The sequence below is a fragment of the Marinobacterium sp. xm-d-530 genome, from assembly GCF_013283365.1.
GTDB lineage: Bacteria > Pseudomonadota > Gammaproteobacteria > Pseudomonadales > Balneatricaceae > Marinobacterium_E.
The window spans coordinates 1-57,671 of sequence record NZ_WBYM01000004.1 but is presented as its reverse complement, the minus strand read 5'-3'; the positions used below and the strand labels follow the sequence as shown (position 1 = coordinate 57,671).

At 48.7% G+C, this 57,671-nt stretch carries 56 protein-coding genes and 1 rRNA gene (1 of these 57 running past the window's edge); 19 read left to right on the top strand and 38 right to left on the bottom strand.

From position 1 onward, the window contains the following. From lpxB to rpsB, 13 genes are all read right to left on the bottom strand, one after another. Positions 1-228 carry the 5' portion of a lipid-A-disaccharide synthase gene (lpxB, locus tag XMD530_RS07500; RefSeq protein ID WP_217364173.1) on the bottom strand. The gene continues 966 nt to the left of window position 1, outside the view, so 228 of the gene's 1,194 nt are visible here — the first part of the coding sequence; the start codon lies at positions 226-228; its stop codon lies beyond the left edge, outside the window. Continuing rightward, on the bottom strand, positions 188-958 hold the full coding sequence (gene lpxA / locus XMD530_RS07495; protein ID WP_173506978.1) for an acyl-ACP--UDP-N-acetylglucosamine O-acyltransferase: 771 nt from the start codon (positions 956-958) through the stop codon (positions 188-190). Before lpxA ends, lpxB begins: the two co-directional genes overlap by 41 nt. A 2-nt stretch (positions 959-960) precedes the next feature. Continuing rightward, positions 961-1,398 carry a 3-hydroxyacyl-ACP dehydratase FabZ gene (gene fabZ / locus XMD530_RS07490; protein ID WP_173481446.1) on the bottom strand — a complete coding sequence of 146 codons (438 nt, stop codon included), beginning with the start codon at positions 1,396-1,398 and terminating at the stop codon, positions 961-963. Positions 1,399-1,413: 15 nt separating this feature from the next. Continuing rightward, positions 1,414-2,445 (bottom strand): UDP-3-O-(3-hydroxymyristoyl)glucosamine N-acyltransferase, encoded by a 1,032-nt coding sequence (lpxD, locus tag XMD530_RS07485; RefSeq protein ID WP_254443145.1) that lies wholly within the window; start codon positions 2,443-2,445, stop codon positions 1,414-1,416. Between the two features lie 7 nt (positions 2,446-2,452). Continuing rightward, on the bottom strand, positions 2,453-2,950 hold the full coding sequence (locus tag XMD530_RS07480; RefSeq protein ID WP_173498686.1) for an OmpH family outer membrane protein: 498 nt from the start codon (positions 2,948-2,950) through the stop codon (positions 2,453-2,455). Further along, a complete protein-coding gene (gene bamA / locus XMD530_RS07475) occupies positions 2,950-5,259 on the bottom strand; it encodes an outer membrane protein assembly factor BamA (protein ID WP_173506977.1) in 2,310 nt (769 codons plus the stop codon). The genes XMD530_RS07480 and bamA overlap by 1 nt, the downstream gene beginning before the upstream one ends. A gap of 21 nt (positions 5,260-5,280) precedes the next feature. Further along, complete coding sequence (gene rseP, locus XMD530_RS07470) at positions 5,281-6,633, bottom strand: RIP metalloprotease RseP (RefSeq protein ID WP_173506976.1); 1,353 nt, start codon at positions 6,631-6,633, stop codon at positions 5,281-5,283. A 9-nt stretch (positions 6,634-6,642) separates the two neighbouring features. Beyond that, positions 6,643-7,449, bottom strand: a complete 807-nt coding sequence (locus XMD530_RS07465; RefSeq protein ID WP_173488750.1) for a phosphatidate cytidylyltransferase — start codon at positions 7,447-7,449, stop codon at positions 6,643-6,645. Beyond that, positions 7,442-8,203, bottom strand: a complete 762-nt coding sequence (locus XMD530_RS07460; protein ID WP_173481452.1) for an isoprenyl transferase — start codon at positions 8,201-8,203, stop codon at positions 7,442-7,444. The genes XMD530_RS07465 and XMD530_RS07460 overlap by 8 nt, the downstream gene beginning before the upstream one ends. Before the next feature lie 41 nt (positions 8,204-8,244). Beyond that, positions 8,245-8,802, bottom strand: a complete 558-nt coding sequence (frr, locus tag XMD530_RS07455; protein WP_173481453.1) for a ribosome recycling factor — start codon at positions 8,800-8,802, stop codon at positions 8,245-8,247. Continuing rightward, complete coding sequence (pyrH, locus tag XMD530_RS07450) at positions 8,802-9,551, bottom strand: UMP kinase (RefSeq protein WP_173481454.1); 750 nt, start codon at positions 9,549-9,551, stop codon at positions 8,802-8,804. The genes frr and pyrH overlap by 1 nt, the downstream gene beginning before the upstream one ends. A 92-nt stretch (positions 9,552-9,643) precedes the next feature. After that, positions 9,644-10,504: a translation elongation factor Ts gene (gene tsf, locus XMD530_RS07445; RefSeq protein ID WP_173481455.1), complete on the bottom strand. Its 861-nt coding sequence runs from the start codon at positions 10,502-10,504 to the stop codon at positions 9,644-9,646. Between the two features lie 105 nt (positions 10,505-10,609). Continuing rightward, the gene (gene rpsB, locus XMD530_RS07440; protein WP_173481456.1) at positions 10,610-11,344 is read right to left on the bottom strand and encodes a 30S ribosomal protein S2; all 735 of its coding nucleotides are present in this window, start codon (positions 11,342-11,344) and stop codon (positions 10,610-10,612) included. A 387-nt stretch (positions 11,345-11,731) separates the two neighbouring features. On the opposite strand from rpsB, the gene map reads away from it, so the two are divergent. The 3 genes from map to XMD530_RS07425 are packed head-to-tail and all read left to right on the top strand — an operon-like array spanning position 11,732 to position 15,513. Beyond that, positions 11,732-12,502: a type I methionyl aminopeptidase gene (gene map / locus XMD530_RS07435; RefSeq protein WP_173481457.1), complete on the top strand. Its 771-nt coding sequence runs from the start codon at positions 11,732-11,734 to the stop codon at positions 12,500-12,502. Between the two features lie 5 nt (positions 12,503-12,507). Beyond that, entirely contained in the window at positions 12,508-15,207 is a 2,700-nt protein-coding gene (locus XMD530_RS07430; RefSeq protein WP_173483423.1) for a [protein-PII] uridylyltransferase, read from the top strand. A 9-nt stretch (positions 15,208-15,216) separates the two neighbouring features. Next, complete coding sequence (locus XMD530_RS07425) at positions 15,217-15,513, top strand: DUF1244 domain-containing protein (RefSeq protein WP_173481459.1); 297 nt, start codon at positions 15,217-15,219, stop codon at positions 15,511-15,513. 42 nt (positions 15,514-15,555) lie between these two features. On the opposite strand, the gene XMD530_RS07420 is transcribed toward XMD530_RS07425, so the two are convergent. Beyond that, positions 15,556-16,209: an OmpA family protein gene (locus XMD530_RS07420; protein WP_173481460.1), complete on the bottom strand. Its 654-nt coding sequence runs from the start codon at positions 16,207-16,209 to the stop codon at positions 15,556-15,558. Between the two features lie 178 nt (positions 16,210-16,387). On the opposite strand from XMD530_RS07420, the gene XMD530_RS07415 reads away from it, so the two are divergent. Beyond that, positions 16,388-18,235, top strand: coding sequence for a beta-ketoacyl synthase (locus XMD530_RS07415; protein ID WP_173494806.1), 1,848 nt, complete (start codon positions 16,388-16,390; stop codon positions 18,233-18,235). Here the strand turns inward: XMD530_RS07415 and XMD530_RS07410 are convergent. The 15 genes from XMD530_RS07410 to XMD530_RS07340 form a co-directional block, all read right to left on the bottom strand. After that, positions 18,232-19,005, bottom strand: coding sequence for a TatD family hydrolase (locus XMD530_RS07410; protein ID WP_173494805.1), 774 nt, complete (start codon positions 19,003-19,005; stop codon positions 18,232-18,234). The genes XMD530_RS07415 and XMD530_RS07410 overlap by 4 nt on opposite strands. 1 nt (position 19,006) lies before the next feature. Further along, positions 19,007-20,590 carry a peptide chain release factor 3 gene (locus tag XMD530_RS07405; RefSeq protein ID WP_173483428.1) on the bottom strand — a complete coding sequence of 528 codons (1,584 nt, stop codon included), beginning with the start codon at positions 20,588-20,590 and terminating at the stop codon, positions 19,007-19,009. 108 nt (positions 20,591-20,698) lie between these two features. Next, entirely contained in the window at positions 20,699-21,649 is a 951-nt protein-coding gene (gene rfbD / locus XMD530_RS07400) for a dTDP-4-dehydrorhamnose reductase (RefSeq protein ID WP_173506975.1), read from the bottom strand. A 78-nt stretch (positions 21,650-21,727) separates the two neighbouring features. After that, complete coding sequence (locus tag XMD530_RS07395; RefSeq protein ID WP_173489269.1) at positions 21,728-22,117, bottom strand: hypothetical protein; 390 nt, start codon at positions 22,115-22,117, stop codon at positions 21,728-21,730. Between the two features lie 6 nt (positions 22,118-22,123). Beyond that, a complete protein-coding gene (locus XMD530_RS07390) occupies positions 22,124-22,849 on the bottom strand; it encodes a lysophospholipid acyltransferase family protein (protein ID WP_173483431.1) in 726 nt (241 codons plus the stop codon). A 4-nt stretch (positions 22,850-22,853) separates the two neighbouring features. Further along, the gene (moaD, locus tag XMD530_RS07385) at positions 22,854-23,108 is read right to left on the bottom strand and encodes a molybdopterin converting factor subunit 1 (protein WP_173483432.1); all 255 of its coding nucleotides are present in this window, start codon (positions 23,106-23,108) and stop codon (positions 22,854-22,856) included. Between the two features lie 21 nt (positions 23,109-23,129). Further along, positions 23,130-23,606 carry a cyclic pyranopterin monophosphate synthase MoaC gene (moaC, locus tag XMD530_RS07380; protein ID WP_173482231.1) on the bottom strand — a complete coding sequence of 159 codons (477 nt, stop codon included), beginning with the start codon at positions 23,604-23,606 and terminating at the stop codon, positions 23,130-23,132. Then, positions 23,606-24,727 (bottom strand): 1-acyl-sn-glycerol-3-phosphate acyltransferase, encoded by a 1,122-nt coding sequence (locus XMD530_RS07375; protein WP_173482230.1) that lies wholly within the window; start codon positions 24,725-24,727, stop codon positions 23,606-23,608. Before XMD530_RS07375 ends, moaC begins: the two co-directional genes overlap by 1 nt. Positions 24,728-24,860: 133 nt before the next feature. Beyond that, a complete protein-coding gene (locus XMD530_RS07370; RefSeq protein ID WP_173489270.1) occupies positions 24,861-26,480 on the bottom strand; it encodes a TRAP transporter large permease in 1,620 nt (539 codons plus the stop codon). Positions 26,481-26,492: 12 nt separating this feature from the next. Continuing rightward, the gene (locus XMD530_RS07365) at positions 26,493-27,167 is read right to left on the bottom strand and encodes a TRAP transporter small permease (RefSeq protein WP_371731479.1); all 675 of its coding nucleotides are present in this window, start codon (positions 27,165-27,167) and stop codon (positions 26,493-26,495) included. Positions 27,168-27,256: 89 nt separating this feature from the next. Then, positions 27,257-28,246: a DctP family TRAP transporter solute-binding subunit gene (locus XMD530_RS07360; protein ID WP_217362123.1), complete on the bottom strand. Its 990-nt coding sequence runs from the start codon at positions 28,244-28,246 to the stop codon at positions 27,257-27,259. 219 nt (positions 28,247-28,465) lie between these two features. Next, positions 28,466-29,134, bottom strand: a complete 669-nt coding sequence (locus XMD530_RS07355) for an energy-coupling factor ABC transporter permease (RefSeq protein ID WP_173482228.1) — start codon at positions 29,132-29,134, stop codon at positions 28,466-28,468. A gap of 9 nt (positions 29,135-29,143) precedes the next feature. Further along, positions 29,144-29,581: a ribosomal protein S18-alanine N-acetyltransferase gene (gene rimI, locus XMD530_RS07350; protein ID WP_173489271.1), complete on the bottom strand. Its 438-nt coding sequence runs from the start codon at positions 29,579-29,581 to the stop codon at positions 29,144-29,146. A 15-nt stretch (positions 29,582-29,596) separates the two neighbouring features. Further along, on the bottom strand, positions 29,597-30,439 hold the full coding sequence (locus XMD530_RS07345) for a hypothetical protein (protein WP_173482226.1): 843 nt from the start codon (positions 30,437-30,439) through the stop codon (positions 29,597-29,599). A gap of 2 nt (positions 30,440-30,441) precedes the next feature. Next, the gene (locus tag XMD530_RS07340; protein ID WP_173506974.1) at positions 30,442-31,980 is read right to left on the bottom strand and encodes a 2-isopropylmalate synthase; all 1,539 of its coding nucleotides are present in this window, start codon (positions 31,978-31,980) and stop codon (positions 30,442-30,444) included. Between the two features lie 108 nt (positions 31,981-32,088). On the opposite strand from XMD530_RS07340, the gene XMD530_RS07335 reads away from it, so the two are divergent. Continuing rightward, the gene (locus XMD530_RS07335; protein WP_371731744.1) at positions 32,089-33,234 is read left to right on the top strand and encodes a MalY/PatB family protein; all 1,146 of its coding nucleotides are present in this window, start codon (positions 32,089-32,091) and stop codon (positions 33,232-33,234) included. Here the strand turns inward: XMD530_RS07335 and epmA are convergent. Beyond that, complete coding sequence (gene epmA, locus XMD530_RS07330; RefSeq protein ID WP_173482224.1) at positions 33,231-34,199, bottom strand: EF-P lysine aminoacylase EpmA; 969 nt, start codon at positions 34,197-34,199, stop codon at positions 33,231-33,233. The two genes, XMD530_RS07335 and epmA, sit on opposite strands and share 4 nt — an antisense overlap. A 63-nt stretch (positions 34,200-34,262) precedes the next feature. Further along, positions 34,263-34,826, bottom strand: a complete 564-nt coding sequence (gene efp / locus XMD530_RS07325; protein WP_173482223.1) for an elongation factor P — start codon at positions 34,824-34,826, stop codon at positions 34,263-34,265. 103 nt (positions 34,827-34,929) lie between these two features. Between efp and epmB the strand changes: the two genes are divergently transcribed. Beyond that, positions 34,930-35,937, top strand: coding sequence for an EF-P beta-lysylation protein EpmB (gene epmB, locus XMD530_RS07320; RefSeq protein ID WP_254442939.1), 1,008 nt, complete (start codon positions 34,930-34,932; stop codon positions 35,935-35,937). A gap of 40 nt (positions 35,938-35,977) precedes the next feature. Next, a complete protein-coding gene (locus XMD530_RS07315; protein WP_173506973.1) occupies positions 35,978-36,499 on the top strand; it encodes a hypothetical protein in 522 nt (173 codons plus the stop codon). Between the two features lie 17 nt (positions 36,500-36,516). On the opposite strand, the gene XMD530_RS07310 is transcribed toward XMD530_RS07315, so the two are convergent. Beyond that, positions 36,517-36,837 carry a DUF1820 family protein gene (locus tag XMD530_RS07310; protein WP_173482221.1) on the bottom strand — a complete coding sequence of 107 codons (321 nt, stop codon included), beginning with the start codon at positions 36,835-36,837 and terminating at the stop codon, positions 36,517-36,519. A 155-nt stretch (positions 36,838-36,992) separates the two neighbouring features. Between XMD530_RS07310 and miaB the strand changes: the two genes are divergently transcribed. Genes miaB through lnt form a run of 5 tightly spaced genes read left to right on the top strand, consistent with a single transcriptional unit; the run spans position 36,993 to position 42,103 of the window. After that, positions 36,993-38,336, top strand: coding sequence for a tRNA (N6-isopentenyl adenosine(37)-C2)-methylthiotransferase MiaB (gene miaB, locus XMD530_RS07305; protein ID WP_173482220.1), 1,344 nt, complete (start codon positions 36,993-36,995; stop codon positions 38,334-38,336). Beyond that, on the top strand, positions 38,336-39,319 hold the full coding sequence (locus tag XMD530_RS07300; RefSeq protein WP_173506972.1) for a PhoH family protein: 984 nt from the start codon (positions 38,336-38,338) through the stop codon (positions 39,317-39,319). Before miaB ends, XMD530_RS07300 begins: the two co-directional genes overlap by 1 nt. Further along, entirely contained in the window at positions 39,319-39,765 is a 447-nt protein-coding gene (ybeY, locus tag XMD530_RS07295) for an rRNA maturation RNase YbeY (protein WP_371731481.1), read from the top strand. Before XMD530_RS07300 ends, ybeY begins: the two co-directional genes overlap by 1 nt. A 14-nt stretch (positions 39,766-39,779) precedes the next feature. Further along, positions 39,780-40,622, top strand: a complete 843-nt coding sequence (locus XMD530_RS07290) for an HlyC/CorC family transporter (RefSeq protein WP_173482218.1) — start codon at positions 39,780-39,782, stop codon at positions 40,620-40,622. Positions 40,623-40,624: 2 nt separating this feature from the next. After that, entirely contained in the window at positions 40,625-42,103 is a 1,479-nt protein-coding gene (gene lnt / locus XMD530_RS07285; protein WP_173506971.1) for an apolipoprotein N-acyltransferase, read from the top strand. Here lnt and XMD530_RS07280 read toward each other — a convergent pair. After that, positions 42,068-42,586 (bottom strand): metalloendopeptidase, encoded by a 519-nt coding sequence (locus tag XMD530_RS07280; RefSeq protein ID WP_173483438.1) that lies wholly within the window; start codon positions 42,584-42,586, stop codon positions 42,068-42,070. The genes lnt and XMD530_RS07280 overlap by 36 nt on opposite strands. Positions 42,587-42,771: 185 nt before the next feature. Between XMD530_RS07280 and leuS the strand changes: the two genes are divergently transcribed. The 3 genes from leuS to holA are packed head-to-tail and all read left to right on the top strand — an operon-like array spanning position 42,772 to position 46,905. Continuing rightward, positions 42,772-45,357 (top strand): leucine--tRNA ligase, encoded by a 2,586-nt coding sequence (gene leuS, locus XMD530_RS07275; protein WP_173483439.1) that lies wholly within the window; start codon positions 42,772-42,774, stop codon positions 45,355-45,357. A gap of 9 nt (positions 45,358-45,366) precedes the next feature. Then, the gene (gene lptE, locus XMD530_RS07270) at positions 45,367-45,855 is read left to right on the top strand and encodes an LPS assembly lipoprotein LptE (RefSeq protein WP_173489275.1); all 489 of its coding nucleotides are present in this window, start codon (positions 45,367-45,369) and stop codon (positions 45,853-45,855) included. A gap of 3 nt (positions 45,856-45,858) precedes the next feature. Next, positions 45,859-46,905: a DNA polymerase III subunit delta gene (gene holA, locus XMD530_RS07265; protein ID WP_173484512.1), complete on the top strand. Its 1,047-nt coding sequence runs from the start codon at positions 45,859-45,861 to the stop codon at positions 46,903-46,905. Positions 46,906-46,931: 26 nt separating this feature from the next. Here holA and trmL read toward each other — a convergent pair whose 3' ends face one another. From trmL to glnA, 4 genes are all read right to left on the bottom strand, one after another. Beyond that, positions 46,932-47,387 carry a tRNA (uridine(34)/cytosine(34)/5-carboxymethylaminomethyluridine(34)-2'-O)-methyltransferase TrmL gene (gene trmL / locus XMD530_RS07260; RefSeq protein WP_173482245.1) on the bottom strand — a complete coding sequence of 152 codons (456 nt, stop codon included), beginning with the start codon at positions 47,385-47,387 and terminating at the stop codon, positions 46,932-46,934. 45 nt (positions 47,388-47,432) lie between these two features. Then, the gene (glnG, locus tag XMD530_RS07255) at positions 47,433-48,842 is read right to left on the bottom strand and encodes a nitrogen regulation protein NR(I) (RefSeq protein WP_173482212.1); all 1,410 of its coding nucleotides are present in this window, start codon (positions 48,840-48,842) and stop codon (positions 47,433-47,435) included. 1 nt (position 48,843) lies between these two features. Beyond that, positions 48,844-49,899, bottom strand: a complete 1,056-nt coding sequence (gene glnL / locus XMD530_RS07250) for a nitrogen regulation protein NR(II) (RefSeq protein ID WP_173482211.1) — start codon at positions 49,897-49,899, stop codon at positions 48,844-48,846. 272 nt (positions 49,900-50,171) lie between these two features. Next, a complete protein-coding gene (gene glnA / locus XMD530_RS07245; protein WP_173482210.1) occupies positions 50,172-51,578 on the bottom strand; it encodes a glutamate--ammonia ligase in 1,407 nt (468 codons plus the stop codon). 389 nt (positions 51,579-51,967) lie between these two features. Between glnA and typA the strand changes: the two genes are divergently transcribed. The 4 genes from typA to dtd all read left to right on the top strand — a co-directional run bounded on the left by typA (position 51,968) and on the right by dtd (position 56,897). After that, positions 51,968-53,776, top strand: coding sequence for a translational GTPase TypA (gene typA / locus XMD530_RS07240; RefSeq protein ID WP_173482209.1), 1,809 nt, complete (start codon positions 51,968-51,970; stop codon positions 53,774-53,776). 132 nt (positions 53,777-53,908) lie between these two features. Then, complete coding sequence (locus XMD530_RS07235; protein WP_173482208.1) at positions 53,909-55,513, top strand: MFS transporter; 1,605 nt, start codon at positions 53,909-53,911, stop codon at positions 55,511-55,513. After that, complete coding sequence (gene pip, locus XMD530_RS07230; protein ID WP_173506970.1) at positions 55,510-56,460, top strand: prolyl aminopeptidase; 951 nt, start codon at positions 55,510-55,512, stop codon at positions 56,458-56,460. The genes XMD530_RS07235 and pip overlap by 4 nt, the downstream gene beginning before the upstream one ends. Beyond that, the gene (gene dtd / locus XMD530_RS07225; protein WP_173483774.1) at positions 56,460-56,897 is read left to right on the top strand and encodes a D-aminoacyl-tRNA deacylase; all 438 of its coding nucleotides are present in this window, start codon (positions 56,460-56,462) and stop codon (positions 56,895-56,897) included. The genes pip and dtd overlap by 1 nt, the downstream gene beginning before the upstream one ends. 653 nt (positions 56,898-57,550) lie before the next feature. On the opposite strand, the gene rrf is transcribed toward dtd, so the two are convergent. Continuing rightward, positions 57,551-57,666 (bottom strand): 5S ribosomal RNA (gene rrf, locus XMD530_RS07220). Positions 57,667-57,671: the final 5 nt, after the last annotated feature.

The following is a 57,671-nucleotide window of genomic DNA, read 5'->3' as shown; positions in this document are numbered from 1 at the left end:
ACCCATAACCGACAGACGCTCCATAGGAAACTCTGAATTAAGGCCCTGAGCAATCATTCGACGGCCTCCTACCCCCTCAAATGTGGCATTGGGATAGCGCTTCTTTAACGAACTGATCAACCCAGCGCCAAGAATGTCACCGGACTCTTCTCCAGCAACAATAGCAACCTTAATGGGTCTAGTTGAATTAACGGATGATTCCACGAGAGGAGTGACGTAGCGACTCAATCAATGGGGTCAGAGCTGACTCGCCAGCTTCAAGGGACTCTAGTTGAGCGATCGCATCCGCAAGAGTGAGGTTTTTACGGTAGATCGTTTTATAGGCATTCTTAAGCGCACGGATCGACTCAGATGAGAAGCCTCGACGTTTTAGACCTTCTGCATTGATGCCGTGTGGTGACGCTGGATTACCGGTTGCAAGGGTGTAAGAGGGGATATCCTGAAGCACAACAGTACCAGCACCACACATAACATGTGCACCAATGTGACAGAACTGATGAACAGCTGTAAAACCGCCCAATATCGTATGATCACCAACATGAACATGCCCAGCTAAGGCTGCATTATTGGCCAAAATCGTATGATCACCGACAACACAGTCATGGGCCACATGGACATAGGCCATCAGAAGGTTATGACTGCCAATCTGCGTCAGGCTTTTATCCTGAACTGTTCCGCGGTGAATCGTTACGCCTTCTCGAATAACGTTGTTATCACCGATGATCAATTCAGTGGGTTCACCGGCATACTTTTTATCTTGGCAATCTTCGCCCACAGATGCGAATTGAAATATATGATTTCCGCTACCGATTTTGGTCGGGCCTTTGACGACAACATGTGATTCGATACGAGTATTTGCACCGATCTCGACATCAGGTCCGATGTAACTCCAAGGTCCAACCTCAACACCCTCTGCCAACTTAGCAGAGGGATCGATAATAGCTAGCGGGTGAATCAAAATCAGACCTTCCTATCAGCACACAGAATGGTTGCCGAGCTAACCGTTTCACCTTCAACCGTCGCTTTAACTTGGAACTTCCAGATACCGCGTTTTTCAGACAATACCAACGCTTCAAGCTGAAGGCGGTCGCCAGGCACTACTGGGCGTTTAAAACGCAGATTATCGGCACCCACAAAGTAGTAGATCGAACCATCCTGAGGTGTTTTATCCATGGTTTTAAAACCAAGAATACCGGCCGCTTGAGCCATCGCTTCAACAATCAAGACACCCGGCATGACGGGATGATCAGGGAAGTGGCCGTTAAAGAAAGGTTCGTTAACGGTCACATTCTTGTAAGCGACAATGGATTCACCGGGTGTTAGTTCTACAACGCGGTCAACCAATAGAAAAGGGTAGCGGTGCGGAAGGTATTTACGGATCTCATTTACATCCATCATATTCAGTTTTTAGCCTTATTCAGCAAGCTTTTTTACAAGCTTTTCTAGATTTTTAACGCGTTGGGACAACTCATCAAGTTGCTTAAACCGGACCACATTTCGCTTCCATTGAGCGTGAGGTTCAACCCCAGTACCCGATGAGTAAGCACCCGACTCTTTGATTGATTTACTGACCAAAGTCATCGCCGTGATGTGGGTTCGGTCGGCAATCTCTAAATGCCCCGTGACACCGCTCATACCTGCAATAGTACAATGAGAGCCGATACGAGTGCTACCCGCAATTGCAGTACAACCAGCTATGGCCGTTGACTCTCCGATCTCAACATTGTGTGCAATCTGAATTTGATTATCCAATTTCACACCATTAGCAATCAAAGTATCCGACAGAGCACCGCGATCGATCGTTGTGTTTGCACCGACCTCAACATCATCACCTAAAATCACACCACCGGCTTGGGCGATTTTTACCCAGCCTTGACCGTCATGAGCAAAACCGAACCCATCGGCTCCAATCACAGCACCAGAATGAATAATGCATCGCTTACCGATGGAAACTCCAGGATAGAGGGTTACATTCGCTTCAAGCCGTGTTGACTCACCGAGCAATACACCCTCACCTATGACCACGTTGGGACCCACATAGGCATGGGCAGCCACCTTAACTTGAGCGCCAACAATTGCACCCTCCGCAATCTGAGCAGAGGGGTCGATCTCGGCAGAAGGGTCTACTGTTGCAGTCGGCGCAATTCCAGCGACTAAAGGACCACGCCAATCAAACAGCTGCGATAACTTTGCAAAGGCTAGGTAGGGATTAGCAACGACAATAGCGCTATTGGGGACCAGATCAACGAACTCTGCACTGACTAGAACGACTTCAGCCTGAGTGTCTGGAAGCTGTTTTTGGTATTTGGCGTTGGATAGAAAAGAGAGCTGACCGATACCCGCTTTATCAAGGGTAGACATCCCAGAGATTAGACAATCACTACCAACAAGCTCTCCACTAACGCGAAGAGCTAAATCGGACGCTTTTTCGGAAAAATCAGTCAAACCCCAGTCACTCCTGGGCATTCAGGCGTTTAATAATCTCACCTGTAATGTCGATTCTAGGCTCAACATAGATAGCCGACTGACGATTGATAATCAGCGAAATATCGCCTTCATCAATAAGCGCTTTGATGACCTGATCCAACTTGGGACGCATACCCTCTAAAAACTCTTTCTCCATAGCCGCTCGCTGCTGCTGAAGCGCTTGCAGCTGTCGCTGATACTCGCCATACACTTTCTTGAATTGGAGATCTTTTTGCTGAATCTGTTCTTGAGTCAGCAGCCCCTTATTCAACTCAAAATCAGACTGCATCTTTTTAGCCTGATTTTCTAAATCACGAACCTGAGACTCTTGCTGGGAAGTGCTTTTAACTAAATCTGCGCGAAAGGCTTCTGCAGCATTACTCGACTGAAGCGCCGCTTGGACATCAAGAACAACCATTGAACCAGCAATAGCTGAGTGCGAGATAGAGGCAAACACCCAAAAAAGCAGAGAACGAGCAATCATCAGAAGGTTTGTCCTAATGAGAATTGCACAGACTCTTTCGTATCATTTGAGCTAGCGTTCAGTGCCTGACCAAAAGAGATAGACAACGGGCCAATTGCCGTAATCCAGCTCAAACCGACACCGGCAGCAAATCGAACCTCACCAATATCAATATTGTCAGAACAGTCTGTCAAGCCAGAGCAGCTATCCGTAGTAAATACGTTACCGCCATCCAAGAAGGCAATGGTACGAATCGATGAATCTTCATCTAAAAATGGCGCAGGGAAAATTAGCTCTGCAGAGCCTGACAGGAGAATGTTTCCTCCTATTGGGTCATCACCATCTTTAGGGCCTAAAGAGTTATTAGCAAAACCGCGAACGGTTCTTAACCCACCGGCAAAATAGCGTTGAAAGAAGGGGTAAGGGTTACTGTCCAATGAGCCTGCGAAACCATTACGAGTCTTAAGTCCAAACACCCAGGTTTGATCTCGGTTAAGCGGTTGATAGTAACGACCTGTGTAACTGGCTTTGTAGTAAGCAAGGTCACCACCTGGCACAGCAACATCCAATCGAACATCGTGAAGGTAACCATCCGTTGGGAAAAAGGCATTATTCAGGTGGTTATTGCGCCAACGGCCGTTCAGGTTATAAGTTAAGTACGAAGAACCTGCTGAGGTAACAAACTCGTCAATAATGTCAGGTCGCGTTGAAACAGACTCATTAATGTTTACATCCGTTGAATCCAAACCGACACCAAGGGTGACACGTTGGTTTTCATCGATCGGGTAACCAAAATTCACTGAGGCACCAACCTCATTGGTATTGTAATCAGAGAGATCATCATTACCGAAATCTCTTGTACGGTAATAGACATCATAGCCACGCCCTACCCCATCAAGAGTGTAGTAGGGATCATTAAAGCTGAATGTGTACTGAGTTAGAATTTGAGAGTTATTAAAAGCAAAGCCAAACTCTGTACCGGTTCCCAAGAAGTTATCTTGTTGAAGGCCGACATCAAACAAAATACCTTCAGCGCTGGAGTAGCCAACGCCAGCGTTGATTTGCCCTAGTGATTGCTCTTCAACAGAAAACTGAAGGTCAACCTGATCATCTGCACTAGCAACTCTCAATGTTTTAATATCAACTTTGCTAAAAAAGCCCAAACGATCAAGGCGGGTTTTGGATCGTTCAATCGCATCTGCACTAGCAACACTGCCCTCCATCTGCGGTAACTCACGACGGATTACCTCGTCAGCCGTCATCGCGTTACCACGAATCTCGATACGACGAACCGTTACCAACTTACCCGGCTCAACATAGAATTTGAGCGCCACACCACCTTGGTCATCAACTTCAGGTATGGCGTTTGACTTAGCAAAAAGATAGCCGGAATCACCCAACTCTTTTTGAATGAGGTTATTTGTCTCAACCACCAACTTTCTAGAAAACAGATCGCCTGTTTTCATCTGAAGGTGTTTAGTAAGCTCAGACTTATCAACACCGAACTCACCAACAACATCGATATCAGTGTACTTATACTGCTGACCCTCTGTCAGACTGATGGTAACAAAGACCTGCTTCTGATCAGGGCTAATAGAGACATCAGATGAGTTGATATCAAACTTAACGAAACCGCGATCCAAGTAGTAGGAACGAAGTCTTTCGATATCAGCACTTAACTTCTCTCGAGCGTATTTATCATTATCAGTCCACCATGAGAAGAGATTGGTTGTTCCCAAATCAAACAGACCCAACAGCTCTTCATCAGAGAAAGCCGAATTACCAATGATATTAATTTTTTGTACTACCGCAGTTTCACCCTCAGTGACTTTTATATTGAGGGCTACACGATTACCATCTAGCTGCTCAACATCCGTGTTGATTTCAGCGGTATAGCGACCTGCCTGGTTGTATACTTGAAGCAGATCGAGACGAATTTGATCAAGAGCTGAACGACGAAACACGTCTCCCTCTTCAAGGCCTGATCGTTTGAGGGCAGCCATTAACTGCTCGTCTTTGATCAGATCGTTACCTTCAAGACGAATCAGCGCAACGGACGGGCGCTCTTTAACTCGAACAATCAACACACCTTGATCTTTGAGTAGCTCTACATCATCAAAATAACCGGATTCGAACAGATCTTTTGTCGCATCATTGAGAGCTCGTTGATCGACAAGATCACCACGATTAATCGGAAAATTTCGGAATACAATGGCTGGATCAACCTGCTGCAAACCTTCGATACGAATGTCATCGACGGCAAAATCACTGGCAATAGCATGGACCGAGAAGATAAGTCCTAACAGTGATAAGAGTGTGAAGCGTTTCATCCAGTGATTCCTCTAGTACGCTTAAAGACGCGCTAAATCGTTAAAAAATGCAATGGCCATCAAACTAAACAACAGCGCCATACCCAACCTCATTCCGAAAGCTTGGGTACGCTCGCTGACAGGACGACCTCGAATCAGTTCTACAAAATAGTACACTAAATGACCGCCATCTAGCATCGGAATTGGTAAAAGATTTAGCACACCCAAACTGATGCTGAGATAGGCCAAAAAACTGATAAAGGATTCCAACCCTGATGATGCCGAAGCGCCGGCCACCTTAGCGATCGTAATTGGGCCACTCAGATTTTTCACTGAAATGACACCAACGATCATCTTCTTGATCGAGTCCAGCGTCAGTCCAATCATCTGAACGGTCTTTTCGTAGGCACTCACTAGAGCATCCACCGGCCCCTGAGAGAGATCCCTTAACATATCCTCTGGCCACTGAGGGACGACAACGCCGGCACCGATATAGCCAACTAAGGCATCACTGCCGGGTCTTAGGCCGGGTCTTACAATCACCTCTTCGGACTGTTCATCACGAACAATTTCAAATCGAAGATCGGTATCGTAAGAAGCTTGCACTTTGCCAACCAAAGCCATCCAGTTATCGATAGGCGTATCGTCAATGCTGACGACCCTATCGCCCTCTTGCAGACCTGCTTTATAAGCTGGGCCATCAGGAGAGATTTGACTTATAACGGCAGGCACTTCTGGCTGCCAGGGTGACAAGCCAAAGGCTCGAAGTGGCGAAGTGGTCTCTAGATCAACATCCCAAGTTTGCAGATCAGCCGAGTAGTTTCTTAACCAACCAGAATTAGGTTCACCTGCACGAAGAGTTAATACACCTGTCTCACCCACTCGTGCTGCCAACGCTAAATTGATCTCCTCCCATGAGAGCACTTCTCGCCCGTCAATCTCAGCGATCTCATAATTGGGCTGAAGACCAGCTTGCTCTGCAAGCGAGTCAGGTGTAACGGCGCCAACGACAGGTTTTACAACCGTCACCCCCCATATGAATAGGAACCAATACGCAAAGAGGGCAAAGATCAAATTAACAAACGGGCCTGCTGCAACGATCGCGATTCGCTGATAGACGCTTTTGTTGTTGAACGCTTGAGATTTGAGCTCATCTGGAACCGGTCCTTCACGCTCATCGAGCATTCGAACATAGCCACCTAAAGGGATGGAGGCGACAGCATACTCAGTGCCATCTTTGCCCTTACGCATCCAGATAGGTTTACCAAAGCCGACAGAGAAGCGCAGTACCTTAACGCCACAACGACGAGCTACCCAGTAGTGACCCCACTCGTGAATTGTGACCAGTATGCCAAGTGTTATAAGAAGAGAGAGAACCGTTTGGATAAAATCCATCACTTACCCTTAAAGAATCGGAAGCAGTTGAATTCCTAACAAAAACAGCGGTGCAGCAGCCGTAAGACTGTCGACACGATCCAGTACGCCACCATGACCTGGCAGGATCACACCACTGTCTTTGATACCACGTTCACGCTTAAACATGCTCTCAAACAGATCGCCAAATACAGAGACAACCACCACCAAAGCAGAGAGCGCCATCAGCAGAATAATAGAAGTAGAAGAGAGACCTAAGACAATCGAGAATCCAAGAGCGATCATCATGGCTGCTAACAAACCACCATAAACCCCTTCACGCGTTTTGCCAGGACTAACTTTAGGTAAAAGCTTAACTCGACCAAAGCGCTTACCGGCAAAGTAGGCGCCTATATCAGCACCCCAAACCAACAAAAACAGCAGCAGTAGTAATAGATGCGCGCTCTCATGGGTTTTCAGACCCACCATCGCCACCCAAGCAGGGACTAGCACCAACAGACCGGTAATCAACTTAGTCACAGCCCCATCGATACCTAGGGTCTTTGGGTAGCGAACCACCCGAGTAATCGCAAACACCCAAAATAGCGCTGCGACAACTAATATAGGGAGCGTCAAAGCAGTAACAAATGGGTAGATCGCTGCGATTACCACTCCCACTAACGCCACAAAGAGCGCTCGCATGCGACGTGAATAGAGCGCGAAATTACCCCACTCCCAGGCCCCAATCATCATCACAAGCGCCATAACGATAGCAAACCCAGACAAAGGTAGAAGGAAAACCGAACCTAGCGCCAATGGCGCCAAAATTGAAGCGGTAATGACGCGCTGTTTAAACATGACTTTCGGCCTCCAGTTGCTCACTGGTTCGGCCAAATCGACGCTCACGCGTTTGGAAGTTATCAACCGCTTTGAGAAGCTCTTCGCGGTTAAAGTCTGGCCAGTAGAGATCGCTGTAGTAGAACTCTGTGTAAGCGAATTGCCAGATTAAAAAGTTAGAGATTCGCTGTTCACCGGCCGTTCTGATGCAGAGATCTGGCAGAGGCTGATCGGCCAGTGAGACATGCTTTGAAATAAGATCTGCATTGATATCGGTAGGTTCTAGCTCGCCCTGCTTGACCTGCTCAGCAATCTGCTGAACCGCATGAGCAATATCCCACTGACCACCGTAGTTAGCTGCAATATTCAGATTAAGCGCAGTACAGTGGGCAGTCGCTTGTTCGCCTTTTTCGATGCGCTGCTGTAGTGATTCGGAAAAACCAGACTTATCACCAATGACACGAAGACGAATATTATTTTTGACGAGTTTTTTAACCTCACGATCGAGGGCAAACTTGAAGAGATCCATCAGACCACGGACCTCTTTTTCAGGACGGCGCCAGTTCTCAGAACTGAAGGCAAAAAGAGTCAGAGATTCAACCCCTGACTCCATACAGCCTTGAATGACATCACGGACACTATCGACGCCCGCTTTATGACCGGCGAGAGACGGCAAGCGACGCTCTTTGGCCCAACGGTTATTGCCATCCATAATGACGGCAATATGGCGTGGAGCAGGACGTGTATTGACGGTGTTATCGTTATTATCGGCCATTAAAGGTCGTATCCTAATGCGCTGTGCGCGAATTTGATGGATTAAATCTCCATCAAATCCTTCTCTTTTTGAGCCAACAGCTTGTCGATCTCAGCAACGTGCTTATCAGTCTCTTTTTGAACCTGATCTTCGCCACGACGCGCATCGTCCTCTGTTATCTCTTTCTCTTTCAAAAGATCTTTAATATCACCGTTAGCATCACGACGCACATTGCGCACAGCCACTCGAGCATTCTCAGCTTCGCCACGTGCCTGACGAATATAGCCCTTACGAGTCTCCTCGGTCAGCGCTGGCATAGGCACGCGAATAACATCACCGGCTGTCGCTGGGTTAAGACCAAGATCTGATTTCATGATCGCTTTTTCGATCTCAGGAACCATGTTCTTTTCCCATGGGATGATCGACAGTGTACGCGCATCTTCAACCGTCACGTTAGCAACCTGCTGAATCGGCATATCAGAACCGTAGTAGTGGACCATCACAGAATCAAGAATGGCAGGGGTCGCACGACCTGTTCGAATTTTTTTAAACTGCTCTACAAGAGAATCAACGCTTTTTGACATACGCTGATCAGCGTCTTGAACAATCTCAGTAATCATTATTTATCTCCGTTAGCGCTGCCGCTATCGATCAATGTACCCTCGTCGCCACCTACAACTAGGTTAACAAGAGCACCATGCTTGTTCATATTGAAAACGCGCACGGGCATATCGTGGTCACGGGTCAGACAGATTGCTGTCATATCCATCACACCCAGCTGACGCTCAAGCACCTCATCAAAACTTAGACGGTCGTAGCGCTCAGCCGTTGGATCTTTCATAGGATCCGCAGTGTAGACGCCGTCAACCTTAGTTGCCTTAAGTACCACATCGGCTTCGATCTCAATGCCGCGCAGACAGGCAGCAGAGTCGGTTGTAAAGAAAGGGTTACCGGTACCAGCAGAGAAGATCACCACATCACCTTGTGACAGGTAACGCATCGCATTTCGACGATCATAGTGATCCACAACGCCGCTCATCGGAATTGCCGACATCACTCGCGTCGCAATATTACAGCGTTCGAGTGCATCACGCATTGCAAGTGCGTTCATCACAGTGGCTAGCATACCCATATGGTCGCCAGTCACTCGATCCAATCCTGCTTCACTTAGCGCAGCGCCGCGAAACAGGTTACCACCACCAATCACTAGACCGACCTGAACGCCGATACCCACTAACTGACCGATCTCCAGAGCCATTCGATGAAGAACTTTTGGATCGATACCAAAGTTCTCTTCTCCCATTAAAGCTTCACCGCTTAATTTCAGAAGAATTCGCTTATATTTGGAGTTAGGCTTGTTTACAGGCATGGGCACCCCCGGCAGGCGATTAAAAGAAGTGTGATAAAGGTATATCGAAAACAACTAGCCCCGCAAGTCGGCAGGGCTAGTTTAGTACAGAATTAGCCTTGCAGCTGCTCTGCTACCTCTTGAGCGAAGTCTTTCTTCTCAACTTCAATGCCTTCACCAACTTCTAGGCGGGTGAAACCGTTGATGTCAGTACCAGCATCTTTGATAAGTTTGCCGACAGTTGTCTCTGGGTTCTTAACGAACGCCTGTTCAACAAGGCTGTTTTCAGAAAGGAACTTCTTAACACGGCCGATTGCCATTTTCTCTTTGATCTCTTGTGGCTTACCTTCCATGTCAGGCTGAGCCATGATGATCTCTTTCTCGCGATCAAGCTCTTCCTGTGGCATATCTTCAGGCTTACACACACGAGGGTTAGCTGCAGAAACGTGCATAGCAACGTCACGAGCCACTTCAGTGTCACCACCTGCAAGAGAGACAAGACAAGCGATACGGTTGTTGCTGTGTACGTATCCAGCAACGACTGCACCTTCAACAAGAGCGATACGACGAACAGTAATGTTCTCGCCAATCTTTTGAACTAGCGCTTCACGAGCCGACTCAAGGTCACCAGCCATTAGAGCTGCAACATCTGTCTGCTTATCAGCAAACGCTTTGTCAGCTACCTGGCTAACAAAACCAAGGAAACCTTCGTCACGAGCAACAAAGTCTGTTTCAGAGTTAACTTCAACGATTACACCGTAGCTGTTGTCGTCAGCAACACGAACCACAACAACACCGTCAGCAGCAGTACGGCCAGCTTTTTTAGCAGCTTTTAGACCTGAAGACTTACGTAGATCTTCAATCGCCTTATCAACATCACCACCAGACTCAGCAAGTGCTTTTTTACACTCCATCATGCCTAGGCCAGTACGATCACGCAGCTCTTTTACCATTGCCGCAGAGATATTTGCCATTTTGCAATCCTCATTTAAGAAATTAGTTAGGTAAATCTAAAAAAGGGGAGCCTGGCTCCCCCTTTTGAAAGTATGTAAGTTAAAGGTTACAAACCTAAGACTGAATTACTCAGCCGCTTGCTCTTCAACTTCAACGAATTCGCTTGCAGCGCCACCCGTTGCATCAGAACCTTCTAGGCACGCGTCTGCAACAGACTGAGCGTAGATCTGAATGGCACGTAGTGCGTCATCGTTACCTGGGATAACGTAGTCAACACCGTCTGGGTTGCTGTTAGTATCAACAACACCGATGACAGGGATACCAAGCTTGTTAGCTTCGTTGATTGCGATGCGCTCGTGATCTACGTCGATAACGAATAGAGCATCTGGAAGACCGCCCATATCCTTGATACCGCCGATAGATAGCTCAAGCTTAGCCATTTCACGGCTACGCATTAGCGCTTCTTTCTTAGTCAATTTCTCGAAAGTACCATCTTGTGCTTGAGCTTCAAGATCACGTAGACGACGGATCGACTGACGGATTGTCTTGTAGTTAGTTAGCATGCCACCCAACCAACGGTGGTTTACGTAAGGCATGCCCGCACGTGATGCTTCTTCTTTAACAACCTTAGCTGCTGCACGTTTAGTACCAACAAAAAGAATTTTGTTTTTGTTAGAAGCCATGTTTTTAACAACGTCTAGTGCGTTGTTCATAGCTGGCAGAGTGTGCTCAAGGTTGATGATATGAATTTTGTTACGCGCACCGAAGATGAACTTCGACATTTTTGGGTTCCAGTAACGAGTCTGGTGACCGAAGTGAACACCTGCTTTAAGCAGATCGCGCATATTTACTTGTGCCATTTGGTATTTCCTCTATGGGTTTAAACCTCCACACCCCCCATTTATCAACCCCTTAGGGCACCCAGACAAACGTGACGAAGTGTGTGTGTTTTAGTTTTAGTGCCGAAGCACGATTTTTGGGAGCGCAATTTATACCATAAAGACTAACGTTTGAGAAGTAATTTTACTCCCTACCTACCTTTTAAAGCGGATGTCAGGCTGAAGGCCAGACACCCAATTAAAAACCACTTAAAGATCTAGGGCGTCTGGCTTTCAGCCTGACATCCGCTTTCAAAATTACATAGCAAACTCCGGTAGACCAAAACACTACCTCCTGTACAATAAGCAGTATCAAAAACGCCTTCAATTTTCCGAAGCGCAAATCACCGATTTAAAAAGGATTCACCGATGACCATCAAGATCAAAACCGCTGACGAAATCGAAAAGATGCGAGTGGCTGGACGCTTAGCCGCCGAGGTTCTTGAGATGATCGAAGAGCATGTAAAGCCTGGCATCACAACCAATGAGATTGACCAAATTTGTCACAACTACATTATTGATGTGCAGCAAGCGATTCCAGCACCTTTGAACTACCACGGTTTTCCTAAATCCATCTGTACATCAGTCAATTCAATCGTTTGTCACGGCATCCCCAATGACAAAGCCTTAAAGAACGGCGACATTGTCAACATCGACATTACCGTGATCAAAGATGGGTACCATGGCGACACCAGCAAAATGTTCTTTGTAGGTGATGTTGCACCACATGCAAAACGCCTCTGCGAGATCACTCAAGAGTGTATGAACATGGGTATTGAGCTGGTCAAACCGGGTGTGAAACTCGGTGATATCGGCGCTGTGATTCAGAAACATGCCGAAGCAAACCACTACTCGGTGGTTCGCGAGTATTGCGGCCACGGCATCGGTGCAGAGTTCCACGAAGAGCCTCAAGTCCTCCACTACGGCAAAGCAGGAACTGGTGAAACCCTTGAAGAGGGTATGTGCCTAACCATCGAACCGATGATTAACGCCGGCAAACGCCAGGTTAAGTTAAACAAGCGTGACGGCTGGACTGTAGAGACAGCAGACCGTCGTCTCTCTGCTCAGTATGAACACACGATTTTAGTGACGGCTGATGGCCATGAAATTCTCACCCTGCGTAGTGAAGAGAAAGGCTAAATTTGATGAGCCAAGCTATCAAGCTGACACCCGTCCCCATCAATGGCATCGAGAAGTTTTTAGATATCAAACGGCTCGAACAAGAGATCAATGATGGCAACTTGACCACTGCCCTGAAAAGCGCAGTTAGACATGCTACGGAAACGATGCATGAGAGCTTCAAAGCGAAAGAGGATATTCGCAAGTTGATCTACGGTCGTGCCTGGGTGATTGACCAAATCTTACGAGTTGCCTGGCAACATTTCGATTGGCCAGACGAATCCAAAGTCTCGCTGATCGCAGTCGGGGGCTATGGCCGAGGGGAGCTACACCCCCACTCCGATGTCGACATTCTGATTTTGATCGATGGTGTTGAGGCTGAAAGTTTCGAGGAGACCATTAGCGGCTTTTTGACACTTCTTTGGGATATCAACCTGGATATTGGCTCTAGTGTGCGCACCATTGAAGAGTGCTATCAAGAGTGCCGTAATGACATTACCATCGCCACCAACTTGATCGAGTCACGCCCGCTGACAGGGGACCCATCCCTGCAACTAAAAATGTTTGAGCGCGTCACTCAGGATGACGCCTGGACAGACTCTGAATTTTTCAAAGCGAAAATGAAGGAGCAGACAGCACGGCATCTAGGCACCAACAACACCGAATACAATCTTGAACCTAACATCAAAAACTCCCCAGGTGGACTGCGCGATCTTCAAACCATCGGCTGGGTTGCCAAGAGACACTTTGGTGCCACCTATATTAGAGACTTAGTCAATCACGGCTTTTTAACGGAGTCAGAGCTTGAAACACTCAACAAAGGTGAACTCTACCTCTGGACAGTTCGTTATGCCCTGCATATGCACTCAAAGCGCCGTGAAGATAGACTGCTGTTTGATCATCAGCGCACTCTGGCTGAGTACTTTGGATACTCGGATGACAAAGGTTCGTTAGCGGTTGAACAGTTCATGAGCCGCTACTACCGTGTTGTTAAAGCGATGTCAGAATTCAACGGCATGCTACTGCAATACTTTGACGAAGTTATTCTTAGAGCCGATGTAGAGCAACAGATACAGAAGCTAAACTCACGCTTTATCGTTCGCGACAATTTTCTGGCCGTCGCACACAACAAGGTATTTGAGCAGAACCCTTTTGCCATCATGGAGTTGTTTGTTCTGATGGCACAGAATCCTGAAATTAAAGGTGTTCGTGCCTCGACGATTCGATTACTTCGAGATCACAAACACCTGATCGATGATGATTTCAGGTCTGACCTCCGAAATACCAGCCTCTTTATGGAGCTACTGCGTTCACCTGAACGTGTCTCGACAGAGCTGAAGCGAATGAATCGTTACGGCATTTTAGGCCTCTATCTACCTGAGTTCGGTAATATTGTTGGCCAGATGCAACACGATCTTTTCCATATCTACACGGTTGATGCACACACGCTCAAAGTGATTCAGATGATGCGTCAGTTCCGGCACACAGAGTTTCGTGAAACCTTCCCTGTCGCTCATCGCGTAGTGAACAATCTACCTAAAATTGAGCTGCTTTACGCGGCCGGCCTGTACCACGACATCGCCAAAGGTCGCGGAGGTGATCACTCAGAACTCGGCGCAGTCGATGCACTGGAGTTCTGTAAACGACACCACCTTGGAAAATGGGACAGCGCACTGGTCGCCTGGCTAGTGGATAAACACCTGATCATGTCGATGACGGCACAACGACGCGACCTTTCAGACCCTGAAGTCATTCATGAATTTGCTAGCATCGTGGGCGATGTGACACACCTGGACTATCTCTATGTGATGACCGTCGCTGACATCAATGCGACCAATAATGAACTTTGGAACAGCTGGCGGGCAACCCTGCTTCGTCAACTCTATGCCGAAACCAGGCGTGCTCTTCGACGCGGACTAGAGAACCCTCTGGGTAAAGAGGAGTTGATTGAACAGACTCAGTTTGAAGCACTGCAATCCCTTAAGCGATTGGGAGCCAAAGAGGAGCGCGTTAAAAATCTGTGGCAACACTTTGGGGATGACTACTTTTTACGCATCGACAGTCAAGCCGTTGCCCGGCACACACAGGCCATACTTGAACATGGCAACCAGCCATTGCCGGTTGTGACGCTGCACCAACACAGCTATCGCTCTCATGAGGGTGCGACGGAGATTTTCATCTTTACTGAAGATACGACCAACCTCTTCGCCGCAACGGTTGCCTCATTAGACCAGCAAAATCTCAGTGTTCAAGATGCCCGCATCATGGCAACCAATAACGGCTACACGCTCAGCATCTACATGGTGCTGGATGAGAACAATCAGCCATTGAATGACAATCCAGACTACCAAAAAGAGATTCAACAGCAGTTGGTCGATGAACTGGATGATCCCGCAGACTTCCCTGACATCATTCATCGAAGAGTACCGAGGCAGCTTAAACTGTTTCCGATCAAAACCAGTGCTTCAGTACACACCGATCCCAATCTGAAACAGACCGTACTTGAGGTATTCACAGCGGACCGCCCTGGTCTACTCTCTCGAATCGGACGTATCTTTGCGCAGTTTGAGATCAATGTTCACAACGCCAAGATCGCCAACATCGCCGAGCGCGTTGAGGATTTTTTCTATTTAACCAATGCCAACAATCAGCCGATTACTGATCCAGAAATCTGTGAGCAACTCACCAGTGAGATCTGTAAAGAGCTTGATCAGCATATGCAGTAAGGAACCGAGATGGAACAACAGACTAAAACAGAAATCGAAGCGGCGGTATTTCGCCGTCTAGTGGAGCATTTAGACAACCACAAAGAGGTTCAGAACATCGACCTGATGAACCTAGCCTCTTTCTGCCGAAACTGTCTCTCTAAGTGGTATGTTGCAGCGGCTGAAGAGCGCGGCAAGAGCGTTGATTATGAGCAAGCGCGAGAGCTTGTCTACGGCGAACCTTATGCTGATTGGAAAGTGAAGTACCAAAAAGAGGCCAGCGCAGACCAGTTGAGCAAGTTCAACGAAGTCACCGGCGCTAAGTAATCTTTTTATATCCAGGTGCTCAACCGAGCACCATCTTCTTTTTTACATTTCCGTACCACGAATCCAGATCTCTACTCGGCGATTCTGTGCACGCCCCTCTTCTGTCTCATTAGAAGCCAGCGGATAGCGCTCACCAAAACCGCGAGCCGCGATACGAAGAGCATCCACACCTACCTGTCTTAAATAGTTAGAAACAGCAGCCGCACGTCTTTCAGAGAGCATCTGGTTGTATTCAAATGACCCAGTCGAGTCGGTGTAACCATCCACATTAATGCTGGTCTTTTCAAACTTCGCCAACACTTTAGCGACTGAATCCAAAACCGGATAAAAGGCGTTATCAAAACGCTCATTGTCCACAGCAAAGGTGATATTACTTGGCATAACCAGGCGAATCTCATCACCCACTCGCTCGACGCGCACACCCGTCCCTTCAAGCTCTTGACGCAGTAGCATCTCTTGCTGATCCATGTAGTAACCGACACCTGAACCAACAGCACCACCTAGGGCTGCACCAATCAGTGCACCTTCGGCACGATTACCTTTAGATACAATGGCACCCAGTACAGCACCCGCTGCTGCGCCAATACCGGCACCGCTAGTCGCATTGGCTGTTTTAGTTTGCTGTGTATAGGGATCAATTGTTTGACACCCAACCAGAGCACAACATACCGCTATCGAGAGTATTGAACCTTTCATCAAATTCCTCTTACATCTCTTAAATTCATCCTTTTCTATGCTCAGTGTAGCCTCAAAAGTCGAACCGAGCATGTGGGTTAACATTTTTTTACATTTGCCGCCTCAGCGTCTAGCCAGAACCTGACCTGCAAGTTACAATTTCCTGATATTTTTTGTGTCATTTATGGGGAGCAAGGCAGTGTCTCATTTACCGGTCATCGTTGGTTTTGGTGGCATCAGCCCCGCCGGTCGCTCCTCATTCAACCAAGGCTACAAACGCCTCATCTTTGAAACCTTGTCTGATAAAGATCAGCAGGATGTGTTACAGGATCTCGCCGTTCTCACCAACAGTAATGCAGATGAGCGGCAGGCACTGCTTGATGCCACCCTGATCCGTAAAATTCCAAGTTCATTCTTTGACGCAAATCGTGTCCTGATGAACAAGGCATCAAAGATCCATCCGGCAGGTGAATCCATTAAATTCACTATGCGCAAACGTGATCTTCCGACCAACATCCCCGACAACTGGACATTGGCAGATACCGAGGCAGGCCAGGTCGAAGTCACCCTAACCGGTGCGCTCGACCTAATCTTCAACGATACACGCGTACTGCCTGTTCAGAGCGCCGGTATGTTGCCTGAAGGATTTGAACCGGGTTCTCTATACCAATCACGCAACCATCCGCGCGCACTGCAAATGGCGATCTATGCAGCCTCTGATGCACTGGCCTCCACAGGTCTGGATATCGATAAACTGCTCGATACTCTGGCTCCTGATCAAATTGCGGTATTTGCCTCTAACTCAATTGGCCAACTCGACGACTTAGGCTTTGGCGGTCTCAATAAATACCCTGCGATTGGTAAGCGCACAACCTCTAAGCAGATGCCGTTGGGTTATGCGCAAATGCCGGCTGATTTCGTTAACGCCTACATGCTTGGCAACCTTGGCACGACCGGCGGCGCGCTCGGTGCCTGTGCGACTTTCCTGTACAACCTGCGTAATGCCGTTGAAGCGATTCGCACCAATAAGGCTGAGTTTGTTCTGGTTGGCGGGTCTGACGCCCCGGTCACTCCAGAGGTTATTGAAGGGTTCCGCGCCATGGGCGCATTGGCTGAAGACAAACAGCTTCAGGCACTGGATAAGCTCGCTTCACTTGCTGATGTAGACCACCGTTCAGCCTGCCGTCCATTTGGGGACAACTGCGGTTTCACCATTGGTGAATCGAGTCAATTTATTGTTCTGATGAGTGATCGCCTAGCGATCGAGACCGGCGCTCAGATCTATGCTTCGGTGCCTGATGTCTATGTTCATGCCGACGGTTATAAAAAATCGATCTCAGCACCCGGTGTCGGTAACTACTTAACCCTGGGCAAAGCGGCCTCTTTGGTTGAGAAGCTACTCGGTTCTGAAGCGCTACAGCAGCACTCAATGATTCAAGCGCATGGCACCAGCACACCACAGAACCGAGTGACTGAATCACATGTATTAAACGAGGTCGGCAAAGCGTTCAACATCAATGATTGGACGGTCACTGCGGTTAAGACTTACCTCGGACACTCTCAGGGCACTGCGGGTGGTGACCAACTGGTTTCAACACTGGGTGTTTGGGAACAGGGAGTCATCCCCGGCATAGTTACTACTCAGGCAGTAGCTAGCGACGTTCATCAGAGCCATCTTGAGCTACCTCTTCAGCATAAAGAAGTGGGTAATCAATTCATTTCTAACGCGTTGATCAACTCTAAAGGCTTTGGTGGCAACAACGCGACTGCGGTACTCATCTCGCCGACCGAGACGATTAACCTGCTTCAAAAACGTTATGGCGCTGCAGAGATGCTTGAGTGGCAGAAACGCTCAGAAGCGACAGTCGCTCAGGCTCATGAGTATAACCAAGCCGCACTCAAAGGCACGACTCGGCCGACTTACCGTTATGACTATGCGGTGCTTGCTGGTGAAGATTTAGAGATCACTCATTCTGGAATTAAGGTTCCAGGTCGCTCTTTGCCAGTCAGCTTCGACGTTTCAAACGCTTACGAAGATCTAACCTAAAGCCCCAAAAGAGCAGCCACATTGTGATGAGTTTGCTGAGCAATAGATTCAGTAGACTCACCACGTAACTCGGCGACTGCTTCAGCCACTTCTGCAACCCTAAACGGGTGATTTGGCTTACCCTGATGACCGCTTAACGGCATATCGGGCGCATCCGTCTCAAGCGCCAAGCTTGTCACTGGCAGTGAACAGACGACCCTTCTGAGTCGATTAGCTCGATCATAGGTCACTGCCCCACCAACACCAATCAAAAATCCCAAGGCAACAAGATTATCCGCTTGCTGCTGGCTACCCGAGAATGCATGGGCAACGCCACCTCTACGTAAACGGTGGCGTTTTAAGCGCTGCGTAATCAGATCGACGGAGCGGCGAACATGAAGCACAACCGGCAATTCAAATGCAGCCGCTAACTCTAACTGAGCATCAAAGAGTTTCTGCTGCCTATCTAATTGTGGATCTTCAATAAAAAGGTCTAATCCACACTCACCAATCGCAACAACGTCATCTCTCTGCTTAAGGAGCGTCTCTAGGGTCAAAAGATCTTGATCAATATCGTGCTGTTTTAGAAAACAGGGGTGCAAGCCAAGCGCCAGATGACGCCGAATGGGATGGTTAAGCTGACAGGTATGGATCACTCTAGGCCAATCGCTAGCCGTGACTCCGGGTACCAGAATATCCGTTACACCCTTTGCCTGTGCTTGATCGAGATGAGAGCTGATTCCCACTGCAAACTCGGGAAAGTCGAGATGGCAATGGGAATCAAAAAGCATGTTAGTGCTCGCGAGTAGCGCGGAACTGAATATCCGGCCAACGCTCTTCGGTGAGGTTTAAGTTCACTCGTGTCGGTGCCAAGTAGGTCATTAGACCTGCACCATCTTCGGCCAGGTTGTCATACCCTTTTTTGCGGAAGTCATTGAGCATCTTATCGTCAGCACACTCAACCCAACGAGCCGTCGCAACACTGATCGCCTCATAGACACAGTCCACTTTATACTCATCTTTAAGGCGATACATGACCACGTCAAACTGAAGCTGACCGACCGCGCCGAGAATCAGATCGTTGTTGCGAAGTGGCATAAACAACTGCACCGCACCCTCTTCGGACAGCTGCTGCAACCCTTTCTGAAGCTGCTTCATCTTCAGTGGATCAGTAGGACGCACACGCTTAAACAGTTCAGGAGCAAAGTGTGGAATGCCGGTAAATTTAAGCTCTTCACCTTCTGTAAAGGTGTCGCCGATTTGAATAGTACCGTGGTTGTGCAATCCGATGATGTCACCAGACCAAGCCTCTTCCACCGCCTCGCGATCACCCGCAACAAAGGTAACCGCGTCTGCGATACGAACATCTTTGCCGATGCGCGTATGTTTCATCTTAAGCCCTTTAGTGTATTTGCCAGAACAGATACGCATGAAGGCAATCCGGTCACGGTGCTTTGGATCCATATTCGCTTGGATCTTAAAGACAAAGCCTGTGAATTTATCTTCATCCGCCTGAACCTCACGTGTCTCTGTTGCACGATGAGAAGGGGCAGGAGCCCAATCAACAAAATCATGCATCATCTCTCGAACACCAAAGTTACCTAATGCCGTACCAAAGAATACCGGAGTCATGGTACCCGCTAGGTAGGACTCCTTGTCCCACTGGTGGGTAGCCCCTTGTACCAGTTCGATCTCGTCACAGAACTCTTCATAATCGGCACCCAACAGCTCACGAGCTTCGTCGCTATCCAAGCCTTGAATGATATTCTGTTCAGCAAGCAGATGCCCCTGCCCCTTGGTGAACAGGTGAATTTGATCCGTGTAAAGATTGTAGACCCCTTTAAAACGCTGACCGGCACCGATAGGCCAGTTAATCGGTGCGGCTTCAATTTTTAGTACCGATTCAATCTCATCCAAGAGCTCAATAGGGTCACGTATCTCACGGTCTAACTTATTCACAAATGAGAAAATAGGAGTATCGCGAAGACGACAGACATCCATCAGTTTAATGGTACGGTCCTCGACACCCTTTGCGCCGTCAACCACCATCAAAGCAGAATCCACCGCGGTCAATGTGCGATAGGTATCTTCCGAGAAGTCCTCGTGCCCCGGTGTATCCAGTAGGTTAACGATACGGTCACGGAATGGGAATTGCATCACAGACGAGGTGATCGAGATGCCACGCTCCTGCTCCATCGACATCCAGTCAGAGGTCGCGTGACGATCACTGCCTCGGCCTTTTACGGTACCAGCAACCTGAATCAACTGACCTAATAGCAATAGCTTTTCGGTCATAGTGGTTTTACCCGCATCAGGGTGGGAGATGATTGCAAAAGTGCGGCGGTTAGCCACTTGATCGTGAACTGCGTTTGACATGAATCGTTCTTCTAGAAAATTGAAAAGAGCCGTCGCTCAGAATTGGCGCGTATTTTCGCTGATTCTAAGCGATTAGACAAACGACTCGACCGTTTTAGAGCAGATTGACTAGGAACCTAGCTCTTCCGCTTTGGTTTCTACCGTCGGTTGAGGCACTTTACTGCCATCTTCACCGTAGATTTCACGAATCAGTCTTTGCAGGTCGACGCGCCATGGACGTTGACGAACACCGAAGGTATTCAAAATCTTCTTACAGGTCAGCACGGATGAAGTTGGGCGTTCGGCCCCCTCCTCTTCTGCGCCAGCCACCGGGCGAATTTTACGAACCGCCAGCTCCTCATATTGGCCAGCAGCAGCGATGATCGCCTCAGTAAATCGGTAGCGCGTTGTGATCTCTGCACCGGAGTAGTGGTAGGTACCCCAGTGATCAGCACCCTCTTCCAACTGTTGGATAATCGCCAAAATTACTCGAGCCACATCATGCGCAGCGGTTGGGCATCCACGTCGATCATCCACCGCTTCAATGGTTTTATACTCACGCGCTTTATCGAGCATTTTGGTCAGATAGTTGACTCCGGACTCACTGAATACCCAGCTGATTCTAAGAATAATGTGTTTAGGTTGATAAGCTCTAACATGCTCTTCACCGCGCAGTTTTGACTCACCAAAGGCTCCTAAGGGAGCCGGCTCATCCAGTTCAGTATAGCCACTCGCATAGTGACCATCGAACACGTAATCAGACGAGATATGGATAATTGGAATACTAAGGTCACTGCAGGCTTTAGCCAGATTAAGAGGCCCATCCGCATTAATTGCAAAGGCTTTGCCTGGGTGGGCATCGGCCGCATCAACCTGATTGAAACCGGCACCATTAAGAACGTAATGTGGAAGTACATCCGCCAATTTGGCTTCAATGGCAGCCGGATCAGTCACATCAAAACTGCGATGGTTGACGGGGATTATTTCGATATTTTCTAGCTTTTCAGCGACACGACAAAACGCTCGGCCAATCTGCCCTTCCGAACCGGTTACTAAAATTCTAATTTTATCGCCGTACAACTCTGAATCACTCCAACAACCATTAATATGAGTTTAAAAAGGGGAAACCGGCAGTGCAACCAGTAATTGCTGCTTCAGTCACACCCTTGCAGGTTGTGACTGCTGTGCGATCATTTCGATCAGAACTTGAGAGGTTAGATAACGCGCTTTGTCATTACTGCGTAAGCTGATAACCGAATCTAGAACATCGCACGCAGCGATTGAGATCTGTTTTTCCAGCAACACTTGAGCAACCTTAGCAAACTGATCACTCGACAGCCGGGTAAAGTCATAGACTTTACTGAGTAGAAGCAGATCGCCCGACTTCAATTTATCCAAAATCTTTAAGAGCTGAATGGGTTCAGAGGTCTCTTCAAAGGCCACTGAATCAAGCTCGATACCGGCCACTCGAGCACTGTCAGCCAATCGAGCCTGAAGCTGGGCTTTACCTTCATCGCCATGTATTGAGGCGTATCCAAACAGTGACATAGATCCTTAGGCTTTGATGCGTGTAAGACTTTCTTCAAGCCAGTCTACAGAATCCTTATGCACTTCTTCAACAGTTCTCTCTGTCGTTTCGATAGGTTTACTTATAAGAACATCAACCGTACCAGGGTGCTTAATAAAACCCTTTCCTGGCCAGAAACGACCCGCATTATGAGCGATGGCGACTAGAGGAACTTCACTGCTCACAGCCAACATAGCTCCACCTTTATTCCAACGACCTAATTCACCCACCGGAAGTCGGGTACCCTGAGGAAAAATAAGGATGGGCACACCCGCAGACAATTTTGCCTTACCTTGGTCCAGCAGTTGTTTTAGTGCGCCTCGACGTTTACTGCGATCAAGAGCGATCGGTTCTAGCAGAGCAAGCGCCCAACCAAAAAATGGGATTTTCAGTAACTCCTGCTTAAGGACCACCACCTGTGGCTGGATCAACAGCTGAAAATAGATCGTCTCCCACTCACTCTGGTGATTAGATATCGCAACATAAGCACCCGATGCAGGGAGGTTTTCTCGCCCCTGAACATTGACCTTAACGCCACAACAGACTCGTAGCCAAACAATGTAGAAGTTATTGATCGCGGTTACAAAATAGAATCTTGGTTTAAACGGCAGTGCACGAGCAACCACCAGACAGAGTGATGCCCAGACGATCGTCACTGGATAGAAGCCTGCGTAATAGCAGAGCGCACGAACAAACCCAATCAGCTTAGTCACTGCATCAACCCCCTGTCACAGGCGGGAAGAAGGCGACTTCATCACCCTCTTTAATGGGAGCACTTCTATCAGACATCTCATGGTTCACCGCAACCAAAACCGTCGACCCATTAATGGTTGAAGACCACTCTTCCCCGTGCATTGTCGAAAGATGATCAATCAAAGAGTCGACTGAACTGATACCTTCAGGAAGGCCGATACTCTCTTCAGAGCGACCGATGCGATCTTTTAAACTGGCGAAATAGACAATTTTCAACATGTAGCTTCCAAAATAGTGCTGTTATTCAGCAATCCAGTGGCCCGATTTACCACCCTTTTTCTCTTGCAGAGAGACTTGATCGATCACCATACCTTTATCGACCGCCTTACACATATCATAAAGTGTCAAACCGGCCACAGAGACAGCGGTCAGCGCTTCCATCTCAACACCCGTCTGGCCACTCAATTTGCAGATCGCGCTGATCTCAACACAGCTCTCTGCTTCATTCGGCGTCAGCTCAACTTTCACACTCGACAGCATCAGAGGGTGGCACATTGGAATGAGGTCGGAAGTACGTTTAGCCGCCATGATCCCAGCAATACGTGCTGTCGCCAGTACATCACCCTTTTTATGACCGCCATTGACGATCATTGAGAGAGTCTCTGGCAACATGGTCACACGACCATAGGCTCTTGCTTCACGGAAGCTAACCTCTTTTTCAGAGACATCGACCATTCGAGCCTGACCCTTCTCATCGATATGAGTAAACTCTGACATCAGTGGCTCTCCGTTTGCGCATTGTTGTAGTTTAAAACCGGTTTAGCGTACATCGCTTTCAAAATATCTTTAGCAGCGCCATCAACCTGACTCAGCCTTGACTCAAGTAACGCCAGCCCCTCATCAGTTGCTTCACCTGCAGCGGCTAGATTGGTGGCATGCAAGCGGTAATTTTGGTGTATCTGACGGTCAATTTCTGCCGCCAGCTCTTCTGCCGATTCAAATTCACCTCGAATAGGCTCACCAAAGCCTACATGAACGCGGCCTTTGTCACCGACAATCCCTTTGACGATACTCTGAATATCTTCGAACTCACTCTTCTCATAAGTTCCGCCCTCAGCTTTGGCAGCCAACTCATTGGCTTTAGCCGAGTCACAAGGGTCTAGTTCGTATGCGATAGATACTGGGACAATATTGAGTCGCTCCACCATCTCAGAGAAGCTACGTTGCTTACGCTGAGACATATAGAACATTTTCAGTAGCGCTGGATCTGTACGATCGTCACCATCTTTCGCACGCCCTTCGCGCTGAGCGATCCAGACGGAGTGCCCCGTGGTGACACTGTGATCAATATAGCTAGAGAGTTGAGTTAAGGCCGTCATCATCTCACGTCCTTTAGCAGAACGGTTGACGATAAACGACTTGTTCAAACGCATCAGATCTGACACGTAAGGCTTACGCAGCAGGTTATCACCGATCGCAATTCGGACTGTGTCCATCCCTGCATGGTAGAGCATCCAATTCACGAACGCTGGATCCATAGCAATGTCGCGATGATTAGAGACAAACAGATAAGCATCCTCTTTATCGAGCTTATCCAATCCACTGCAACTTAACTTGGTCGTGGATCGTTTGATCATCTTGTTCATGTAGCTTTCAACAAGCTGTTGAAAATCACGAACGGTATCAACATCACCCATGCGTGCCGCTAGATACTGCTTGACGATGGGCCTTAAAAACCATCCCGCCCAACCTGAGGCTTTAGGAAACTGATACTTTGTAATGGCATCCACAAACTCATTATTGTGGAGGAGATCAAACAGAACCTGACCCACTTCATCATCGCGGTAGGGGCGAATCTCTTTATAGGGGTCGTCGTTGTTAACAGCAGTGTGACTCATAGATATCCAGTGTTATAGCAATAGGCGCTTATTTTAGAGCTTTAAGCGCTAATTAGCACCTGCCATCTACCTAAACAAAAACGGGGAGGGTTCATAGAACCATCCCCGTTTAAAAAATGAGTCGAATTAAGGACTATTTGGTCACTAATTCAGGACCCATGATGCTGTAGGGTAGCCAGGTCGAGATCGCTGGCACATAGGTCACAAGAATCAAGAAGACAAAGAGTACCGCGACAAACGGTGCGGCCGCCTTCACGACACGCGACAAGCTCATACCTGTAATCCCCGAGGTTACAAACAGGTTCAAACCGATCGGTGGTGTGATCATACCGATTTCCATGTTAACTACCATGATAATACCTAGGTGAATTGGGTCGATGCCCAACTCCATGGCAATCGGGAATACAACCGGTGCCACAATAACCAATAGACCTGATGGCTCCATGAACTGGCCACCGATCAACAACAGAATGTTGACTGCAATCAGGAATGACCACCAAGTAAAGCCCACATCGAGCATCCACTCAGTCACGTGCTGAGGAATACGCTCAGCCGATAGAGTGTGAGCGAACAACAGTGCATTGGCGATGATAAACATCAGCATCACTGTGGTTTTGGTACCCTCAAGCATGGTCTTACGGCTCTCTTCACCGAACAGTGATGGGAAGAAGGCTGTAATCAGAGTCACAAAGTTACGTTTCCAGATCGCTAAGCCTGCAACAAAGCAGTGAGCAAAACTCTCATTCATGGCGTGACTGCGCTTAATGGTGTAGAAGATGGTCAAGGCGATACTGACCACAGCACCCCAGATTGCACGCTCGCCAGCGGTTACCGTGCTATCTGGATCCGACGTCGCAAAGAACGACAGGATCATCCAGACTAAGAAGAGTGACACACCATAAACCGAACCACTGAAGCCGACTTTCGCGTGTGGCGCATCCGACTCAAGTACCCATGGCGTGTTTTTCAAAGGCCCCATATCGCGATAGATAAAGAGCGCAACAATAATTGAGTAGACCGCCGCAACAACCGCAGCCTCTGTTGGGGTGAATGCGCCTCCGTAGATACCGCCCATGATGATGACGATCAGGAACAGTCCCCAGAATGCATCCTTACCACCACGAACGATGGTACCGAAACCTTTCCACTCCTCTGCAGGCAGGTTTTTAATACGTGCAACCACGTAGATAGCCAGCATCAGCATACCGCCGGCAATTAGACCTGGAATAACACCAGCCAAGAACATACGACCTACCGACACATCCGTCGATGCCGCGTAAACGACCATAACGATAGAGGGCGGAATCAAGATACCCAAAGTACCCGCGTTTGCGATAACACCCGAAGCGAACTCTTTTGAGTAACCCACTTGGCGCATACCGGCGATAGCAATCGTACCGATCGCGACAACAGTCGCTGGCGATGAACCAGAGAGTGCAGCAAACATCATACAGGCCAATACTGACGCCATCGCAAGACCACCACGGAAGTGCCCCACTGACGCAATCGCAAAGTTAATCAAGCGTTTCGCAACACCACCGGTCGACATGAACGACGACGCGATAATGAAAAACGGGATCGCTAAAAGAGTGTAGTGTGTACCGACACCAAACAGCGAAATCGCTACAGACGACAATGAGTCTGTAGAGAAGAAAGTAATAAATAGAATTGAGGATAGGCCTAGCGCCACACCCACAGGAAGACCGATAAAGAGCAGACCCAATACCAGTGCAAATAGAATTAATGCTTCCATCAGTTCAGGCCCTTAATCTTTCAGTGCATCTTTGTGCTCATCAACAAGGTCTTCCGCCTCGTGACCAGCAATGAGGTGATGACGTGCACCGGTCCAAATACCGACAAACGCCTGCAGTGAGCGATAAGCCAACAGAGCCAAACTGATTGGCAGAATAACCAACACCAACCAACGTTGAACACGCTCTTTAACGCCGAACCACTCCATAATGAAGTCAGGCCAACGCATCTCTTCGACACCGATGTTGATCTTGTACATTTTAGCCCAGTACTCAATGGCACCACCGCGGACATCGACGCCCAAGGCTGCCAACCAAGCACTATCAAGAAGAATCAAGGCGTACATCAGCGTTGCAAAAGCTGCAAACAGCGACAACCACTTACCGACCCTGCTAGGTACCGCATTAAGAACGATATCGACACCCAAGTGGGTACCATTCTTAATACCGAAGCTCATCCCCATCAAAATCAGCCATGAGAACATCACCATGCTGAATTCAAGTGCCGCTGACCAACCGGTTCCGAAGGCGTAGCGAGCAATAACCTGACCAAAGGATACGGCCATGATCGAGAAGATGATTAGAACAAGGAAATTCTCTTCCAGTTTTTCCATAAATCTTGGGAAACGTTTCTCTAAGCCCCAGATCACTAGAATAAGAATTAAGAGGTAAAGATGCGGCCACTCCACGTCAGTACTCCAATATGTTGAGCTACATAAGCTCGGGAAAAGGAAAGGACGGGCTCTAAACGAGCCCGTCGATCATCAACCTAAGTTGATTAAGAGTTTGCAGCAGCTTCGATTAGATCAGCACCGATCTTATCTTCAAACTGTTTCCAAACAGGTTTCATAGCGTCAACCCACTCTTTACGCGCAGCATCGTCAAGTGTGTTGATTTTGCCGCCACCCTTAAGGATGTTTTCACGGTTGCCCTGCTCTTTCGCTTTAACTGCTAGGTTAGCTTCGTTAGTCACGTCTTTAGCGATCGCAATGAACTGCTCACGAGCGTCTTTAGGCATAGAGTCTAGGAACTCTTGAGACGTCATGAATAGGTATGCAAGAAGCTGGTGGCTAGTCTCAGTCGTTGAATCTTGCACTTCGAAGAACTTCTTAGTGTAGATGTTTGACCAAGTGTTTTCCTGACCGTCTACAACGCCAGTCTGTAGTGCACCGTAAACCTCTTTAAATGCCATTGGCTGTGGTGAACCGCCCATTGCTGCGATCATCGCTTTAGCAACGTCAGAGTTCTGTACGCGGAACTTTAGACCTTCAGCATCAGATGGTTTTAGTAGTGGTTTGTTGGCAGAGAAGTACTTCATACCAGACATCCAGTAACCTAGGCCTACAAAACCAACATCTTCCATTGCAAGAAGAAGGTCCTGACCAGCATCAGAGTTAGTGAAGCGCATTGCAGCGTCCATATCTTTGAAGATGAATGGAAGGTCGAATACGCCAAACTTAGAAGTGTAAGAACCGAACTTAGATAGTGAAGGCGCTAGGATCTGTACGTCACCTAGTAGAAGCGCTTCAAGCTCTTTAGAGTCACCGAACAGTGTAGAGTTTGGGTAAACTTCGATACACATAGTGCCGTTCATTTCAGCGTTTACACGCTCAGCAAGTTTGTTAGCCGCAACCACTTTAGGGTGAGTTGTACCACCAGTAACGTGTGAAAGTTTTGCAACGATCTCGCCAGCGTCACAGTTAGCCTGTGCAGTAGCAGCCGATACAGATAGAGCCAAGGCAGAAAGGCCAAGAGTTAGTTTTTTCATTATTTACACTCCAGTTTGTATTAGGTCACAACGACCTTGTAAAAAGCACTTTTACAAAGCAGAAAACGTGCCAACAACCTAGATATATATTTATTTTCAACAAGTTAGTGAAAATAAATACAGGACATAAGACTTAAAGGAGGCATTAATGGCGGATGCTCGCCGAAGCTAATCAGCAAGAAGTGGCGGAAAACCGCCACTTAGCAATGCGATGGCTTACTACTGATTGTCGATGTACTTAGCCGCGTCAAATGTACGAATCCAATCGGGATGAAACACCATGACAGCGGTCATAAGAATGCCGTTAATGAGCCCCTCTGGGAACATAATCAACGGCAAGAAGGAGATGTACTCGTGATAAATCGTTTGCCAACTGTGGATACCTGACAAGCCAAGCACAAGCGACAGGGTCAACCCCGAGCTAGCGACTGCAAACCCACCACCAATAAAGGCGGCTAAAAAGAGATAGGCAAAGAAGTTAGGCGGGTATCGTCTCTCAATATATTTAAGAAGCGTGATGGTCAGTGTCGCTGGCACCACAACAATCGCAATTAAATTTATGGCCAGCATATCAAAGCGCTCCACTCCAACTAGAGTGATGCCGAGCATCGCAATCGCGCCAGCCAAGATGGCAAGATCCCAGCCAAACATCAGTGTCAACGCGGTCATACCCAAAAAGTGAACACTCAACCCTTCCGATAGGCCCGCTCTAAAGGTCCAAGTCAACATCAGCAAGACCATAGCGCCGAACAACAGATGCTGAAGTCGAGGCTCAGCCCAAAGCGCTTGAAAAGGCACACGTTTAAAGGCACTCCAGATAGAGGTAACCGCTAACAGTGCCGCTACCAGATGCCAAATAAGATTGATGTCTAAGATAGGATTTTCCATCTGTTTAATTTACACCGGTCGTGACATTAGGATCGCATCCTCCCTACCCTCTTGACCGATCAGCGGGTAGTAATGTTTACGCAGACCGTCCGTGACAAAACCCACCGATTGATAGAGACGAATCGCCGCCTCATTAGAAGCACGCACTTCCAACATGACACGGCTGATTCCATCCCCAGTGAACTGTTCAAGCTGATCAGTCAGCATCTTCGCCGCCCAACCTTCTCCACGCCGATCAGGCACTACGCCAATGCGGAGCAGTTCCGCTTCATCAAATAACCTTTGGTAGAGCGCAAAGCCGATCGGTTCGTTAGCGTCAAACAGTGTGTAGCAGGGAAAACGATCATCTTGAGATAGATACGTCTGCCATTGAGATTTTGACCAGTAATCAGGAAAGCACTGTTGATCCAGAGCAAACAGTTGATCAATCGTCATCACAGCAGGCATTTCAGAAGATAAACACTAAACCAGTGGCTGAAGATCAGACCAGATCTGCTGTTTAGCGCCAGGCATATTGAGCGCCTGCGAGAGTGATTGGGTCGTTAGATAGTTCAGTCCCGATTGTTGCAGTGGCAGCAGTTGCCCATGAGTCTCATCCACACCTTCACCAACCACCCAATTCGCAAGCCCCTCGCCAAACAGAATAACGGTCTCTAGACCAGACTCTTTCTGCATAAAGCTCAACTGTCGCTGCACATGTTTTCTAGCTTCATGCGGCCCCTGATCCAGGGTTTTACCGGCAAGCATAGGCCACTCAAGCGTAATCGGCAGTGTGATTGATTGTGGTGACTCTCCAAGAGCTTGAACAATGCCCGCCAAAAGACGCTTATGCTTATTGGAGAAGCCTTCGCGAGCACGAATGGGAAGATTATCGATTAGTAGGAGTCGGCCCGCTCGAGCCATAACAATTTTATAACGCGGCGCAGGTTCAAAGCTTCGTTTGACCGAAGTAGTGGGCGATGTTTGAGGCTCTTTAGAACTCTCATCAGCCGTCAACTCAGCAACGGCAGCACGTCTGATGTTAGAAGAACCTACCTCTGCCTCATCGGGAGCGGAGACCTCTAAGGCTTCACCAATCTGAGTAATCGCACGACGCTCAGCATGAGGCTCGACAGGCTTGTGTGCTTGTGGAGCCAACGCCTGCATCACCTCTTCATCGTCACCAAGGAGATCCGCAGGATGAGCAAAGCGATAGACCCAATCAGGCGAAGGCTTTGCTGCTGGCAAGATTTGACGAGGCATCCACTGCTGGATACCAAGCTGATCTAAATAGGCGGCTTGGATTCGAGCCTGCTGAACTGACATGATTAAACCTGTGGGTGCGCTTTTTCCGCGTTAGTATCCAGAAGATTGAGCGCATGGATATAGGCCTTAGCCGATGCAATGATGACATCGGTATCGGCACCTAAACCATTTACGATGCGACCACCCTTCTCAAGACGCACGGTGACTTCACCTTGCGAATCGGTTCCTTCAGTCACGGCATTCACCAAATAGATCAACAGTGTAGAGCCAGAGTTCACCTGTGACTCAATCGCTTTAAAGATAGCATCGACTGGACCACTACCCTCAGCACAGCACGAGTGCTCTTGCCCATCAATACTCACAACTAGATCGGCTTGAGGTGTCTCACCCGTTTGCGATGTCACAGATAGGTTGACCAACTGAAAACGTTCGCTTGACGCTTCGGCACGGCTATTGCTGACCAGCGCCATAAGATCCTCATCAAAGATCTCATGTTTCTTATCGGCTAACACTTTGAAGGCTTGGAAAGCGCTGTTTAGATCAGCATCACTCTTGAACGTAGTACCCAGCTCCTCAAGACGTGATTTAAATGCAGCACGGCCTGAATGCTTACCCAATACCATTTTATTGGTCGTCCAACCGACACTCTCTGCGGTCATGATCTCATAGGTTTCACGGTGCTTCAGTACACCATCTTGGTGAATGCCCGATTCATGAGCAAAGGCGTTAGCGCCGACAATCGCCTTGTTAGGCTGAACAGGGAAACCTGTCACGCTAGACACCAGTTTAGAGGCACCGACAATGTGCTGAGTATCAATATTGGTCTCAAGACCCATAACGTCTTGGCGAGTTTTCAGTGCCATAACGATCTCTTCTAGGGCTGCGTTACCAGCACGCTCACCCAAACCGTTGATCGTACACTCCACCTGACGTGCACCCGCTCCCACGGCTGCCAGTGAGTTGGCGACCGCTAGGCCTAGATCGTTATGACAGTGGACAGAGAAGATCGCTTTATCCGAGTTTGGAATACGCTGAATGAGCTCCCCGATCACCTCAGCAAACTGATGAGGCACGGCGTAACCGACCGTATCAGGGATATTGATAGTACGAGCGCCAGCATCGATCACTTTTTCGATAATACGGCACATAAAATCCAACTCAGAGCGGCTAGCATCTTCTAACGAGAACTCGACATCATCGATCAGATTACGCGCTCGCTTAACGGCATGCACAGCCTGCTCGACAACACGATCAGGCTCCATCTGAAGCTTGTACTTCATATGAATCGGCGAAGTCGCGATAAAGGTATGAATACGACCTTGCGCAGCATTCTTCAGCGCTTCACCCGCACGATCAATATCCGCATCCAAAGCACGAGAGAGTGAACAGACTCGGCTATCTTTGATGTTGTCGGCAATATTTTTCACCGCCTCGAAATCACCAGGACTCGCAATGGCGAAACCCGCTTCAATCACATCAACTTTCATACGTTCAAGCTGACGAGCGATTCGCAGTTTCTCTTCACCGGTCATAGACGCACCGGGACTCTGTTCACCATCGCGCAGCGTGGTATCAAAAATAATAACGCGATCGTTGCTCATAAGGGTCTCCACGAATTTAGGCCGTAGAAATAATTTCTCTAACGGCTCGCTATAAAGAGTAATTGGCCTATGATAGCTTGATGATCGACCAGTAGAAAGGGAAGAGTAGTGAGTGAACCAATGAATGATTTCGATTTTGATCACTTAATTGATCGCCAAGGGACCTGGAGTGACAAGTGGTCTAAATACGCCGGTACAGACATACTTCCAATGTGGGTTGCTGATACCGATTTTCGCTCTCCACAAGCTGTGATTGATGCTTTAAAAACGCGTGTCGATCATGGCGTTTTTGGCTACACCCGCACACCAGAAACACTCAATCAGCTGTTTTCTGAACGCATGCAGCGCCTATACAACTGGACGGTCTCTGATGAAGATCTAGTCTGGTTACCCGGTCTCGTCTGCGGGCTAAATTTAGCGACCCGCGCTTTAAGCACGGCTGAGCAATCCGTCATCACCGCCCAACCTATCTACCCACCCTTTATGTCCTCTCCCGCTCTCTCTTCGAGGGCGTTGATCACCATTCCCATGAAGGGTCGTGTCATTGATTTTGATGCACTAGAAGAGGCCATTACAGCAGAAACCAGACTGCTACTTTTCTGCAACCCACACAATCCTGGGGGTGGCGTCTACCGCCATGAAGAGCTCGAGAGGCTCGCACAGATCATTATCGATCAGGATCTATTGATCTGCAGCGATGAGATTCATTGCGATCTCATTTTACAACCTGAACTACAGCACACACCGATCGCGAGTTTGAGTGAAGAGATCGCCTCACGCACTGTGACGCTGATGGCGCCCAGTAAAACCTGGAACATTGCAGGGCTGGCCTGCTCTGTTGCGATCATTCAAAACCCCGAATTAAGAGCGCGATTTAAAAAGGTACGCAAGGGCATAGTGCCCGACGTCAATCTACTGGGCTACACCGCGGCAGAAGCCGCCTACTCACAGGGAGACGAATGGAATCGCAAGCAGTGCGAATATCTTAAGGGAAATAGAGACTACCTGATCTCTGAAATAGGCAAGATTCCCGGCTTAAGCATGCTACCTAACGAGGCCACCTACCTTGCCTGGATCGATGCCAATCAGCTTGGCGTCGACAGCCCACAACAACTGTTTGAATCTCAGGGTGTGGGACTATCTGATGGGGAGGATTTTGGTGCACCTGGATTTGTTAGACTTAACTTCGGGTGTCCAAGATCGCGTATTGAGGAAGCGGTTCGTAGGATGAAGCTGGCCGTCGATTCGCTCTAACAGCGCTCAAACCCGAAAGGGACAACCTCTTTGATACTGCTCGCGCCAACTTTGATCATCAGCAACCGATCAAAACCAAGTGCCACGCCGGCACAAGCTGGAATGCCGGATTCTAGGGCCGAGACTAAACGAGTCTCCAGCGGTCGTCGTGGAAGCCCTGAGGATTCACGCTGCTGATCGTCAGCTTCCAGCCGTTCAGCCTGCTCAGCGGGATCTCGCAGCTCCTGATAACCATTCGCCAACTCCATACCGCCCGCATACAGCTCGAAGCGGGCAGCCACTTTGACACCCTGATCATCCTCAACAACCTCAGCCAACGCAGCTTGAGAGGCGGGAAAATCAAATACTAGCACCGGTTCAATGAGTTTCGGCTCAATCAGATGCGACATGACCAGCTCGAGCCAAGTATCTTTGCGATCATCCGTAAAAGGGCACTCAAAATGGGGCTCAAGCAGAGCTTTTAACTGGTCAATGGTCGCTTGATGAGGATCCACGCCCACAAAGCGTTTAAACAGTTCACGATAACTGAGACGCTCCCAATGCTGCGGCCCCAGCACCGCAGTAACCAGAGCCTGAACTTCATCCATCAGCTGCTGCGCACTGAAACGAGGGCGATACCACTCAAGCATGGTGAATTCAGGATTGTGAAGCCGCCCTACCTCGCCATTCCTAAATGCTTTAGCCAACTGATAGATGGGGCCTGAGTCAGCTGCCAATAGGCGCTTCATGGCGTACTCTGGCGAACTCTGCAGGTAGTAACGCTGCTCTTCAGCCCCGGGGTAACTTGAGTAGGAGACTTCAAGTGAATCGATAAAAGGATCACTGACTGCCGCTTGTGACAGACATTGAGTATCCACCTCCATGACACCGCGTTCAGCAAAAAAAGCGCGCACATCAGCCAGCATCTTTGCTCGCTCACGAAGTGTTAAGATCTCTGCTGTAGGTTGCCAGTGATTTCGATTCATACAGACTCCAAAATTAGAACCAAAAACGGCAGCCGAAGCTGCCGTTTCTATTACGAACCCGTGTTAGGCACGGCTTACGTATTCACCGGTACGAGTGTCGATCTTAAGAACTTCACCCTGGTTGATAAATAGTGGCACACGAACCACTGCACCCGTGCTGAGAGTCGCAGGCTTAGAACCGCCCTGAGCCGTATCGCCTTTAAGGCCTGGATCAGTTTCAGTCACTTCAAGCTCAACAAAGTTAGGAGGTGTCACAGCAATAGGGTTGTCGTTAAATAGAGTGATCATCACTTTGTCACCCTCTTTCAACCACTGCGAACAGTCGGCAACGGCTTTCTCATCCGCAGCGTACTGTTCAAATGTGCTTGGCTCCATGAAGTGCCACATCTCACCATCACTGTAGAGGTACTCCATGTCACGATCCATCACATCGGCTGTTTCAGCTGATTCGTTCGATTTGAAAGTACGCTCCCAAATACGACCCGTCATAAGGTTACGAAGACGAACTCGAGTGAACGCCTGACCTTTTCCCGGTTTAACAAATTCAACTTCAACCATGTTACATGGATCGCCGTCGATCATCACTTTCATGCCAGTCTTAAACTGACCACTTGAAACGTTTCCCATCTCTTTTTCCAAATCATTGATTGAATGTTTGACGAGCATTCTACTTCAAAGGAGAATCGGCTCCAACAGATCGTTTACATTCTTGGAAATTTTGGTCACTTCAATGATGCAGCTGTTGGACATTACGCCAAACTCTTGGCAAGACTCACTGAAAAGTGCCATCACCGATCCTAAAGCCTTACTGGAGAGACTGTCCCTACCCAACGAGCTACTCGAACAGGCTCAAGCGGCTAGCCAGCTCTTCCCATTGCGAGTCCCTCTTGAGTTCCTAAGCCGCATGGAGCTAGGCAATCCAGACGATCCTTTGCTAAAACAGGTCCTTCCGATCAGAGACGAGTTCATTCAAACTCCAGGTTTCACAGAAGATCCGTTAAACGAGAGTGATGCACGCCCGACTCCAGGCGTTGTGCACAAATATAAAGATCGAGCACTGTTGATCTTAAGCGGAGCTTGCGCCATTAACTGTCGTTACTGTTTTCGCAGACACTTCCCTTACTCTGATAACCAGCTTAGTGGGGAGCATTGGCAAAGGGCTCTCGCCTATCTAAAAGAGCATACAGAGTTAAGAGAGGTGATCTTCTCAGGCGGTGATCCGCTGGTCACCTCTGATCACCGTTTTTCAAAGATGGTAGCGGATCTTGAAGCCATACCTCATCTCGAACGACTCAGAGTCCACACTCGCCTACCCGTAGTGATTCCATCCAGAGTAACTGATCAACTCAATGACACCTTGCATAAATCAAGGTTCGATTGTGTCGTGGTCCTTCACATCAACCACGCCAATGAAATTGATCAGAGTCTGAACAACGCCGTCACCAAGCTAAAACAGAGTGGTGCAACCATTCTCAATCAAGCGGTGTTGTTAAAAGGGGTTAATGACAGCGCTGATGAGCAGGTCAGACTCTCACGTGCTCTGTTTAGCGCAGGCATCCTCCCCTACTACCTCTTTCTTTTTGATCCTGTCGCAGGGGCCAGTCACTTTGATATCCCGATTGAACGGGGTAAAGAGATCTTTACGCAAATGCAGAGAGAGCTACCAGGGTATCTTGTTCCTAGACTCGCGAAAGAAATTTCAGGCAAAACATCAAAAACCTTGTTAATATCCAGTTAAGGTTTTTGGAGAAAACAACGTGATTGCAAAAAGAATAACAATGCAAAACGCTTTAAAACTGTCCCTGCCAGCACTGGTATTGTCAGGCTGTATCAGCTTGCCAGACACAACAGCTAAGCTGACAACTCAACCGCCCATCACACCCGCTCCACCACAAAAAACCCTGGTTATTCACCAACTTCAGACGGAAGTCATCACCCAAAAAAATGTTGCTGCAGTCATCGACTTTAGCAATCAGACGGATCGCGACCTAGACTACGTGATGTTTAAGACGATCGCTTTCGACGCAGAGGGTAAGGTTATTCCTGCGATGAAGAGCGGCGATGATCATGCCTACTTGAGAATTGCAGGGCCTTTGTCGCCCGAGCATAGAACCGGCGATCAACAGTGGGATAAGGTGTGGGCTGACAGCTCGGTTAGCTGTTTTAGAATTGAAAGTGCCGAACTGATCTTTTCAGACTCAAGCGTAGAGGACTACTCTACGGATCAGATAGAGCTCCAACTACCCACCTTGCAGCCTGCCATCTGTCAGCACGACCAAGGGTCGCTGGCAAGTAACTGATTATCAGTTTCGCGAGGTTATTTACTCCGTGAGGGCATGACTGGAAAAGCGGTGACGGTGCCCTCGGCATCCGTAATACGAGCTTTTCCTCGCTTCTCAACCTCATCAATCTGAATAATGGCCTGCATCGGAACGAAAGAGCGTTTTACACCTGCGAACTCCTGCTGTAGACGATCTTCGGCAGGATCAATCAGCATCTCAGTGTGACTACCAAACACGAAACCCTCTAGCGCAACAAACCCCCACATATCAGCACTGTAAACCTGTTCAACGTAAAGCTCGTAGACTTTATCTTTGTTGATGTAAGTGACGCGATAGAGGCGTTTGGCATCGGCCATTGAGAATCTCCAATCAATCTAAACTTGAGTTGCCTAATCAGGTTAGTGGGGGCGCTCTAAACAATTGCAAGTTCGTTAGCGCCAAAGAGTGCGCTGAGGTATACTTCATCGCCCCAAATGATGGGGCATAGATTCAACGTAACGACAGGTGAAACATGACTAAAAAGCTCTTTATCAAGACACACGGATGTCAGATGAATGAGTACGACTCCGCACGAATGGCTGACCTTCTGGGCGATAGCCACAAGCTGGAGCTAACCGATAATCCAGAAGAGGCTGACGTCCTGCTTCTAAACACCTGTTCAATTCGTGAAAAGGCGCAAGAGAAGGTGTTCCACCAGTTAGGCCGTTGGCGTCTTTTGAAAGAGCAAAAACCCGGATTAATGATCGGGGTAGGCGGCTGTGTTGCAAGCCAAGAGGGCGAAGCGATTCGTGATCGCGCGCCGTTCGTCGATATGATTTTTGGCCCACAGACCCTACACCGTCTTCCCGAGATGATTGAAGATACCAAGGGGGGCAAGGTCGGTATCGTTGATGTCAGCTTCCCAGAGATCGAAAAGTTCGACCACCTCCCCGCTCCTAAAGTTGAGGGGGCAGAGGCATTTGTTTCAGTCATGGAAGGTTGTAGTAAGTACTGTACTTTCTGTGTCGTGCCCTACACCCGTGGCGAAGAGGTCAGCCGCCCGCTGGATGATGTGATAGCCGAGTGTGTTGAGCTGGCTGAACAGGGCGTGCGTGAAGTCAATCTACTGGGCCAAAACGTCAACGCTTACCTCGGTGCGACTCATGACGGTGATACGGCTGATCTGGCTGAGCTGATTCGCACCATTGCCGCGATTGAGGGTATCGATCGTATTCGTTTCACTACTTCACACCCTGTAGAGTTTACCGACAGCCTGATCGAGGTTTATGACGAAGTGCCGGAATTGGTGAGTCATCTTCACCTACCGGTTCAGAGTGGCTCTGACCGCATACTGATGGCGATGAAGCGCGGCCACACGGCGATTGAGTACAAGTCGAAATTACGTCGAATCAAGGCGAAGCGTCCAGATATCAGCTTCTCGTCGGACTTTATCATCGGCTTCCCAGGTGAAACGGATGCCGACTTTGAGGCGACCATGAAGCTAATCGAGGATATAGGTTTTGATACGTCGTTCAGCTTCATCTACAGCCGTCGCCCAGGCACCCCTGCGGCAGACCTGCCTGACGACGTATCGGAAGAGACGAAGAAACAACGCCTACACATTTTGCAAAGCCGTATCACTCAGAACGCTTTGCAGATCAGCCGCCGCATGGTCGGAACCACTCAACGCATTCTGGTCAACGGTTACTCGCGTAAAGACCCTGGCCAACTATCGGGTCGCACGGAGAACAATCGTGTTGTGAACTTCCGTTGCGATAATCCAGACCTGATTGGTCACTTCGCCGATGTCCGCATTGCTGAAGCGCTTCCGAACTCGTTGATCGGTGAGTTAGTTAGCTCCGAGCTGGATCAATAATGAGCGAAACACAATCTTTCCACATCAACCTACAGCCTGAAGATGGCGCAGCCTTGGCTAATCTAGTCGGCCAGTTTGATGAGCACTTACGTCTGATTGAAGAGCGCACCGGAGTCCAAATCGGTAACCGTGGATTCCAGTTCAAAGTTGAAGGTGCAATTCAGGCCGTTCGCCCGGTCTGCACACTGATTGAAGCACTGTACAAAGAGTCTCTAAACGGCAAACCACTTGCCCCATCAGACATTCATCTATCGCTACAACACTCAGGCATTTCACAAACTGATGTGAAATCGACTGCGACGGATGATGTCACTATTCGTACTCGAAAAATGACGATTCGACCTCGCGGGGAGAATCAGCAAAAGTACGTTCAGTCGATTCGTTACCATGACATTAACTTTGGTATCGGACCTGCCGGCACCGGTAAAACCTACCTTGCGGTTGCTTGTGCGGTTGAGGCCCTTGAGCGCGAAGAGGTCAGTCGAATACTACTGGTTCGCCCTGCCGTCGAAGCGGGTGAAAAACTCGGTTTTCTACCCGGCGATCTGACTCAGAAAGTCGATCCCTACTTACGCCCTCTCTACGACGCACTCTATGAGATGATGGGCTTTGAGAAGGTAGCACGCCTGATCGAAAAGAATATCATAGAGATCGCACCCTTAGCTTACATGCGCGGCAGAACGTTGAACGGCTCGTTTGTCATTCTTGATGAGTCACAAAATACGACACGCGAGCAGATGAAGATGTTTCTTACCCGCATAGGGTTTGGTTCAACCGCCGTTATTACAGGGGATAAAACCCAGGTCGACCTACCACGCGGCGCCAGCTCTGGCCTAATTCATGCGATGCAGGTACTGGATGGGGTGAAAGGGATTGGATTTACTCACTTCGAAGCGAAAGATGTGGTTCGTCACCCTATCGTGCAGCACATTGTACGTGCTTATGAAGCGTACGAAGCCAAACATACAGACGAGCGTAAATAGTGATTCATTTAGAGGTTATTCGCGCTGTTGATAGCAACTCACTCCCGAGTGATGAGCAGTTTCAATCCTGGGCCGAATTAGCGGCATCACAGCTATCGGGCGAAGCTGAACTATGCATTCGTATCGTTGATGAAACCGAGAGCCAGACACTGAATCGTGAATATCGCGGTAAAGACAAGTCGACCAACGTACTCTCTTTTCCGTTTGAAGCACCTCCGGGCTTCCCTGGCAATATATTAGGTGATCTAGCGATTTGTGCCGCGGTTGTAGAGCGCGAAGCAACCGAACAAAACAAACAGATTCATCACCATTGGGCTCACATGGTGATCCATGGGGTATTGCATCTACTTGGATTCGATCATATAAAGGATGAAGAAGCCGAGGAGATGGAGTCACTTGAACGAGAACTGCTCGCTCAACTCCAAATCCCAGACCCCTATATTTGAGGCAACCACACACTATGAGTGAAGACCGATCGAGCGGCTCATCCAAAAGCTTTTTTAGCAAACTTGCTTCAGCTTTTTCGGATGAGCCCAAAACCCGCGAAGACCTTTTTGAAGTTCTTTATGAGGCCAACGACACTGGCCTACTAGATCAAGATGCGCTAACGATTGTAGAAGGCGCTATACAAGTGACCGATATGCAAGTGCGTGACGTCATGATCCCAAGATCACAAATGGTCTCGGTACAGATCGATCAATCTGCCCACGAATTTATGCCACTGGTCATCGACAGTGCGCACTCTCGCTTTCCCATTGCAGGTGAAAACCCAGATGAGATCGTCGGCATTCTTCTTGCCAAGGATCTTCTTCCCTATGCACTGGACGGCCGCTTAGAACAGTTCAGTCTCGCTGAGCACCTTCGCAAAGCAACCTTCATTCCTGAAAGTAAGCGACTGAACGTCTTGCTACGTGAATTCCGTGTCACACGCAATCACATGGCCATCGTCGTTGATGAGTACGGCGGAATTGCCGGTCTTATTACCATCGAAGACGTGCTCGAACAGATCGTCGGTGATATCGAAGATGAGCACGACGAAGATGAAGACGAGGGCAACATCAAAGCCTTTGAAGATGATGGCTTCATTGTCAAAGCGTTAACCCCTATCGAAGACTTTAACGAGTACTTTGACGTCGGCCTACCTGATGATGAGTTCGATACCGTGGGTGGACTGGTGACACGTCAATTTGGTCACCTACCCGATAAAGGGGAGACGATTCGACTCGATGACTTCACCTTCACCGTGCTAGCGTCTGAAAACCGCAGAATTAGACTGCTACAGGTTAAGCACCACAAGGAGTAGTGATGCTGCTCCAGCCTCTTGTGAATAGGACTTTGGCGGTTGCTGCAGGGGCAATAGCGACACTCGCTTTTGCCCCTTTTAGTTACCCGCTATTAGCGATTGTCTCTATTGCCACCCTCTACTTGCTGACCCTTAAATCCGATTCAGCGTTCCTGATGGGTTGGCTCTATGGTTTGGGATACTTCACCGCCGGTGTCTCTTGGGTCTATGTGAGTATTCACTTACACGGTGGCATGGGTGTTTTAGCCGCCGCACTGATGACTCTCATGTTCACTGGCGCGTTAGCGATACTCTTTGCCGCACAAATTTGGCTCTACAAACGCCTGTTTACTGACGGCTCAGCACCAGGATTTGTCGCTCTTTGGATCTTGTTTGAATGGGTGAGAAGCTGGCTATTTACCGGCTTCCCTTGGCTGCTCATCGGCTATGCGTTCATCGATACACCACTTATCTCATTAGCCCCGATCGGCGGCGTGTGGCTAGTGTCGGCGATGGTTCTGATCATTGCTGTCTCGGCTTCCCATGTCATCCACCGTAAAAAACCGACCCCTCTCCTACTGATCCTTGCGATATTAGGTGCCTCTTACCTTATTCCGTCACACTGGACAGAGAGTTCAGAAAAGACCGTCTCGATCACATTAATACAGCCCAATTTAGCCCAAGAGTCTAAGTGGCAAATTGAGCAAGTTGATCGACACATACAGAACATTATTAATTTAAGCGTCCAAGCGCCCGCTACCGATCTAATCATTTGGCCTGAGACCGCCGTACCCAAATTAATAGGCCGCGCCATCAACCAGATCAGTCCGCTAGTGGAGATCCTCAACCAACAAGGCACCACGTTAATTTCAGGTTTCCCAAGAAAAGAGTGGAGTGAGAGCCAACAGCGAAACCTGTACCACAACTCGGTGGGCACGTTGACGGGTAAAATCAGCCTGTACGACAAACAGAGACTGGTCCCTTTTGGGGAGTACATTCCCTTTGAAAATCAGTTGCGAGGGCTGATCGCCTTTTTTGATCTCCCCATGTCTAGCTTTAGCTTGCCAGAACAACCAACTTTTCAGGTAGAGACACCTCAGGGGTCGCTGGCGGGCGCAATCTGTTATGAGATCGCCTACCCAGAGTTGGTCAGAGAGAATGCCAATCAGAGTGACATGATTCTGACGCTCTCTAATGACACCTGGTTCGGCGGATCTCATGGCCCAGATCAGCACTTTGAGATCGCCAGAATGCGTGCTATCGAAAATGGTAGGCCCGTGATAAGAGCCACCAACAACGGTATTTCAGGCTTCATTGATGCCAAGGGTCAAGTCTTAGCGACCGCACCCAGATTCGAGACGGCGATCCTAACCCATGAGATCGCCCCAAGCATGGGCCAAACCCCCTATCAACAGTTGGGGTTGTGGCCAGCGCTTATCCTTGCTGCAGCACTGTTATTAGCCGCGCTATTTAGACATCGCTCGTTCAAACAGAACCGCTGAACAGTCACGACAAGGCTGTAACTTTTGACTCTCGCTCAGCGTCTGCTTAGCTCCGCACTGAGTACAGACAAACTGACCAGGTAGCGCGATTTCACCGGCGGCGTAGTGCGCTTCACCGTGACTCAACTGTTCACGGAGCAACTCCTGCTCAATACGAGTTTTATCGGCCACTCTCATCAAGCGATCAACAATCCCCTTCTCCAATACGGCAAGATCCAGCTCTAACCAATCAGCCAGCGCTCCGCCGACCTTTTGAACACCGATTGAGAACTGCTTCAGATCACGCATTAGGTAGGCTTTTAGCAGGGCCGCTTCATCTGCAGACATATCAAGCGCTGTCTGCTCCAACTCAACCGTTTCATTGACCGCTGAAGTAAGCTTCTCAAGCGTCACTTCACTGGCACCATCGAGAGAATCCATCACTTGATCGACCAATTGATCATAACGGCCAGAATCGAGCTTATCTTGGTTTGTATCACTCATAAGTAAACTCCTTTTAAGAGCGGATTATTCAGCAGCCAAACCTGTCGGCGCGACCGCATCTGATGTATCCTATGCAGTATTGAACAGTATTAATGAAATAACCATTGAGCGGTGTCATTTCTTAGCAAAGTAATTTGCTCCAAGAACAATGATGCCGTTTTTATGTTTGCAGAATATAGAGACCGATGAACGAACAGTACCAACCCCAGGATATTGAGCCGAAAGTCCAGCAGCAGTGGGAAGAATCCGGCGCATTCAACGTTGAAGAGGATTCCAGCAAAGAGAAGTTTTACTGCCTCTCGATGTTCCCTTACCCAAGTGGTCGTCTGCACATGGGCCACGTACGTAACTACACCATCGGTGATGTCGTCTCTCGATACCAGCGCATGCAGGGCAAAAACGTTCTTCAGCCTATGGGTTGGGACGCCTTTGGTCTACCAGCTGAAAACGCTGCACTTAAAAACAATGTGCCGCCTGCTAACTGGACCTACAGCAATATCGATTACATGCGTAATCAGCTTAAACAGATGGGCTTTGGTTACGACTGGGATCGCGAGCTAGCGACCTGTCACCCGGAGTACTACCGTTGGGAGCAGTGGTTCTTTACTCGTCTTCTTGAGAAAGGTCTGGTCTACAAGAAAGAGGCCGAGGTGAACTGGGACCCAGTTGACCAAACCGTTCTGGCTAACGAGCAAGTGATCGATGGTCGCGGTTGGCGCTCTGGCGCGATTGTTGAGCGTAAGAAAATCCCTCAATGGTTTCTGAAAATTACTGACTACGCAGACCAACTACTGGAAGATCTAGAGAAGCTGGATCACTGGCCAGAACAGGTCCGCACTATGCAGCGCAACTGGATCGGCCGCTCTAAAGGGGTTGAGCTGAAATTTGCGGTGCCTAACAAAGGTGATCTAGAGGTCTTCACAACCCGCCCTGATACGCTGATGGGTGTTACCTATGTAGCCGTTGCACCACAACACCCTCTAGCACTTGAAGCAGCCGAAAATAACCCAGAACTTGCTAGCTTTATTGATGAGTGTCGTCACCAAAAAGTCGCCGAAGCTGACATGGCGATGATGGAAAAACGCGGCATGCCATTAGGCATCGAAGCCACTCACCCTCTCACTGGTGAAATGGTGCCGGTTTGGACAGCAAACTTTGTTCTGATGGATTACGGTTCAGGCGCTGTCATGGCGGTTCCGGGTCACGACCAACGTGACTGGGAGTTTGCAACCAAATACGGACTGAACATCAAACAGGTCATCAAGCCTCTGTCTGACGATCAGACTGTCGACTTGACGAAAGAAGCGTTCACAGAGAAAGGCGTTCTGTGCAACTCGGGTGACTTTGACGATCTAGAGTTCGAAATGGCGTTTAAAGCCATTGCAACTGAACTGAACAACAAAGGTCGCGGTCATACAACCATCAACTTCCGCCTTCGCGATTGGGGTGTTTCACGCCAACGCTACTGGGGCGCACCGATCCCGGTTGTTAACTGTAATAGCTGTGGATCAGTACCCGTACCTGAAGATCAGCTGCCTGTGCTTCTGCCAGAAGAGGTAACCTTCGACGGCGTCGGTTCACCGATTAAAAAGATGGAGAGCTTCATCAAAACAAGCTGTCCAAAGTGTGGCGCAGATGCAGAACGCGAAACGGATACCTTCGACACCTTCATGGAGTCAAGTTGGTACTTTGCTCGCTATGCAAGCCGTTACTCAGACAGTGCGATGCTGGATCCTCAAGCAGCCAACTACTGGCTCCCTGTTGATCAGTACATCGGTGGTATCGAGCACGCTATTTTGCACCTACTCTACTCACGCTTCTATCACAAACTACTGCGTGACGAGGGTCTAGTAAACTCTGATGAACCTTTCACTCGCCTACTCTGTCAGGGCATGGTTCTAGCCGATGGCTACTACTACGAAGATGAACAGGGCGGTAAGGTTTGGATCTCACCGGTTGATGTAGAGACTGAGACAGACGAGAAAGGTCGTGTGACCAAAGCCACTCATAAAGAGACGGGTAAAACGCTGATTCACGACGGCATGTCCAAGATGTCTAAGTCGAAAAACAACGGCATCGACCCTCAGGTTATGATCGATCGATACGGCGCCGATACGGTTCGTCTATTCATGATGTTTGCGGCACCACCAGAACAGTCACTAGAGTGGTCTGACTCAGGTGTGGAAGGTGCACACCGTTTCATCAAACGTCTCTGGAAACAGGCACACGACCATATCGCAGCCGGCCCAGCATCAACTTTAGACACGTCCAAGCTGAATGATGGGCAGAAAGAGCTGCGCCGTAAGACTCATGAAACCATCCAAAAAGTGACGGATGATATTGAGCGCCGCCAGACATTCAATACAGCCATTGCCGCTGTCATGGAGCTTTCAAACAGTATCGGTCGATTCAACGATGACTCCGAGCAAGGACGTGCTTGTAAACAAGAAGCGCTTAGCGCTGCTGTCCAGCTGTTGTCCCCGATCATTCCACACGCAGCCGATCAGCTGCTGACTGAACTGACGGGCGCAAGCCAAAATGATAGCTGGCCAAGTGTTGATGAATCCGCTTTGGTACGTGATAACATCGAGATGATTGTGCAGGTTAATGGCAAACTTCGTGCTCGTATCAATGTTGCCGCCGATGCCGATAAGGACACAATTTTGCAACTGGCCCTGGCTGAAGCTAATGTTCAGAAATACATGGAAGGCCTAACGCTGCGCAAAGAGATTGTTGTACCAGGCAAACTGGTCAACATCGTCGTCAGCTAGGAGTAAAAGATGAAGTTGTCACGTACGTTCGTTGCAGGTTTCGCCATGCTGTTTCTAACAGCTTGTGGCTTCCACCTAAAAGGGCTTTATGAGGTACCACCAGCGTTACAGCAATTAACTCTGGTCGAAAACACCACACAGCCCACTTCGTTAGGCAGAGAGCTGACAACTCAACTGCAACGCAACGGCGTGACCCTAACATCCCGAGCTAAGCTTAAACTGATCGTTGAATCGGCACGCTACAATCGCCGCGCGGTGATTCTTGATGCCAATGCCGATGCACAAGAGTACGAATTAAGCGGTGAAGCTCAATTTGCCATCTATCAAGGTGATAGCACAGCGCCCGCCATTGAGCGCCGAGTCAATGTTCAACGCAGTGTTACCGAAACTTCAGACACCTTGGCACAAGAGACTCTGGAAGAGCGCTACCGCACAGAGATCAATCGTGCACTGGCTGAACAGATTATTCGCCAATACCTAAGTTTCGTTCCGCGCTAACCTATGAAAGTTAGAGTTGATCAGCTACCTCAGCAGCTCAACAAGCTAAATACCTCGCTACCGGTCTACCTTGTAACCGGGGACGAAACACTTCAACACGACGAAAGCTGTGACGCCATTCGAGCCCATCTTCGCGGTCTAGAATTCACTGAACGAGAGCTCTATCACATCGATTCCAGCTTTAACTGGGACAGCCTGATGGAGGCCGCCAATAGCCTCTCTCTATTTGCAGAGCGCAAAATTATTGAGTTACGACTCGGTTCACAAAAGATCAAAAAAGCCGAATCAGATCTGCTACAACGCTATCTAGAGAACCCTGCGCCCGATACGGTGATATTCATTTTGGCTGATCGACTCGATGCCGGTGCGAAAAAGAGCGCCTGGTTCAAGCTGGTCGAAAAGCTCGGGCTAGTGGTTGAAATCTGGCCCATTGAAGTTGACCAACTCCCGCGCTGGCTAGCGACACGCCTTCAATCTTTTCCAATCTCTATGGATCAAGAGGCGATCGGCGTCTTAGCCGATCGTGTAGAGGGCAACCTACTCGCGGCACAACAAGAGTTAGAGAAGCTCTCTCTGCTCTACCCCAACCAAACCCTTGATGCCAACCAGGTTGCCGAGGCGGTTGGCGACATGTCACGATTTGATGCCTTTGCACTTGCAGATGCGGCGATACAAAGACAACCTGCAAGAGTACAACACATTCTGCAGGCGCTAAGACAAGAGGGTGTCGAACCGACCTTCATACTCTGGGCCATTTCACGTGAGTTGCGCACGCTAAGCAGCGTGATTACAGAGATATCAGAAGGGAAGAATTACGATACGATTGCGAACAGACTGAGACTGTTTAGCAAACGTAAAACCGCTATTCGCAATGCCAGTCGTCAGATTAAAGTCTCGGAGATTGAGCAGTTACTGCGACTTTGTGGACAAGCTGATCAGGCCGTTAAAGGACAACTACCGACCGACCCCTGGTTAATAATTGGACAGATCTGCTTACGCCTAGCGGGTGTCGAGATGGCTTCACTCCATACCCAACACTCAGCCCCTTAAGCGAGCCTAACCACCTCAGACCTTAGCTACTTGGCTCCCGCAAAAGAGAGCTGCCGCCACGCCTCATAAACAACAATGGCACAGGCATTAGACAGATTCAAACTGCGTGAATCAGGACACATCGGCAAGGTAATTGCATCGGTCGAATCGATGACACTCTGAGGCAGACCCCGTGTCTCCGGGCCCAATAGAATCATATCACCCGATGCAAAATCAGCATCGGTATAGGCGCGATCCGTTTTGGTCGTCATCGACCATACTTTTCTTGGGGAGACTGATTGAATACAGGCTTCTAATGACTCATGAACTTTCATAGAGGCAAACTCGGCATAATCCAATCCCGCTCTGCGCAGGCGCTTATCATCCAGCTCAAAGCCGAGGGGTTTAATCAAATGAAGGGAGAAACCCGTGTTAGCACACAGGCGAATAATATTTCCGGTATTGGGTGGTATCTCGGGTTCGTAAAGAGCAACGTGAAGCATATCGGCACCTAAACTGTTAGATGCCGATTGTAGCATTAAGCGACTCTAATCCGCCTCAATACCCAGCTCTTTTAGCTTGCGGGTTAGGGTATTTCGCCCCCAGCCTAAAAGTTCAGACGCATCACGTTTACGGCCACCCGTATGTTTAAGCGCAGTCTCTATCAACACCTGCTCAAACTGACGTTCAGCCTCTTTGAGGATGCCCCTCTCCCCTTCAAAGAGACGCTGATCAGCCCAGCCACGCAGTGCTTGTTCCCAATTACCATGAACAACAGGGCGTTCATTTGAGGACTCTAGAAGCTCTGGTGGTAAATCAGAGACAAGAACCTCTCGACCAGACGCCATCACGGTAATCCAGCGACAGGTGTTTTCCAGCTGTCGCACATTACCTGGCCAAGTCAGATCGCGCAGAAAACGCTCTGTTTCCGGCTTAAGAATCTTAGTCTCAACGCCCAGCTCTTTCGCCGAACGTGACAAAAAGTGGCGAGCGAGACGAGGAATATCTTCACGACGCTCATTTAACGAGGGGATGTGAACTCGAATCACGTTTAGACGGTGGAACAGATCCTCACGAAACTTGCCCTCTTTAACGAGGTTTTCGAGATTTTGGTGGGTAGCTGCAATGATTCGAACATCAACTTTAACCGGTGTATGACCACCGACACGGTAGAACTCACCGTCAGCAAGAACACGCAAGAGTCGAGTTTGAGTATCCGCAGGCATATCGCCGATCTCATCAAGGAACAGTGTGCCACCATCGGCCTGTTCAAAACGGCCACGGCGCGAAGCTTGAGCTCCGGTAAAGGCACCCTTTTCATGCCCGAACAGTTCAGACTCAATCAAGTCATGTGGAATAGCCGCCATGTTCAATGGAATAAACTCATTACCCGCACGCGGACTGTGGCGATGCAGAGCATGGGCCACCAGCTCTTTACCTGTACCAGACTCACCATTGATCAATACAGTAATCGGGGAATGAGACAGACGACCAATGGCACGGAACACCTCCTGCATAGCCGGCGCCTCACCAATGATCTCAGGTGTATCATCTTCAACAATCACTTCGGTTTGTTGACGCTGCTCTTCAACGTGCTGCACCGCTCGCTGAACCAGCGCTACCGCCTCATCAATATCAAATGGCTTAGGCAAGTACTCAAAGGCACCACCTTGATAAGAGGCAACCGCGGAATCTAAATCTGAGTGAGCGGTCATGATGATAGTCGGAATGTCTGCATAATCAGCTTGAAGCTGCTCTAGCATCTCAAGACCATCAATGCCCGGCATACGAATATCGCTGATAATCACATCAGGCTGTTCACGCTTAATTTTACGCAGCAACGCATCGCCCGACTCAAACACTTCTGTCGCCAAGCCACTGCCAGAGATCGCTTTCTCTAAAACCCAACGTATTGAGCGATCATCATCTACTATCCAAACGGTTGCTGGCTTAGCCATCTCAACTCTCCAAAGGAATTAAAATTTTAAAATTTGTTGTACTGGGTTTCGAGGCGACCTCGATTAAACCCTGGTGCTGACCAATAACAGATTGGGCAATCGATAGTCCCAACCCAGACCCTTCCGCACGACCGGTCACCATCGGATAGAACACGGAATCTAAAAGATCCTTTGGTATGCCCGGACCGTTATCGATAATCTCTACGCAGCAGACCAGTCGATGCTGCTCTGCGCCCAGCGTAATTCGTCTGAGCGCTCGTGTTTTCATACGGATTTGCGGAGCGGCTGTTTCAGACTCTTTCAGGGCCTGCATCGCATTTCTGCAGATGTTTAAAACCGCTTGGATCAACTGTTCACTGTCGCCGTTAAACTCCGGCAGACTTGGGTCGTAGTCACGAACCAACTGAATCTCTTGCTCGCTTTCAACTTCAATCAGAGCACGCACACGCTCGAGCACCTCGTGAATGTTCACCGGGTGTATGTTGGGCTTCTTGTAAGGCCCCATCAGACGATCCACCAGATTTCTTAACCGATCCGCTTCATCGATGATAATTCCGGTGAACTCTTTAAGCCCCTCATCATCCAGCTCGCGCTCTAGCAACTGTGCAGAGCCGCGAATCCCGCCCAACGGGTTCTTGATCTCATGTGCCAAGCCACGCACAAGCACTTTGGCGGTGGCATGTCGATTCAACATCTCCTCTTCACGCTCAATTCGAACGAGGCGATCACGTGGGTGCAACTCCATCAGTAGAAACCCATTCGGTAACCTTGAGATGGTGTAATCCGTCATCAACTCGTTACCACCAAAGGTAATCAGAGCGGCTTCGCGTTTACTGACATGCTGTCCCGTCGCAGAGACACTCTCTAATAGCTTGAGCTCCTCTTCGGAACCAATAAAGAGATACTCGATGTGTGAATTTTTTAAGCGTTTAAAGCTACCCTCTAACAGAACCTCAGCGGCCGGATTCATATACTTCAACTCGAACTTCTGCCCCAGTACCAATACAGCCGTATTGAGGTTTTCAAGAATCAATTTGTACTGTTGCGATCCGAACATTAGGTATTCCCAAGGGTTTTGATGACTTAACAGCTCTACTCTAGCGTTAAGCCTTAATAGCTCTACTTAATAAGCAAAAAGGTTGCCAACTCAGCGAAACCCAGTAACCACGGGCTTTTGAGTTTTAGCATGCACAATAGAATGGCATATATGAAGATATTATGCACCATTTTGGTGCGAGGTGTTTTGTGCGCATCCATGCGCCTGCAGGATACCGTTCGTCCTGAACAAAAAAACCCGGCAGGTGCCGGGTTTTTTGAATCGATAAGATCTTAAACTGAGTAGTAAAGATCGTATTCGATTGGGTGAGTTGTCTGGCTCACTTGAGCACACTCTTCACGCTTAAGTTCGATGTAAGCGTTTAGCATGTCTTCAGTGAATACGCCGCCGCGAGTTAGGAACTCGTGATCAGCTTCTAGAGCGTCCAGAGCTTCTTCTAGTGAAGAACAAACCTGTGGGATCTGAGCAGCTTCTTCAGCTGGTAGATCGTAAAGGTCTTTGTCTGCTGCATCGCCAGGGTGGATCTTGTTCTGGATACCGTCAAGACCCGCCATCATTAGCGCAGAGAACGCTAGGTATGGGTTAGCGATTGGATCAGGGAAGCGTGTCTCGATACGACGGCCTTTAGGGCTAGTTACGTATGGGATACGGATAGAAGCTGAACGGTTACGAGCTGAGTAAGCTAGCATAACTGGTGCTTCGAAGCCTGGAACAAGACGCTTGTACGAGTTAGTACCTGGGTTACATAGAGCGTTAAGCGCTTTAGCGTGCTTGATGATACCGCCGATGTAGTAAAGAGCTTCTTCAGATAGGCCCGCGTATGCGTCGCCAGCGAAGATGTTAACACCGCCTTTAGATAGAGACTGGTGAACGTGCATACCAGAGCCGTTGTCACCAACGATTGGCTTAGGCATGAACGTAGCTGTTTTACCGTAAGCGTGAGCAACGTTGTGAACTGCGTACTTAAGAATCTGAACTTCGTCAGCTTTCTTAACAAGGGTGTTACCTGCCACACCGATTTCACACTGACCAGCAGTTGCTACTTCGTGGTGGTGTACTTCTACGTGCAGACCCATCGCTGTCATCGCGTCACACATTGCAGCACGAAGATCGTGTAGAGAGTCTACTGGTGGTACTGGGAAGTAACCGCCTTTAACGCGTGGACGGTGACCTGTGTTACCGCCTTCGAATTTGCTGTTAGAAGACCATGCAGCTTCTTCAGAAGATACAGTGTAGCCACAACCAGACATGTCAGAGTGGAAGTGAACTTCGTCAAATACGAAGAACTCTGGCTCTGGACCGAACATAGCGCTGTCAGCGATACCTGTTGATTTCAGGTACTCTTCTGCACGCTTAGCAACAGAACGTGGATCACGCTCGTAACCAAGACCTGTAGCAGGCTCAACGATGTCACAACGGATGATGACTGTTGCATCTTCAGAGAATGGATCAACGATAGATGAAGAGTCATCTGGACGAAGGATCATGTCAGAGTCGTTAATACCCTTCCAACCTTGGATAGATGAGCCATCAAACATTTTGCCGTCTTCGAAGAAGTCGTCACCCATTTCGTGAACTGGGATAGTTACGTGCTGCTCTTTACCTTTAGAGTCTGTAAAGCGAAGGTCGATCCACTTCGCGTCAGTTTCTTTGATCAGATTTAGTGTCTGTTCAGACATTATGGCTCTCTCCATTATCAGATATTGCCAGACTAGTAGCCTTGGGTTTAAGCCTGCACCATGCAAGCTCAGTCTTCCTAACGAGCTAGCAAACAGTATGCCAACTCGAAAAAAGTCTTTATTTACGGTGATTTACCGCATCAGCAACGAATCACCAATGACAATAAACGCACCAATTTGATGCACACCTAAAACATACGCACCACAATGGTGCTTTAAACTATTACTAGTCTGTCGATGTGTGCCAATATGATACTCCAGCCAAAAAATTTTGCACTAGATTCGCTTCTAACAATTGTTCATATGGTCCAAATTTATTGGCTATTAATTCGCCTTGATCACGCTCGACGCGTATAATCCGCGCATCTTTAATTAATGAGACTCACCTCGTGATCGAAAATCTTCGCAATATCGCCATCATCGCACACGTCGACCATGGCAAAACCACCCTAGTTGATAAACTTCTAGAGCAGTCAGGTACCCTTGGCCGTCGTGATGAAGGCGCTGAGCGCGTCATGGACTCAAACGACCAAGAGAAAGAGCGTGGCATTACCATCCTTGCCAAAAACACCGCCATCACTTGGAACGACTACCGCATCAACATCGTCGATACTCCTGGGCACGCCGATTTCGGTGGTGAGGTAGAGCGTGTTATGTCGATGGTTGACTCGGTCCTTCTGCTTGTTGATGCAGTTGATGGTCCAATGCCACAAACACGCTTCGTTACTCAGAAAGCCTTTGCACGCGGCCTTAAGCCAATCGTTGTTATCAACAAAATCGACCGTCCTGGTGCACGTCCAGATTGGGTTATGGATCAGGTTTTCGAACTGTTCGACAACCTAGGCGCTACCGATGAGCAGTTGGACTTCCCGATTGTCTACGCCTCAGCGATCAACGGTATTGCGGGTGATGATCACGAAGCTATGGCTGACGATATGACGCCTCTATTTGAAGCGATCATCAAGCACGTTGATGCGCCTCACGTCGATACAGAAGGTCCATTCCAGATGCAGGTCTCTGCGTTGGACTACAACAGCTTTGTCGGTGTTATCGGTGTGGGTCGTATCTCACGCGGTAAGATCTCTACCAACACGCCTGTTAAAGTCATCGATTCACACGCAAAAATGCGTTCAGGTCGTATCCTTAAGATCATGGGCTACCACGGTCTTGATCGTGTCGATGTCGACAGTGCACAAGCAGGTGACATTGTCTGTATTACCGGTCTAGACGAACTCAACATCTCAGATACGCTGTGTCACCCAGATGTTGTTGAAGCACTACCAGCACTCTCTGTCGATGAGCCAACCGTCTCTATGACATTCCAGGTCAACGACTCTCCGTTTGCCGGTAAAGAGGGCAAATTCGTTACCAGCCGTAACATCAAAGAGCGTCTAGAGCGCGAATTGATTCACAACGTAGCACTGCGTGTAGAGCCGGGTGATAGCCCTGAGAAATTCCGTGTATCAGGTCGTGGTGAACTTCACCTATCGGTACTGATTGAGACCATGCGCCGTGAAGGCTTCGAACTTGGCATCAGCCGTCCTGAAGTAATTCAGAAAGAGGTAGATGGCGAAATCCACGAACCTTACGAGATCGTTATGATCGACGTTGAAGAGCAGCACCAGGGCTCGATCATCGAAGAGCTAGGCATGCGTCGCGGTGACATGACGAATATGGAAGTTGACGGCAAAGGCCGCTGTCGCCTGACCTTTATGATCCCTTCTCGCGGTTTGATCGGCTTCCGTAGCCAATTCCTAACCATGACGTCTGGTACTGGTATCATGAACTCAATCTTTGACCACTACGGTGTGGTGAAAGAGGGTGAGACGGTGACTCGTAACAACGGCGTACTGGTTTCGATGGTTAACGGTAAAGTACTGGGCTACGCACTCTTCTCTCTTCAGGAGCGCGGTCGCCTCATGATCGGTCCAAACATTGAAGTGTACGAAGGCATGGTCATTGGTATCCATAGCCGCTCGAATGACCTAACGGTTAACCCAACCAAAGGTAAGCAGCTAACCAACGTCCGAGCCTCAGGTACTGATGAGAACATCGTGCTAACGCCACCTATCCGCTTTACTCTAGAGCAGGCTCTAGACTTCATTGAAGATGATGAGTTGGTTGAAGTAACACCTGAGAACATCCGTATTCGTAAGAAGTTCTTGAAAGAGCATGAGCGTAAACGCGCTAAGCGTTAATTAATTTGCAATAAATGCAAAACATAAAACGGTGCCAATGCAAATTGAGCACCGTTTTTTTATATTCAAACGAAATAAACGGAGTAAACTAAAGTCCAAGAAATCTTGAAGTGACAAACTAGGAACCACCTAATGACCAACAGCATTTTTTACCGGGTCAGCCCTATTCTTTTTTCAATTATTGGTATGGCGCTTAGCCACAACCTATTCTTTATCATCCTCCCTTTAAGAATGCAGTCGGCGGGCATTGAGTCTTCACAAGTCGGTATTGCTATGGGTATGTTTGCCGCCGGCTCTATCCTGGCAGGGATGTTTGGCGCCAAAGTCGTCAACCGCGTCGGTCATATCCGCGCCTTTGCAACAATGGCTGCAACACTGTCGATCGTCTCAATACTGCACACACTTCTTGAATCGTTCATCATCACTTCCCTGTTAAGGGTCGTTGCAGGCTTCTGCTTCATCACCAGTTTTATTACTCTGGAGAGCTGGCTTAATGTCACCAGTGATAGCAGCAACCGCGGTAAACTGTTCAGTGTCTACCAGATATTCTTTGCTGTCGGATTCGGTTCAGCACCTTTTGTGATGAACATTTTCGAAGAGAGTGATTTTAGACTGTTCGGTATTATCAGCGCCGTATTAGCGATCGCTCTGATTATTATGTCGATGTCACGCATGCCAGCACCCGAGCTACCTGGCCGAAGCCGCCCAATGTCATTTGGGCAACTATGGAAGGTCTCTCCATCAGGTACTCTATCTTGCCTGGTGGCGGGTTCTATTGGCTCCGCAAGCGTATCACTGATCGCTCTATACGCTTACGATCGAGGCTTTAGCGGCACACTACTATCAATCATTTTAGGCTCCTATTTGCTTGGGGGCCTCATGACACAATACCCAACTGGCTGGTTTGCGGATCGTTTCGATAAACGTACGGTGGGCGCTGTATTAATGATGATTGGTGTCGGTGCAAATGCCGTCATCATTATCGATTTTTACAGCGCTCTACCCACCTGGTTCGTCACCTTCTTCTTCCTACTGTCAGGGGGCGCTGGGGCCGCTATTTTCCCGCTAGCTGTGACACAGGTGTTCGACCACATCGACAGTAAAGAGGCGATGCCTGCAACCAGTATGATGCAAATTCTATTAGGCGTCGGTGGTGTCGTCGGCCCTATCGTGGCGGGCGCTATGATGGAGTGGTTTAGCTCTGTTTGGCTCTACTTCTACGTCATTTCACTGCATCTACTGCTGATGCTCTTCTTATTAGTGCGTAAGCTCTTCTTGCGAACCGAACGTCTAGAACCCGCTCAGCCCTACCAGTTCACAACCAACCCTGCATCCGTGCCTCCTCTTGAGGAGTACGTGGCTGCAGAGATTGCAGAGCCGGCGCTTAAACTGTTGATTGAGGCACTCAAACAGAACCCGAAAGATCCTCAGCACCTAATAAAAACTGCACTGGAATCTGCTCACCTAAAAGCAGAAGAGGTAGCATTACAGATGGTATTAAAGTTGCCCAAACGAGCGGGTGAGTTAACCGAACACTTAGTCACAATCTATCCAGAGAATCGACTAAAGGTAGCTAAGTCATTGACCGACTTCTTTGATCTGCATAAAACCCGTATCAATTACGCCATTGTGGGAGGGCTTAAAACGGATGCGAGCCCACAGGAGATATTTGAGATCGATCGATTAATTGAGCTGCGTAAGAAACGCCTAGAAGATGCGGGGTTACCAGTAGAATGAGAACACTCTACCCAGAAATAAGTGCCTACCACAGCGAGCAACTGGATGTAGGCAAAGGGCACAGCCTCTTTTTAGAGCTTTCAGGCAACCCCAATGGCGAGCCTATTCTGTTCGTCCACGGCGGGCCAGGCGGTGGTTGTTCGCCCGAGCATCGACGCTTTTTTAACCCAGAACATTACAAAATCATTCTATTTGATCAACGCGGCTGTGGGCGCTCGACGCCGCATGGCAGTTTAGAAAACAACACAACGGAACACTTAATCGCTGATATTGAAAAGATTCGTACCCATCTCGGCCTAGATAAGTGGGCACTATTTGGCGGTAGTTGGGGTTCTACGTTAAGCCTTGCCTACGCACAATCTCACCCAGAGCGAGTCAATGCAATGTTTCTAAGAGGTATATTCCTCTGTCGACCTAGAGATATTCAGTGGTTTTACCAAGAGGGAGCAAGCTATGTATTCCCTGACCATTGGGAATCATTTATAGCACCGATACAGGCCGATCAGAGAAACGACATGGTCAGCAGCTACTATAAAGTTCTGACCAGTGATAATGAACTAGAGCGTATGGCAGCAGCAAAAGCCTGGTCTATTTGGGAGGGACGGTGCTCTACACTCGACCCTAATCCGAGTTTGGTTGACCACTTTGGTGATCCTCATGTCGCATTAGCCATGGCGCGTATCGAAGCACACTATTTTGCCAACAACTCTTTTATGTCTGAAAACCAACTGCTCAATCACTGTGATCGCATCAAAAAGATACCGACCTGGATTGTTCATGGCCGATATGACATGGTTTGCCCTATTGAGCAGGCACACCTATTGGCTAAAGAACTGCCTCAAGCAAACTTTGATATCGTTCGTGATGCCGGACACTCAGCCTTTGAGCCGGGCATTACAGACCGTTTAATCCATGCCACCGATCATTATCTGGAGTTAACCAGCTAATGAAAGGACTTATTCAACGAGTCAGCAGTGCTAGCGTTGTAGTAGACGGCAACTGCGTCGGTGAAATAGATCATGGGATACTTCTTTTACTCGGTGTAGAGAAAGAGGATGACCGATCAAAAGCCGATAAACTACTCGACAAGGTGATCAACTACCGCATCTTTAGCGATGAATCGGACAAGATGAACCTTAGCCTTAAAAATATTGAAGGCGAGTTACTGGTGGTCTCTCAATTTACGCTGGTAGCCGAAACCTCCAAGGGCAAACGACCGGGTTTTTCAAAAGGGGCATCTCCAGCACTGGGTGAAGAGCTCTACAACTACTTTGTAGAAGCGGCTAACAAAACGGGGCTTAAAGTTGCGACCGGGAAGTTTGGTGCCGATATGAAAGTATCACTAACCAATGATGGGCCGGTTACGTTTTGGTTGGAGAGTTAGGAGCCGTTGGAGCGGTCTTGCGAAGGCCGCGATGAATTTAGCAGAGATGTATTACGAAGTCCGACTGTAGGAGCGAACTGCCGCAAAGCGGCAAACCGCGATCACCGCGAAGCGGTGTATCAGTGATTATGGACTGGTGCCGGGTTTATCTGACGGAGTGCCGGTGACTGGCCTTCAGTCTGTCATCCGCTGTTGACGTTGGCAGAGATCTTTTACGAAGTCCGACTGTAGGAGCGAACTGCCGCAAAGCGGCAAACCGCGATCACCGCGAAGCGGTGTATCAGTGATTATGGACTGGTGCCGGATTTATCTAACGGAGTGCCGGTGACTGGATTTATCCTGTCATCCGCTATAGACATCGGCAGAGATTCTGTTAAAACGTTGGAGCGGTCTTGCAAAGGCCGCGATGGGTTTGGCAGAGATCCTGTACGAAGTTCGCAATGACCTACAATAGGTTACGAACGGTGTTCGAGTGAATGACCTACAATAGGTGCCGAGCGTTGCTCGTCATCGCTTCGCGACGCCGTTGGCGCCTCCCCTGCGCACCTTCGGTGCATCTGTGGTCACATGGGCATTCGCTCAGAAGTCTCCTTGCGACCAAAAAACAAAAAACCCCAGGACCTTTCGGTACTGGGGTTCTTTGTTTATTAGGTGCCTGGCAATGACCTACTCTCACATGGGGAAACCCCACACTACCATCGGCGATGACGCGTTTCACGACTGAGTTCGGTAAGGGATCAGGTGGTTCCACGTCTCTATTGTCACCAGGCAAAA

Excerpts from the sequence above, each read along its gene's own strand:
- XMD530_RS07425 (WP_173481459.1), top strand. The coding sequence starts at position 15,217 with ATGGAACAACAGACTAAAACAGAAATCGAAGCGGCGGTATTTCGCCGT.
- epmA (WP_173482224.1), bottom strand. The coding sequence starts at position 34,199 with ATGAATCGAAATCACTGGCAACCTACAGCAGAGATCTTAACACTTCGT.
- trmL (WP_173482245.1), bottom strand. The coding sequence starts at position 47,387 with ATGCTTCACGTTGCTCTTTACGAACCCGAGATACCACCCAATACCGGA.
- XMD530_RS07345 (WP_173482226.1), bottom strand. The coding sequence starts at position 30,439 with ATGTCAGTTCAGCAGGCTCGAATCCAAGCCGCCTATTTAGATCAGCTT.
- XMD530_RS07375 (WP_173482230.1), bottom strand. The coding sequence starts at position 24,727 with ATGAGTCACACTGCTGTTAACAACGACGACCCCTATAAAGAGATTCGC.
- dtd (WP_173483774.1), top strand. The coding sequence starts at position 56,460 with ATGAAAGGACTTATTCAACGAGTCAGCAGTGCTAGCGTTGTAGTAGAC.
- XMD530_RS07310 (WP_173482221.1), bottom strand. The coding sequence starts at position 36,837 with ATGGCCGATGCCAAACGCCTCTATCGCGTCACTTACATCAACAAAGAT.
- XMD530_RS07280 (WP_173483438.1), bottom strand. The coding sequence starts at position 42,586 with ATGAGTGATACAAACCAAGATAAGCTCGATTCTGGCCGTTATGATCAA.
- epmB (WP_254442939.1), top strand. The coding sequence starts at position 34,930 with ATGATGCAGCTGTTGGACATTACGCCAAACTCTTGGCAAGACTCACTG.
- efp (WP_173482223.1), bottom strand. The coding sequence starts at position 34,826 with ATGGGAAACGTTTCAAGTGGTCAGTTTAAGACTGGCATGAAAGTGATG.
- XMD530_RS07395 (WP_173489269.1), bottom strand. The coding sequence starts at position 22,117 with ATGTCACTGTTTGGATACGCCTCAATACATGGCGATGAAGGTAAAGCC.
- miaB (WP_173482220.1), top strand. The coding sequence starts at position 36,993 with ATGACTAAAAAGCTCTTTATCAAGACACACGGATGTCAGATGAATGAG.
- XMD530_RS07235 (WP_173482208.1), top strand. The coding sequence starts at position 53,909 with ATGACCAACAGCATTTTTTACCGGGTCAGCCCTATTCTTTTTTCAATT.
- leuS (WP_173483439.1), top strand. The coding sequence starts at position 42,772 with ATGAACGAACAGTACCAACCCCAGGATATTGAGCCGAAAGTCCAGCAG.
- XMD530_RS07465 (WP_173488750.1), bottom strand. The coding sequence starts at position 7,449 with ATGTTTAAACAGCGCGTCATTACCGCTTCAATTTTGGCGCCATTGGCG.
- XMD530_RS07300 (WP_173506972.1), top strand. The coding sequence starts at position 38,336 with ATGAGCGAAACACAATCTTTCCACATCAACCTACAGCCTGAAGATGGC.
- XMD530_RS07405 (WP_173483428.1), bottom strand. The coding sequence starts at position 20,590 with ATGTCAAACGCAGTTCACGATCAAGTGGCTAACCGCCGCACTTTTGCA.
- frr (WP_173481453.1), bottom strand. The coding sequence starts at position 8,802 with ATGATTACTGAGATTGTTCAAGACGCTGATCAGCGTATGTCAAAAAGC.
- XMD530_RS07430 (WP_173483423.1), top strand. The coding sequence starts at position 12,508 with ATGAGCCAAGCTATCAAGCTGACACCCGTCCCCATCAATGGCATCGAG.
- lptE (WP_173489275.1), top strand. The coding sequence starts at position 45,367 with ATGAAGTTGTCACGTACGTTCGTTGCAGGTTTCGCCATGCTGTTTCTA.
- moaC (WP_173482231.1), bottom strand. The coding sequence starts at position 23,606 with ATGTCAGAGTTTACTCATATCGATGAGAAGGGTCAGGCTCGAATGGTC.
- XMD530_RS07355 (WP_173482228.1), bottom strand. The coding sequence starts at position 29,134 with ATGGAAAATCCTATCTTAGACATCAATCTTATTTGGCATCTGGTAGCG.
- XMD530_RS07315 (WP_173506973.1), top strand. The coding sequence starts at position 35,978 with ATGCAAAACGCTTTAAAACTGTCCCTGCCAGCACTGGTATTGTCAGGC.
- rimI (WP_173489271.1), bottom strand. The coding sequence starts at position 29,581 with ATGCCTGCTGTGATGACGATTGATCAACTGTTTGCTCTGGATCAACAG.
- XMD530_RS07480 (WP_173498686.1), bottom strand. The coding sequence starts at position 2,950 with ATGATTGCTCGTTCTCTGCTTTTTTGGGTGTTTGCCTCTATCTCGCAC.
- rpsB (WP_173481456.1), bottom strand. The coding sequence starts at position 11,344 with ATGGCACAAGTAAATATGCGCGATCTGCTTAAAGCAGGTGTTCACTTC.
- bamA (WP_173506977.1), bottom strand. The coding sequence starts at position 5,259 with ATGAAACGCTTCACACTCTTATCACTGTTAGGACTTATCTTCTCGGTC.
- XMD530_RS07410 (WP_173494805.1), bottom strand. The coding sequence starts at position 19,005 with ATGCTTTTTGATTCCCATTGCCATCTCGACTTTCCCGAGTTTGCAGTG.
- tsf (WP_173481455.1), bottom strand. The coding sequence starts at position 10,504 with ATGGCAAATATCTCTGCGGCAATGGTAAAAGAGCTGCGTGATCGTACT.
- XMD530_RS07370 (WP_173489270.1), bottom strand. The coding sequence starts at position 26,480 with ATGGAAGCATTAATTCTATTTGCACTGGTATTGGGTCTGCTCTTTATC.
- glnL (WP_173482211.1), bottom strand. The coding sequence starts at position 49,899 with ATGTTCGGATCGCAACAGTACAAATTGATTCTTGAAAACCTCAATACG.
- rseP (WP_173506976.1), bottom strand. The coding sequence starts at position 6,633 with ATGGATTTTATCCAAACGGTTCTCTCTCTTCTTATAACACTTGGCATA.
- map (WP_173481457.1), top strand. The coding sequence starts at position 11,732 with ATGACCATCAAGATCAAAACCGCTGACGAAATCGAAAAGATGCGAGTG.
- lnt (WP_173506971.1), top strand. The coding sequence starts at position 40,625 with ATGCTGCTCCAGCCTCTTGTGAATAGGACTTTGGCGGTTGCTGCAGGG.
- XMD530_RS07290 (WP_173482218.1), top strand. The coding sequence starts at position 39,780 with ATGAGTGAAGACCGATCGAGCGGCTCATCCAAAAGCTTTTTTAGCAAA.
- glnA (WP_173482210.1), bottom strand. The coding sequence starts at position 51,578 with ATGTCTGAACAGACACTAAATCTGATCAAAGAAACTGACGCGAAGTGG.
- pip (WP_173506970.1), top strand. The coding sequence starts at position 55,510 with ATGAGAACACTCTACCCAGAAATAAGTGCCTACCACAGCGAGCAACTG.
- glnG (WP_173482212.1), bottom strand. The coding sequence starts at position 48,842 with ATGGCTAAGCCAGCAACCGTTTGGATAGTAGATGATGATCGCTCAATA.
- XMD530_RS07460 (WP_173481452.1), bottom strand. The coding sequence starts at position 8,203 with ATGGCCGATAATAACGATAACACCGTCAATACACGTCCTGCTCCACGC.
- holA (WP_173484512.1), top strand. The coding sequence starts at position 45,859 with ATGAAAGTTAGAGTTGATCAGCTACCTCAGCAGCTCAACAAGCTAAAT.
- moaD (WP_173483432.1), bottom strand. The coding sequence starts at position 23,108 with ATGTTGAAAATTGTCTATTTCGCCAGTTTAAAAGATCGCATCGGTCGC.
- fabZ (WP_173481446.1), bottom strand. The coding sequence starts at position 1,398 with ATGATGGATGTAAATGAGATCCGTAAATACCTTCCGCACCGCTACCCT.
- XMD530_RS07360 (WP_217362123.1), bottom strand. The coding sequence starts at position 28,246 with ATGAAAAAACTAACTCTTGGCCTTTCTGCCTTGGCTCTATCTGTATCG.
- XMD530_RS07340 (WP_173506974.1), bottom strand. The coding sequence starts at position 31,980 with ATGAGCAACGATCGCGTTATTATTTTTGATACCACGCTGCGCGATGGT.
- pyrH (WP_173481454.1), bottom strand. The coding sequence starts at position 9,551 with ATGCCTGTAAACAAGCCTAACTCCAAATATAAGCGAATTCTTCTGAAA.
- XMD530_RS07420 (WP_173481460.1), bottom strand. The coding sequence starts at position 16,209 with ATGAAAGGTTCAATACTCTCGATAGCGGTATGTTGTGCTCTGGTTGGG.